The organism is Butyrivibrio sp. NC3005 (genome assembly GCF_000424545.1).
GTDB lineage: Bacteria > Bacillota > Clostridia > Lachnospirales > Lachnospiraceae > Butyrivibrio.
In genome coordinates this window covers 37,766-95,436 of record NZ_KE384207.1, presented here as the reverse complement: position 1 = coordinate 95,436, position 57,671 = coordinate 37,766, and the positions used below count along the sequence as shown (strand labels likewise).

The 57,671-nt window shown below is 35.5% G+C and carries 45 protein-coding genes, 1 other RNA gene and 2 pseudogenes (1 of these 48 cut by a window edge); 42 read left to right on the top strand and 6 right to left on the bottom strand.

Going from position 1 to position 57,671, the window contains the following annotated elements:
* Positions 1-1,218, bottom strand: the 5' portion of a protein-coding gene (locus G634_RS0116440) for an Rqc2 family fibronectin-binding protein (RefSeq protein WP_026506181.1). It extends 552 nt beyond the left edge of the window; the window shows 1,218 of its 1,770 coding nt (coding positions 1-1,218); it begins with the start codon at positions 1,216-1,218; its stop codon lies beyond the left edge, outside the window.
* A gap of 127 nt (positions 1,219-1,345) precedes the next feature.
* On the opposite strand from G634_RS0116440, the gene G634_RS0116435 reads away from it, so the two are divergent.
* The 11 genes from G634_RS0116435 to G634_RS0116385 all read left to right on the top strand — a co-directional run bounded on the left by G634_RS0116435 (position 1,346) and on the right by G634_RS0116385 (position 12,313).
* A complete protein-coding gene (locus G634_RS0116435) occupies positions 1,346-2,233 on the top strand; it encodes a YicC/YloC family endoribonuclease (RefSeq protein ID WP_026506180.1) in 888 nt (295 codons plus the stop codon).
* A 21-nt stretch (positions 2,234-2,254) separates the two neighbouring features.
* A complete protein-coding gene (locus G634_RS0116430) occupies positions 2,255-2,518 on the top strand; it encodes an extracellular matrix/biofilm biosynthesis regulator RemA family protein (RefSeq protein WP_026506179.1) in 264 nt (87 codons plus the stop codon).
* Positions 2,508-3,134, top strand: coding sequence for a guanylate kinase (gene gmk / locus G634_RS0116425; protein WP_026506178.1), 627 nt, complete (start codon positions 2,508-2,510; stop codon positions 3,132-3,134). Before G634_RS0116430 ends, gmk begins: the two co-directional genes overlap by 11 nt.
* 162 nt (positions 3,135-3,296) lie before the next feature.
* Complete coding sequence (gene rpoZ, locus G634_RS21020) at positions 3,297-3,677, top strand: DNA-directed RNA polymerase subunit omega (protein ID WP_026506177.1); 381 nt, start codon at positions 3,297-3,299, stop codon at positions 3,675-3,677.
* A gap of 11 nt (positions 3,678-3,688) precedes the next feature.
* A complete protein-coding gene (rimO, locus tag G634_RS0116415; RefSeq protein WP_026506176.1) occupies positions 3,689-5,053 on the top strand; it encodes a 30S ribosomal protein S12 methylthiotransferase RimO in 1,365 nt (454 codons plus the stop codon).
* A gap of 39 nt (positions 5,054-5,092) precedes the next feature.
* Positions 5,093-5,650: a CDP-diacylglycerol--glycerol-3-phosphate 3-phosphatidyltransferase gene (pgsA, locus tag G634_RS0116410; RefSeq protein WP_026506175.1), complete on the top strand. Its 558-nt coding sequence runs from the start codon at positions 5,093-5,095 to the stop codon at positions 5,648-5,650.
* A 66-nt stretch (positions 5,651-5,716) separates the two neighbouring features.
* On the top strand, positions 5,717-6,184 hold the full coding sequence (locus G634_RS0116405; protein WP_026506174.1) for a CinA family protein: 468 nt from the start codon (positions 5,717-5,719) through the stop codon (positions 6,182-6,184).
* 99 nt (positions 6,185-6,283) lie between these two features.
* Positions 6,284-8,374: a DEAD/DEAH box helicase gene (locus G634_RS19775; protein ID WP_242826836.1), complete on the top strand. Its 2,091-nt coding sequence runs from the start codon at positions 6,284-6,286 to the stop codon at positions 8,372-8,374.
* Between the two features lie 220 nt (positions 8,375-8,594).
* Positions 8,595-9,404 (top strand): HAD-IIA family hydrolase, encoded by an 810-nt coding sequence (locus G634_RS0116395; protein WP_026506173.1) that lies wholly within the window; start codon positions 8,595-8,597, stop codon positions 9,402-9,404.
* 36 nt (positions 9,405-9,440) lie between these two features.
* Positions 9,441-11,645 carry a tetratricopeptide repeat protein gene (locus G634_RS0116390; protein ID WP_026506172.1) on the top strand — a complete coding sequence of 735 codons (2,205 nt, stop codon included), beginning with the start codon at positions 9,441-9,443 and terminating at the stop codon, positions 11,643-11,645.
* Positions 11,646-11,650: 5 nt separating this feature from the next.
* Positions 11,651-12,313, top strand: coding sequence for a thiamine diphosphokinase (locus tag G634_RS0116385; RefSeq protein ID WP_035800551.1), 663 nt, complete (start codon positions 11,651-11,653; stop codon positions 12,311-12,313).
* Between the two features lie 418 nt (positions 12,314-12,731).
* Here G634_RS0116385 and G634_RS0116380 read toward each other — a convergent pair whose 3' ends face one another.
* Together G634_RS0116380 and G634_RS0116375 are read right to left on the bottom strand one after the other, a co-directional pair.
* Positions 12,732-12,950 carry a hypothetical protein gene (locus G634_RS0116380; RefSeq protein ID WP_026506170.1) on the bottom strand — a complete coding sequence of 73 codons (219 nt, stop codon included), beginning with the start codon at positions 12,948-12,950 and terminating at the stop codon, positions 12,732-12,734.
* A 216-nt stretch (positions 12,951-13,166) separates the two neighbouring features.
* On the bottom strand, positions 13,167-14,096 hold the full coding sequence (locus G634_RS0116375; RefSeq protein WP_026506169.1) for a pentapeptide repeat-containing protein: 930 nt from the start codon (positions 14,094-14,096) through the stop codon (positions 13,167-13,169).
* Between the two features lie 365 nt (positions 14,097-14,461).
* On the opposite strand from G634_RS0116375, the gene G634_RS19770 reads away from it, so the two are divergent.
* Positions 14,462-15,985: a flotillin family protein gene (locus G634_RS19770; RefSeq protein WP_051234200.1), complete on the top strand. Its 1,524-nt coding sequence runs from the start codon at positions 14,462-14,464 to the stop codon at positions 15,983-15,985.
* 77 nt (positions 15,986-16,062) lie between these two features.
* Here G634_RS19770 and G634_RS0116365 read toward each other — a convergent pair whose 3' ends face one another.
* Positions 16,063-17,004, bottom strand: a complete 942-nt coding sequence (locus G634_RS0116365; protein WP_026506168.1) for a carbohydrate kinase family protein — start codon at positions 17,002-17,004, stop codon at positions 16,063-16,065.
* A gap of 109 nt (positions 17,005-17,113) precedes the next feature.
* Here G634_RS0116365 and G634_RS0116360 point away from each other — a divergent pair, with 109 nt between their 5' ends.
* The gene (locus G634_RS0116360) at positions 17,114-17,671 is read left to right on the top strand and encodes an NUDIX hydrolase (RefSeq protein ID WP_026506167.1); all 558 of its coding nucleotides are present in this window, start codon (positions 17,114-17,116) and stop codon (positions 17,669-17,671) included.
* Positions 17,672-18,162: 491 nt separating this feature from the next.
* Positions 18,163-18,333 carry a hypothetical protein gene (locus tag G634_RS21300; protein WP_155830619.1) on the top strand — a complete coding sequence of 57 codons (171 nt, stop codon included), beginning with the start codon at positions 18,163-18,165 and terminating at the stop codon, positions 18,331-18,333.
* Positions 18,334-18,449: 116 nt separating this feature from the next.
* On the opposite strand, the gene rho is transcribed toward G634_RS21300, so the two are convergent.
* Together rho and G634_RS0116340 are read right to left on the bottom strand one after the other, a co-directional pair.
* Positions 18,450-20,306, bottom strand: coding sequence for a transcription termination factor Rho (gene rho, locus G634_RS0116345; protein WP_026506166.1), 1,857 nt, complete (start codon positions 20,304-20,306; stop codon positions 18,450-18,452).
* Between the two features lie 327 nt (positions 20,307-20,633).
* Positions 20,634-21,335 carry a hypothetical protein gene (locus G634_RS0116340; RefSeq protein WP_026506165.1) on the bottom strand — a complete coding sequence of 234 codons (702 nt, stop codon included), beginning with the start codon at positions 21,333-21,335 and terminating at the stop codon, positions 20,634-20,636.
* Between the two features lie 167 nt (positions 21,336-21,502).
* Between G634_RS0116340 and G634_RS19765 the strand changes: the two genes are divergently transcribed.
* The 28 genes and pseudogenes from G634_RS19765 to G634_RS21450 form a co-directional block, all read left to right on the top strand.
* A complete protein-coding gene (locus G634_RS19765) occupies positions 21,503-22,720 on the top strand; it encodes a D-alanyl-D-alanine carboxypeptidase family protein (RefSeq protein WP_051234198.1) in 1,218 nt (405 codons plus the stop codon).
* A 79-nt stretch (positions 22,721-22,799) separates the two neighbouring features.
* Entirely contained in the window at positions 22,800-23,600 is an 801-nt protein-coding gene (locus G634_RS20620) for an NADAR family protein (RefSeq protein WP_026506164.1), read from the top strand.
* A gap of 46 nt (positions 23,601-23,646) precedes the next feature.
* Positions 23,647-23,925 carry a hypothetical protein gene (locus G634_RS0116325; protein WP_026506163.1) on the top strand — a complete coding sequence of 93 codons (279 nt, stop codon included), beginning with the start codon at positions 23,647-23,649 and terminating at the stop codon, positions 23,923-23,925.
* A gap of 82 nt (positions 23,926-24,007) precedes the next feature.
* Positions 24,008-24,220 carry a hypothetical protein gene (locus tag G634_RS0116320; RefSeq protein WP_026506162.1) on the top strand — a complete coding sequence of 71 codons (213 nt, stop codon included), beginning with the start codon at positions 24,008-24,010 and terminating at the stop codon, positions 24,218-24,220.
* 131 nt (positions 24,221-24,351) lie between these two features.
* The gene (locus tag G634_RS20615) at positions 24,352-25,788 is read left to right on the top strand and encodes a tetratricopeptide repeat protein (RefSeq protein ID WP_051234196.1); all 1,437 of its coding nucleotides are present in this window, start codon (positions 24,352-24,354) and stop codon (positions 25,786-25,788) included.
* Positions 25,789-25,947: 159 nt separating this feature from the next.
* A complete protein-coding gene (locus tag G634_RS0116310; protein WP_026506161.1) occupies positions 25,948-27,654 on the top strand; it encodes a zinc ribbon domain-containing protein in 1,707 nt (568 codons plus the stop codon).
* A 123-nt stretch (positions 27,655-27,777) separates the two neighbouring features.
* Complete coding sequence (gene gpmI, locus G634_RS0116305; RefSeq protein WP_026506160.1) at positions 27,778-29,325, top strand: 2,3-bisphosphoglycerate-independent phosphoglycerate mutase; 1,548 nt, start codon at positions 27,778-27,780, stop codon at positions 29,323-29,325.
* Between the two features lie 734 nt (positions 29,326-30,059).
* On the top strand, positions 30,060-30,812 hold the full coding sequence (locus G634_RS0116300) for a hypothetical protein (protein ID WP_155830618.1): 753 nt from the start codon (positions 30,060-30,062) through the stop codon (positions 30,810-30,812).
* A gap of 189 nt (positions 30,813-31,001) precedes the next feature.
* Positions 31,002-35,258 (top strand): S8 family serine peptidase, encoded by a 4,257-nt coding sequence (locus G634_RS21815; RefSeq protein WP_035800548.1) that lies wholly within the window; start codon positions 31,002-31,004, stop codon positions 35,256-35,258.
* Positions 35,259-35,271: 13 nt separating this feature from the next.
* Positions 35,272-36,051, top strand: a complete 780-nt coding sequence (locus tag G634_RS0116290; RefSeq protein WP_026506158.1) for a cohesin domain-containing protein — start codon at positions 35,272-35,274, stop codon at positions 36,049-36,051.
* Positions 36,052-36,354: 303 nt separating this feature from the next.
* On the top strand, positions 36,355-36,915 hold the full coding sequence (locus tag G634_RS0116285) for a hypothetical protein (RefSeq protein ID WP_026506157.1): 561 nt from the start codon (positions 36,355-36,357) through the stop codon (positions 36,913-36,915).
* Between the two features lie 60 nt (positions 36,916-36,975).
* Positions 36,976-39,366: an ABC transporter substrate-binding protein gene (locus G634_RS0116280; RefSeq protein ID WP_026506156.1), complete on the top strand. Its 2,391-nt coding sequence runs from the start codon at positions 36,976-36,978 to the stop codon at positions 39,364-39,366.
* Positions 39,367-39,598: 232 nt separating this feature from the next.
* Positions 39,599-40,585 carry an ABC transporter permease gene (locus G634_RS0116275; protein WP_026506155.1) on the top strand — a complete coding sequence of 329 codons (987 nt, stop codon included), beginning with the start codon at positions 39,599-39,601 and terminating at the stop codon, positions 40,583-40,585.
* Between the two features lie 16 nt (positions 40,586-40,601).
* On the top strand, positions 40,602-42,281 hold the full coding sequence (locus G634_RS21015; protein ID WP_026506154.1) for an ABC transporter permease subunit: 1,680 nt from the start codon (positions 40,602-40,604) through the stop codon (positions 42,279-42,281).
* 103 nt (positions 42,282-42,384) lie between these two features.
* Entirely contained in the window at positions 42,385-43,518 is a 1,134-nt protein-coding gene (locus G634_RS0116265; RefSeq protein WP_026506153.1) for an ABC transporter ATP-binding protein, read from the top strand.
* Positions 43,518-44,543, top strand: a complete 1,026-nt coding sequence (locus tag G634_RS19745; protein WP_051234194.1) for an ABC transporter ATP-binding protein — start codon at positions 43,518-43,520, stop codon at positions 44,541-44,543. Before G634_RS0116265 ends, G634_RS19745 begins: the two co-directional genes overlap by 1 nt.
* Before the next feature lie 239 nt (positions 44,544-44,782).
* A complete protein-coding gene (locus G634_RS0116255; protein WP_051234192.1) occupies positions 44,783-46,153 on the top strand; it encodes an MATE family efflux transporter in 1,371 nt (456 codons plus the stop codon).
* Positions 46,154-46,246: 93 nt separating this feature from the next.
* The gene (gene pepF, locus G634_RS0116250) at positions 46,247-48,046 is read left to right on the top strand and encodes an oligoendopeptidase F (RefSeq protein WP_026506151.1); all 1,800 of its coding nucleotides are present in this window, start codon (positions 46,247-46,249) and stop codon (positions 48,044-48,046) included.
* A gap of 43 nt (positions 48,047-48,089) precedes the next feature.
* Positions 48,090-49,766, top strand: coding sequence for a M3 family oligoendopeptidase (locus G634_RS0116245; protein WP_026506150.1), 1,677 nt, complete (start codon positions 48,090-48,092; stop codon positions 49,764-49,766).
* A gap of 144 nt (positions 49,767-49,910) precedes the next feature.
* Positions 49,911-50,165 carry a preprotein translocase subunit SecG gene (secG, locus tag G634_RS0116240; RefSeq protein ID WP_026506149.1) on the top strand — a complete coding sequence of 85 codons (255 nt, stop codon included), beginning with the start codon at positions 49,911-49,913 and terminating at the stop codon, positions 50,163-50,165.
* 194 nt (positions 50,166-50,359) lie between these two features.
* Positions 50,360-52,465 (top strand): annotated as a pseudogene (gene rnr, locus G634_RS19740) (ribonuclease R); the annotation flags it as partial.
* 416 nt (positions 52,466-52,881) lie between these two features.
* Positions 52,882-53,346 (top strand): SsrA-binding protein SmpB, encoded by a 465-nt coding sequence (gene smpB / locus G634_RS0116230; protein ID WP_026506147.1) that lies wholly within the window; start codon positions 52,882-52,884, stop codon positions 53,344-53,346.
* 48 nt (positions 53,347-53,394) lie between these two features.
* Positions 53,395-53,574 (top strand): annotated as a pseudogene (locus G634_RS21010) (hypothetical protein); the annotation flags it as partial.
* 122 nt (positions 53,575-53,696) lie between these two features.
* Positions 53,697-54,050, top strand: a transfer-messenger RNA (tmRNA) gene (ssrA, locus tag G634_RS21005).
* Positions 54,051-54,298: 248 nt separating this feature from the next.
* A complete protein-coding gene (locus G634_RS0116220; protein WP_026506146.1) occupies positions 54,299-54,760 on the top strand; it encodes a GAF domain-containing protein in 462 nt (153 codons plus the stop codon).
* Between the two features lie 37 nt (positions 54,761-54,797).
* On the top strand, positions 54,798-55,865 hold the full coding sequence (locus tag G634_RS0116215) for a polysaccharide pyruvyl transferase family protein (RefSeq protein WP_035800546.1): 1,068 nt from the start codon (positions 54,798-54,800) through the stop codon (positions 55,863-55,865).
* 9 nt (positions 55,866-55,874) lie between these two features.
* Entirely contained in the window at positions 55,875-57,062 is a 1,188-nt protein-coding gene (locus tag G634_RS19735; RefSeq protein WP_051234191.1) for a Coenzyme F420 hydrogenase/dehydrogenase, beta subunit C-terminal domain, read from the top strand.
* A gap of 274 nt (positions 57,063-57,336) precedes the next feature.
* Positions 57,337-57,671: hypothetical protein (locus G634_RS21450; RefSeq protein ID WP_035800543.1), on the top strand; the 335-nt coding region annotated here is incomplete at its 3' end.

The window sequence follows — 57,671 nt, the reverse complement described above, 5'->3', positions numbered from 1 at the left end:
ATTTTCAAAAGTGCGTTTCAATTTGTTGTAGCGTTCATAGTAACGACGAGCATTTTGGCTTGCGGTGAGTGTTGGGTCAAGAGGTATGGTAATATCTTCACCTGTATTATAATTGTTTACCGTTATTGATTTTGCAGAGGGTTCTGCACTGTATCCGTACACGTTTAGAAGTTCGCCGTATAAACGATATTTGTCTCTTTTTTGGGTGTCTTTCATTTGCTGCATTTGCAAATCATATTTTCTTATGGTTCTTTCTAAAGCTGTGCTTACAATATGTCTTAAGTTTGCTGATTTTTGTCTTATTCTGGTAATGGAATTTTTTTCAGAATAAAACAAAGATAAAAGTAAAGACATATTTGGCATTTCTTTTAAAAAGCAGTCAGGTGTCTTTTCATAGCTTGAAAGATGAAAAGCAGCATAATCTTTTGGATGACCATTCTCATAAGCTATGGCAGGTTTGAAATCTCCTTTTTTAATTCTTGTTACAAATAGTTCTAGTACATTAAACAAACGAATAAGCTGACCGTTTGATAGAGTATTTGCAGGAAGCAAGGCATCTACATCAGCTCTATAGCAGATTTCATTGCTTATCACGTTGGAAAGACCTGTATAGTTACTTATTAAAGCTTTAAATATAGGTTCGGGCCTTGCGGAAATAAGAGAAATAAAGCTTTCCTTTGTAATCTCGAGAGGATTCTCTTTGTTTTGTGTCTGAGGAATGAAGTATTTTCGGCCAGGCAGTACTTCTCTGACAGAACTAACAGAAGCTGGAATGTGTTTTATAGAATCAACTATAGTCTCAGAATCATCTATGAAAATGATATTTGAGTATTTTCCCATAAGTTCTATTAGAAGTGTTTTTGTTCTTAAATCCCCCATTTCGTCGAGGTGATCGATGTTGAATTGGATTATTCTTTCAAGTCCTGGCTGAGTGATGGAACGTATTCTTCCGTTCAAAATGTGTTTTCTAAGTACCATACAGAAAGTCGGAGCCTGCGCTGGGCTAGGCTTTGTGTCTTTGCTTATATATACAAGTGGAAGGGACGCATCTGCTGAAAGACATACTTTGCAAGTGCCTCCGCCTCTTTCTGCCTGAGGCTTTATAGTAAGCATAATTTCATCTTTTTCTGTTTGTGCAATTTTATATATGCGGCCATCTGTGCATAATTCTGAAAGCTCATGCACAATAGCTGCTACGGTAATACCGTCAAAAGCCATTTTAGTTATCCTTTCTGTTTAATTAGTTGACGCAGTGTGCGAAAAAAGCCTATAATTTTATGTATAAGGTGTAAATTGACTTTTTTCGCTCTAATTATTTTATCATAAAAACTGGAGGACACAATATATGGTCAGTAGTATGACTGGTTTTGGCCGCGGAGAAGTAATGCGTGAAAAGCACCGCATTACAGTCGAAATGAAATCTGTTAATAACAGGTATCTTGATTTGGGATTGAAAATGCCTAAGATGTTCAATATTCTTGAGGCTGATATCAGAACGGAATTAAAGAAATTTGTTAAGCGCGGAAAAGTTGATGTGTTTATAACCTGTGAAGATTTAAATGGTTCAGATACACGTATTCAGTATAACAAAGATGTGGCAGAGCAATATATGAGATGTCTTGAGAGTCTTGCATCAGATTTTGGTTTGAAAAATGATGTGGGATTATCAAGAATGGCGTCGCTTCCTGATGTTATTACTCAGGAAGTTGGAGAAATCGATGAAAACATTTTTTGGCCACCTCTTAAAGAAGCTATTGATCAGGCTGGTGAGCAGTTTTCAAATGCTCGTCAAAGAGAGGGAGAGTTTCTCAAAAACGATCTTGAAAAGAAGCTTGATAAGATGCTTGAAGATGTAAATTTCATTACAGAACGCTCTCCAATGATAGTGGAAGAGTATAAAACAAATCTCAGACAGAAAATTGATGATTTAATTCATGATATTCAAGTTGACGAAAACAGATTGGCAATGGAAGTGGCTCTTTTTGCAGATAAAATTTGCGTTGATGAGGAATTGGTCAGACTTCGCAGTCATATCGAGGCTACCAGGAAGGCTTTGGAAAATGGTGATAGCGAGAATGGTGTTGGAAGAAAACTGGATTTCCTTGCACAGGAGATGAATCGCGAAGCTAACACTACTCTTAGTAAAACCAGTGATTTGGAAGTATCCAATAAAGCGATAGATTTAAAGACTACCATTGAGAAAATCAGAGAACAGATACAGAATCTTGAATAATTGTAATTGAAAGTGTAGACTATGAAAGATGTTTTTACGCATATTGGATTTGGCAATATAGTAAATTTGAGCCATGTTATAAGCATCGTTTCTCCTGAGGCGGCACCTATAAAAAGACTGGTGCAAAATGCCAAAGATAAAGAGACTTGCATAGATGCTAGTGCTGGCAGAAAGACAAAGGCAGTTATTGTGATGGACAATGGAATGGTAGTGCTTTCTGCACTTCTTCCTGAGACTATTGCTGCAAGAATAGAAGAAAGAGATTTTGAGAAAAATGAAACGTAAAGGATTAATCGTTGTTATTTCTGGTTTTTCAGGAACTGGAAAAGGTACTTTGATGAAAAGGCTGGTTAAAGAATATGACAATTATGCATTGTCTGTATCAGCTACCACTAGGAATCCAAGACCAGGAGAAGAAAATGGTCGTGAGTATTTTTTTATAAAAGATGATGAGTTTGAGAAACTTATTGCTGAAGATGGACTTATAGAACATGCAGGATACTGTGGTCACTATTATGGAACACCTAGACAATTCGTAGAAGAGAAACTTGATGCAGGACTTGATGTAATTTTGGAAATAGAGATTCAGGGTGCGTTGCAGATAAAAAAGAAGTTCCCTAAAGCAGTTCTTCTTTTTGTAATGCCGCCAAGCGCACAGGTACTTGAAGAAAGGCTTAGAGGTAGAGGTACAGAAAGCGATGAAGTTATAAAAGGTCGTCTTTCCACTGCGGTAAAAGAATCAAAGGGAATAGAGGAGTATGATTATATACTTGTAAACGATGATCTGGATGAGTGTGTAAAAAAAATGCACGAAATTATTTCAAGTGCTCACTTTACTCCTGATAGAAATGAAGAGTTTATAGCTGAAATCAGACAGGAATTAAAAAAATTCGAACAGTAATTATATCAGAGTGATAAAACGTACAAAGCACAATTTCATTGACATAATAGTGATTATTGGGGTATAATACGTTGTTGTTCAGTTAGTGGTTGATGTAAAATGCCTAGTCTGAAAATGTTGAAATACCATATTCATTGAATGTGGTAAGAAAGGAAGTAAGAAATGATACATCCGTCTTATGTAGACCTGATGAATGTAGTAAACAAAGGTGTTGAGGAAGGTGAAGAACCTGTAATCAGCAGCCGTTATTCCATCGTTATGGCAACTTCAAAGCGTGCTAGACAGATTATTGCCGGTGATGAAGTTATGATTGATGCTAGTCCAAGAGACAAGGCTCTTACTGTAGCAGTAAATGAGCTTTATCAGGATAAGCTTGGTATTCTCACAGATGAAGAGAAAATTGCAATGGCTGAGACAATTGCAAAGAAGAATGCTGAGGCAGATGCTGAAGAATCAAATACAGAAAAGGCCGGTGATAAAGAAGGCAAGAAGGAAGATAAAAAAGAGAGCAAGAAAGATTCCGAAGAATCAGCAGAGGTATAATTACGAACGGGATGAAGATTTTATTTGTTTCGCTCGGATGCGATAAGAACCGTGTTGAGTCCGAGTACATGCTTGGCATGCTCTCGGAACATGGTTTTGAATTTACAGATGATGACACAGAAGCAGAGGCAGCAGTGGTCAATACCTGCTGCTTTATTAATGATGCAAAACAAGAAAGCATAGATACAATTCTGGAATTAGCAGAGCTTCGTAAGAGTGGCCGGCTTAAAGCGTTAATCGTAACTGGTTGCCTTGCTCAGCGCTATAAAGATGAAATTCAAAAAGAAATACCCGAAGTAGATGAAATACTTGGTACTACCGCATTCGACAAAGTAGTAGAGAGTCTTGAAGAGATAATATCAGGACAGAAGAATAATTATTTTGAAAGTATTGATAAAGCTCCAATTTGTGATAGAAAGAGAATTCTAACAACTGGTGGAAATTATAGTTATTTGAAGATTGCTGAAGGCTGTAACAAGAATTGCAGTTACTGCATTATACCAAAAGTCAGAGGACATTATAGAAGTGTACCTATGGAAAATGTTCTTCATGAGGCAAGAGAACTTGCCAGATTGGGTGTTACAGAGCTTATAATTGTTGCTCAGGAAACAACTGTTTATGGCATGGATTTGTATGGTGAGAAGAAGCTTCCAGAATTACTTAGGCAGCTTTGCAAAATCGAAGGCTTTGAATGGATAAGAGTAATGTACTGTTACCCTGAAGAAATTACAGATGAACTTATAGAAGTTATTAAAACAGAGCCTAAGATTTGTAAATATCTTGATCTTCCAATACAGAGCGGAAGCGATAATGTTCTTAGAAAGATGGGACGGCGTACTAATAATGCTGAAATTAGACAGCTTATCGAGAAATTAAGAAGAGAAATTCCAGATATTTGTCTTCGAACAACTCTTATATCAGGTTTTCCTGGAGAGACAGAAGATGATCATAAACAGACTGTTGAACTAGTAGAAGCTTTAGCTTTTGATAGATTAGGAGTTTTTACATATTCTCCAGAAGAAGGAACTGTCGCAGCTAATATGCCTGATCAGATTAGCGAAGAAACTAAAATACTTCGACAAAAAGAGCTTATGGAAGTTCAGCAGAAGTTTGCATTCGCATCAGCAAGGAAAATGATTGGTCAAAAACTCAAAGCTGTAATTGAGGGAAGAATTGGCGATGAGGAAGAAAAATATGACAATCAAGGAAGATGCCTTAGAACGTATGTGGCTAGAACGTACAAAGATAGTCCGGATATTGATGGTTTTATATTCATAGAGAACGTTCCATATGACCTTCTTAGCGGACGTTTTGTGGACGTAGTTGTTACAGACAGTGATTCCTATGATCTTTTAGGAGAGCTAATAGAGGACTAAAAATAATAAGGATGATGGAAGAAAGAGGGGAACGACAAAATGAATTTACCTAATAAGTTGACGATGCTTCGTGTTCTTATGATTCCTTTTTTTGTAGCGTTCATGTTGTTGGGATACAAATGGATAGCACTTGTATTATTTGTAGTTGCAAGTCTTACCGATTTGGCAGATGGTAAAATTGCTAGAAGATATAATCTTATAACAGACTTTGGTAAATTTATGGATCCGCTTGCAGATAAAATGCTTGTTTGTTCTGCGATGATCTGTCTTGTAGGCGCTAACCGAATTTGGACATGGGTTGTTATACTGATAATAGCAAGAGAGTTTATAATAAGTGGTTTTCGTCTTATTGCTGCAGAAAAGGGTAGCGTGATTGCTGCAAGTTGGTGGGGAAAGTTTAAGACTACTTTTCAGATGATTATGGTTATTATGATGATAATCGATGTGGATTATAAGATTAGTCATAGTGGAAATGCTTTGGGACAGGCTTATGGTATTCTCACAAATGTAATTATGTTCATAGCACTTGCACTTACAATTATATCCCTTGGAGATTACCTTATAAAGAATTGGAATGTAATGGATGGGCAAATGTAATAAAAAATGACTGCTTTATATATGGAATTTAGTGGCGTTTTTTACAGAGCCTAATAGGTAAATGCTATGGCTGAAAATGAGTTGCTTGTAAAACTTTTGATTAGTAGAAAGATGAAGATTACAACAGCTGAATCCTGTACGGGTGGTATGGTGGCTGCTGCAATTACTGATATTGAAGGTTCGTCGGAAGTTTTTAAACGTGGTTTTGTTACATATAGTAACGAAGCTAAAGAAGAGATGCTTGGCGTTGAGCATGAAATAATTGAGAAATATACAGAGATTAGTTTTGAATGCGCCGAGTCAATGGCAAGAAATGCTGCAGTTAGAGCAAATGCAGATGTTGCCATTGCAACTACAGGGATAGCTGGTCCTGGTGGTGGAACAAAGGAGCATCCAATTGGATGCGTTTATATTGGATTTTTCGTTAATGGCAAGGTTTTTTCAGAAAAAAAGCTGTTTACAGGAGATAGAAGCGAAGTGCGCAGGCAGGCAGTTGAGTGTGCAATACATCGAGTTCTAGAGATAATCCAATAAAACAATGATGTAGTATGTTTTAAGTTATGCTTATAGAGAAAGGGCAGGTCTGACATACATTGACCTGTCTTTTTTTCTGAGAAGAAAGGTTTAATTATAATGAGCGATATTTTAGAAGATCTCGAAATTTTTACAATGGATACAGATATATTTCATCATAGAGATGAACGTAAGGGTTATAAGAAATATAACGAGTCAAAGCGTGAGAATACGATAGAGAAAGATATGGAAATAGATTCAACAGATAGTTTTGTTGCAAAAGCATTTGGAAAAAGCGTAGATAAGGTAGAAAAGTCAGAGGCTGAAGAGTTAGTAAAGGCTGAAAAAATGGAAAATTGTGGTTCTAAAGAAACTTTTGAGAAAAAAAATTGCATAGAAGAGAATGCTAAGGCAGAAGTTTCAGAAGAAACTGAAGATAAAGAAGAAAAGAGACGTCGTTATGATGAATCCGGATTGGATGAACGTATTTTAAGAGCAGTTTCCGAGATGGGATTTGAATATATGTCGCCTATTCAGGAGGCTGCTATCCCTGTTATGATGTCTGGTCGTGATATCATCGGACAGGCTCAGACTGGTACAGGAAAGACTGCTGCATTTGGTATCCCAGTGCTTGAAAGAGTTGATTCTTCAAAGAAGGAGCTTCAGGCAGTTATCCTTTGTCCAACAAGAGAACTTGCAATGCAGGCAGCTGATGATATTCGTGATTTTGCAAAATATATGCATGGAATAAAGGTTTTGTCAGTATATGGCGGTCAAGATATTATGCGTCAGATTAGAGCATTATCTGGTGGAGTTCAGATTGTAGTTGGTACACCAGGACGAGTAATGGATCATATGCGTCGTCATACAATGAAGATGGAGACTGTTAAGACTTTGGTTCTTGACGAAGCAGATGAAATGCTTGATATGGGATTCCGTGATGATATCGAGACAATTCTTCAGGGAATGCCGGAAGAACGCCAGACAGCACTTTTTTCTGCTACAATGCCTAAGCCAATTTTAGAGATTACAAGACAGTATCAGAAATCTGATGCAGAATACATTCGTATGACTCCAAAGGAAATTACTACTAAGTCTATTGAACAGAGTTACTTTGTAATTCCTCGAAATATTAAGTTTGAAGTTCTTTGCAGACTTATTGATTTTTATCAGCCAAAGCGTTCTCTTATTTTTGCCAATACAAAGAGAATGGTTGATGAGCTTGCTACAAAGCTTAAGGACAAGGGATATGAAGCAGATGGTCTTCATGGAGATCTTTCTCAGAATCAGAGAGATATGGTTATGAATACTTTCAGAAAAGGTACTATCAATATTCTTATCGCAACTGATGTTGCTGCAAGAGGAATAGATGTTAGTGGTGTAGACTGTGTATTTAACTTTGATATTCCTGAAGATATTGAGTACTACGTACACAGAATTGGTAGAACAGGTCGTGCAGGTAAGAGTGGAAGATCTTTTACTCTTGTAAGCGGTCGTGAAATGTATAAACTTCGTGATATTGAGAGAATTTGTCATACCAAGATTGAAGAACGTAAAGTACCATCTGCAAAAGATATTACAAGAGCAAAATCTCAGAAGATTTTTGCTGAGGTTATTGATGTTCTTGAGAATGGAAACATTGATTCAACTCTTAACTTTGTAATGCAGAAGATTGAAGAGGGTGAATACACAGCTGAACAGCTTGCAGCTGGATTTATGCGTCTCAAGATGGGAGATGATCTTGAAGATCTCAAAATTGAGGATGAGCGTAGAAATCGTCATCGTGACAGAGGTCGTATGGGTTCAAGATCTGGAAGAGAAGGAAGAGGCCGTTTTGATAAAGAAGGAAGAGGCCGTTTTGATAGAGATGGTAAAGAGCGTAGAGGCGGTCGAGATAGGAAACGTTTCGGTGACAGAGACCGATTTGGTGATAAAGAACGTCTTGGAAAGGACCATGGAGCAAAACGTTTTGGTCGCGTAGAAGATAAAAAACGTGAAAATCGTGATTCTGACAGAAGGGGAAAAGAAAGACGTGTTGAAAAGAACCGTGGATTTGGTAAGGTTTTAGATAAAACTAAAACTAAAGAAGGACGCCTTTCTTCAAGAGAGCGTAGAGGAATGAGAGTCGAGAGAAGTGAGGATCGCTTTTTTGGAGGTGTAGCGATAAAAACTCGCGGTGCTGATGGAAAATTTCATAAAGACGGCGAATAAAACTATAGTTTAGTCTAGTGATATCAAAAAATCCGTATTTTATGTGCAAAAACATAAGATATGGATTTTTTGTTGATAAAAAAATATAATAAAATTTTTATGTGACATACTATATCGAGAGTGCTAAAATAATTACTGTTACTGTTTTTAGAAACATTAGTGATGATAAAAATAGTATGGAGACAGGATGATAAATAACTAAAGATTTTTGAGGAATGTAATGATGGATAGAATTGATTTATTACAGAAGACAAAAATGTTTGTTCTTGATATGGATGGAACATTTTATCTTGGGGATAGAATTCTAGATGGGGCATTGTCATTTATAGATATTGTAAAAAAGAAGAGTAAAGACTTTATTTTCTTTACAAATAATGCATCTACACGTCCGGAAGCATATATTGAGAAGCTTGGAAAAATGGGATGTGTTATTTCGAGAGATAAAATTTTAACTTCCGGTGATGTTATGATATCTTTTCTAAAAAACAAGTATCCTGATAAAAAGGTTTATTTACTTGGAACAAGACCTCTTATTGAAAGTTTTGAAGATGAAGGCATAGAACTTACAGATGAAGAACCAGATATAGTGGTAGCAAGCTTTGATAAGACATTAACTTATGAAAAGCTTACTAAAGCCTGTACATTTATTAGAAATGGAGCAGAATTTTTAGCAACACATATGGATATTAATTGTCCTGTTGAAGGAGGATTTATACCAGATTGTGGGGCAATATGTGCAGCTATATCGTCATCTACCGGAGTTAATCCAAAGTATGTAGGCAAACCTTTCAAAGAAACACTGGATATGATTGTTGAAAGAACAGGATATAATAAAAAAGATATAACTTTTGTAGGTGACAGATTATATACTGATGTAGCTATAGGAGTTAATAATGGTGCGAATGGCGTGCTTGTACTAAGCGGCGAGACTAAAATTGAAGATATTGAAAGAAGTAAAATTAAGCCAGATGCTGTATATGATTCGATTTATGAAATGGGAAAACTAATGAATAATTCGATAACGTTATAGGGCATGACTAATATATAACACAATATGGAGTAAGATATGGCAAACCAAAAGTCAAAGAGGACTAATAATTCAAAAAGAAAAGCAAATGTTTATTCTAATAAAGGGGTAAATTCATCAAAAAAGAGCATAAAAAGTTCAAATCATGTGGTGGTGAATTCGGCCAAAAATAATATAAATAATTCTAATCATGGGAATGCTTCAGCAAAAAATAATGTAAAGAATTCAAATTATGTGGTGAATACAGTAAAGAAAAATGTAAACATACCAAATCATGGGAAGGCTGCAAGTATTGGAACATCAAAGGTTGCAGATAATAAAAATGTTCAAAATATTTACAGCAGCGAAACAGGTAAAAATGTCGAGCATACTTTGAATGATTCGGTAGATAATAAGGAAAATATTCTAATAAAAAATAGCGAACACAAAATATCAAATGCAAACGAAAAGAGCCAGACACGTGTAGCGTCTTCTGAAATTGTTGAAAAGACAAAGAAGGCTACTTTGGATAATAAGAAGTCAAACGAAAAGGATGTCAGAAGTAAAATGACAAAAGGATTTAAAACAGATAATAAAATAGAGCCAAAAGAATCTGAAACAAAGGTTCTGAAAAAGCCTACAGTTGAAGTTGTGAAAGAGGTTAATTCGGAAGAACATTTTCAAAATAAGAGTTCATCAAGTAGCATAGATGCTTTGTACAATGAAAGTGTTGAAGACATACGTATGCAGGTTACTGAGGAACTTGAAAGAAAGCAAAAGTTCTGGAATAAGTTTGATTTAATAGAAAGAATACTTGTAGTAGTACTCGCTGTAGCTATCCTTACTGGAGCATTTATGCTATACCAGAATATGACTTCTGTAAGAGTTGCAAGGGCATTAACTATTGCAGAAGCAGCTGAAAGCTCAGGCGATTATCAAAAAGCTGTGGAAAATTATAAGAAAGCACTTGCTCAAGACGGTTCATCACTTGTGGCATATCAGAAAATGGCTAATTGCTATGTAAGTCTTGGAGACAATAAAGAAGTTGAAAAGACATTATATGCAGGATGGCAGAGTACACACAATCAAGGACTTCTTGAAAATTATGTTACAGTTAGACTTAATAACATAATGACTAATATTGAGAATAATTCTGGAACATTTGACAATGTTAATGATGTTGTGGAAGTGTTAAAACTTAGCCCAAATAATGCGAATGCAATTGGACTTTTGAATACCATGTATGATAGATATATGGTAGAACAAAATCAGGATGGAGAAAATGTTGTATTCTGGAGCTTTAATGGAACAAAGTCTTCTTTTGACAAATATGCAGATGCTGTTGATGCAATGCTGAATCTTTATGATGCAAGTCCATCAGAAGAATTTAAAGCGGTTATCCAAAAATATATGATTCCAGAAGGCACAACGTTATGGGTTGATTTAGATAATTGCAAAGATTACGCTAGCATTCTAGAACAGGCACAGAAGAGTCTTGGAGAGAACTCGACGCTTTCTTCTCTTGAAGGATGCTTAAATGATGCAGCTGATAAGAATAAGTTTTTTTCGTCATTATATAAGAAGCTTTCTGAAAAGGATGTAAGTGCATTGATTCCTTTTGTTTTGAAAGGTGATGTAATTAAGTTAAAGAGTGAATTAGAACAAGGAGAAGATAATTATCTTGTTCTAAGCCATGATCAGAAATTTAGTGGTAATGGAATTGTTGTTAAGCTTAATACAGATAATGTATGGACATATCAGTTTGTTGATGAGAAGAATTTAAGTGGGCATCTTGGGGTTATGTCAGTTGAACTTAGTAGCTCTTCTGTTTTGAGAAATGCTCAAAAAGCTAAGTCGTCTGTTGACAAAAGCAGCAAGGCCGGTACATCTAATAGTTTAGAGGTAGAAATTCCTGAATCAGGACAGATTACAGTAAGTTATCTTCCACCTGTTAATGATAAGCATGATTTTGAAGTGAAATATATACTAAGCTGTGATTATAGGTTAAAGACTAATCAGGATAATACTGAAAATAATTCAAAAACAAACAGGAAGAATAGACGTAAGAAAAATACAAAAGTAACTACGGAAAGTGAAAATTCTGCTAGTGGAAGTTCTTCAAGTAGTGATGCAAAAGAAAAATCACAGGAGAAGTATGAAGGTGTATTTACTTTAACAAGAATTATTTCACATTCAAATGGTAGAGTGGAACGTACTATTGTTAATAGATGGGCAGGAGAAAAGCTTGAATTAATAGAGGAGTAAGTTTGATGGAAAAAGGAACTTGTATTATTGTATCTGCTGGGGATTTTTCTGAATTTGGAATAAATAAAAAGCAGGGTGATTTATTAATAGCCTGTGATGCAGGTTTAAAACATGTTTTGAAACTTTATAGTTTTCCTGATTTAATAATAGGAGATTTCGATTCTCTTGGAGAAAACGAGGAAGATTTGAGGCTTCTTAGTTCGTTTTATAACGATGATCCGGACAGTGTTATTAAACTTAATGTTCGAAAAGATGATACTGATACGCTTACAGCGATAAAAAAAGGATTTGAGAAGGGATATACAGATTTTAAAATATTTGGCGCTCTTGGCGGAGATAGATTAGATCATACACTTGCAAACCTTCAAAGTCTGTTGTATATCAAAAGACATGGCGGAAATGGAAAAATAATTGATTCCAATAAGATGTTAACTGTTGTTGAAAATGAGATTATAACGCTAAACAAGGGATTGACTGGAAGAGTATCTGTTTTTGCTATGGGTCAAAAGGCAAAAGGTGTTTATTTGAAAGGGCTTTCTTATGAAATGGAAAATGGAACAATTACCGAAGATTTTCCAATAGGAGTTAGTAATGAGTTTGTTCCAGACAAAGAAGCAGAAATAGGGGTAGCTGATGGTACTCTTCTTGTTTATATTGAAAGGCTATGATTTATTTTCTTGATTTTCCTGATGAAAACAAAAAACTATAGGTTATTGTTACTTATATTTGATAAATGAGTTTTGCTGGCTTGTAATATTTCATGAGCAGAACTGTATATAAACGTTGGTCTGGGGTTTAAAGGCATAAATAATGCCTTTAAATCTGCCTACGGCAGACGACATAATTTAAAAGTGTTTAAATTATGCCGCATTTACTTAGGTTCTGTATTTTAGAACCTTATGTACCATTACGTTTATAATCAAGCGAAAGCGTGTCTGCGACGAAATATACAAACAGCAAAACGGATTGCATAAAACAATAAAGTATAGTTAACGAAAAATCGGACAAGCATCAGCTTGTCCGATTTGAATCTTGTAAAATAATAAGAGTGTAGATGTAATTCCTATAAGAATGAAACGACATTAGTTAGCCACAAAGGCTCATTTCTTTGCCGTTACGATGATAGCGGAAAGTAGTACCGTTTTCGTACTGGATGCACAAAATTGTCTGATTATCCATGTCCTTATCAAGCCAATACTTCTGAATTCTTCCGTAGTTCCAGGTCTTACATTGCTCTTTATGCTGATTCACTGCATCTACAATAGCATGCTGTGTGAGTGAATCTACATTCCTCCATGCGCACATGACGTTGCCCCCTTTTGATTGTTTCGTGTTTTCTACAATTAGTATTCTATCACATCATTATGCTAAAATGTCCGAAAAAACGTCATAAAAAAGTCTCCGGAAAAACACTCGTCAATATTTTTCCGGAGAAATAGCTTGATAATTGAATTTTAACAAAATAAGTATAAAAAGTTTGTGAAAATTTCACAATGCTCTAAAAGGTAGATTTTACCTTAATTAATCGTTTCCGGAAACCAGAATGCCGGTACATTGCTCGAAAATCTCAATGTCAAACCCTGGAATGTCATATATTATCTGCTTTTTTTCTTCTGGTAACTTATCCCACCACTCTTGTCTAGGGAATTTATCATACGAAGGAACAGAGATTTCATTATTGCCATCATTCATTCCAAAAGCAGGTGATTGCTGATACTCTTTCTCTGCGCAACCGATATCGTTATTCCATTTGGTAGATTTCTTCGGCATAAGCATCAAGATATTACGCGCATCTGAATTCATCCATTCTTCTCGTGTGATTGGTGATGGTTGATTAAATAGCATAAAAGGAGTTTCGCCTGTGCAAAACGATCCAGAATTATAATTACCAGCATTGAAATCACCAGCATTAAAATCGCCATTGTTATAACAACCTGCATTGTTATTACCCTGATTGTGTTCACCAGAGTTAAAGTGCCCAACGTTACCTTCTCCAACATTATTGTTGCCTGAATTAAAAGAGCCGGCATTCTTTTCTCCAATATTAAACGACCCGGAATTCTTGCTTCCAAGATTACCATATCCTGAATTACTGTCACCAATATTATCATCACCAGAATTCAGGAATCCGTTGCAGTTAAGTCCTACATTTAATTCATTTAAAAGTCTTTCTCGAGGAATTTCATGAATAATGCGGACTTTATTTGTGTAATATCGGTCTTTTCTACTGTCTGAGTCTTTTTCTATTTCGTCGATTACTTCTACTTCGAATAAGCGACATGGAGAACCATTGTACTCATACAAAAAGCACTCCTTTAATCTGGAATAAATGAACATATCTTCCTGGCAGTATTCAGATAAATCTGCATATGTTTCACCCTCACGCTGATAGCTTTCACGAATCATGATATAACCTTTTTTTAATGGTGAATTGATTGTTCCATTGTCCATGAATAACCTCCAATATAAGGAATTAACGTTTTTTATATGTAGTTCAATAATGAGTTTGTTCTCATTGGATATAGAATGAATATATCTATTTATATAATAACATTTTAATGAGGATAAATAAACTATATTGCGTTGATTTTCGATTCTCCATAAATTTTGCAATTGAATTTTACTAAAATGCTTTTTGAAATAATACGAAAAAAATAAAAAATGTTTTACTGATAAAATGTATTTTTTTTAGGATGAAATACACCTTTTATTATTGTTAAATACGTAACGAATTAGTATAATTACAAATGTAATTGATAAGGGCGAGTCAATTATTAAAAATCTATATTGCCAGTTGAATTGAAGGGGGTATTATTATGCCAGACATGACAGTTGTATCTATTATTCCTATAATTGCAGTTGTTTTAATACTTATTATTATTGCAATGGGATATGTTAAAGCTCCTACCGATGAGATTATCATCATCTCAGGTCTTAGACGAACTCCTAAGATTATAAATGGTCGTTCGTCAGTTAAAATTCCTTTTTTGCAGAGAACAGACCGCTTATCACTTAAAATGTTAGCTGTTGATGTTAAGACATCAAAGACAATTCCTACTCTTGATTATATTAATATCATGGTTGACTCAGTTGCAACAGTAAAGATAAGTGCTAATCCGGAAATGATTCAGCATGCAGCAGAGAACTTCCTTAATAAGGATAGCAAATATATTAATTCAATGGTTGTTAATGTTCTTGAAGGTAATCTTCGTGAAATTATTGGTTCTATGAGACTTGTAGATATCATGAATGACAGAAAAACATTCGCAACAAAGGTTCAAGAAAACGCAGCCGTAGATATGGCTAAAATGGGACTTGAAATCGTTTCTTTCAATATTCAGAATATTGATGATGCAGGACTTGGTGTTATTGATAACCTTGGTATTGCAAATACAGTTGCAATACGTAAAAATGCAGAAATCTCCAGGGCTAATGCAGAAAAAGAAATTGCTGTTGCTCAGGCAATTGCAAAGCAGGAAGCAAATGATGCAAGAGTTACTGCAGAAACAGTTATAGCCACAAAGAATAATGAACTTCAGATTAAGCAGGCTGATCTTAAAGTTCAGGCTGATACAAAGAAAGCTGAGGCTGATGCTGCTTATGAAATTCAGAAGCAGGAACAGATGAAGACTATCGAAATAAAAACTGCCGAAGCTCAGATTGCAAAGCAGCAAAAAGAAGTTGAAATTAAAGAGCAGGAAGCTGCAGTTCAGGAACAACAGCTCAATGCATCTATTCGTAAGCAGGCTGATGCTGAAAGATATCGTGTTCAGCAGCAGGCAGAAGCTAACAAGTTCCAGACACAGCAGGCTGCAGATGCTGAGAAGTATAAGAGAATTGCAGAAGCAGAGGCAAAACTTGCTGAGCAGCAGAAAGCTGCAGAGGCTATTAGAGTAGCCGGTGAAGCAGAAGCTGCAGCTACAAAGGCAAAAGGTATAGCAGAAGCAGAAGCAATCAAAGCAAAAGGTGAAGCAGAAGCAGCAGCAATGGATAAGAAGGCGGAAGCGCTTAAGAAGTACGGTCAGGCAGCTATGACTCAGATGGTAGTTGAGAAACTTCCTGAGATGGCTAAGGCTATCGCACAGCCACTTTCAGCTATTGATAAGATTACTATTATTGATGGAGGAAGCTCATCCGAAGGTGTTAATGGTGTAACTTCAATGGGCGGATATGTTCCAGGCGTTTTGGCAAAGACAATTGAATCTGTTAAAGAAACAACCGGATTTGACTTAAAAGATGTAATGCAGGCTAATACAATCTATGCTAAGACAGATAGAAATGTTAAGTTTGATGCAGAGAATCCAGTAGTAGTTGAAACAGCTACCAAAAATGAGGATTGATGATTGATAATCCTTATAGATAAAAATTAAAAAGGTGCGTATAAGAGGCGGAAAGCTTCCTATACGCACTTATTTAATTAAATATCTAAATCAGTTATTTTTACATCGAGACCAAATTCTTCAGGAAGGAATCTTGGACATACGTTTTCTTTTGTTGCAATAACTGATGCGGCAAGTCTGGTTCCAATTTCGCAGGACTGACCAAGTGTTTTTCCATAGGTAAGACCGATGGCTACACCAGCAAAGAATGAATCTCCAGCGCCGGTTGTATCCATTACTACAACACTTCTTGGCGGACAGAAACCGGATTCCCCGTTAAGAGAAGCATATACAGCGCCTTGGTGGCCCATTGTAACAACCATATTGTATATTCTTGTAGTTTTGACTTTTGCTTCTATTACTTTTTGCATCTGCTCAGGAGTATATCCTGAATAATCCTCAGAGTAGAGTAGCCCTGCCTCTTGCTGATTGCAAACAACGCAGGCTGTTCTTGCAAGAAGATCTCTTCTTTCCATAGCGATAGACATATTTGAAACTACTGCATACACTTTTTTATTATATTTATCAGCAAGCTCAAAGATTTTTTTTAAGATATCGGAATCCATATCAATTTCGACAACTATACTGTCTGATTGAGAGATGATTTCATCGCCTTTTTCTTTTAAGATGTTTCTAATTTCAGATAAGTCAGGACGCTGAGAAATTGATGCTACTACATCACCTTGATTATTAAATACTGCAAGCCATGTGCCAAGACCACCGGGGACTTTGCGAATATAAGATGTATTAATCATATGACGATTAAGTTTGTCAATTACATCTTGACCAGTACCGTTATCATCGACTACACTGATAAATGTTGGCCTGAGCTCAACATTAGCAATGTCTTCAGCTACGTTACGAGAAACACCTCCGTGTACGGTGCAGACGCGACCTACGTTGCGTCCTCCTTCAATATATTGTGTAATAGGATATCCTTTGATATCCACAAAAGTTGCTCCGAATACAACAATGCCCATATACTGCTCCTTTAAAAAATATTTCAGCTGAAATAAGCTAACCTATATATTAACATAATGTGCGAGAAATAAAAAATAAAATTATTTTTATAGAAAGATGAGGAAAATAATGAATAGTAAATTAAAACGACTTGGAAGAAGAATAGCGTTTGAGGGAGAAGTTGTAGATTTATATAAAGATATAATGGAGTATCCAGATGGAAGCATGCATGAATGGGATTATGTACACCATAAGAGAGGTTATGGTGCATGCGTGATTCCAGTACTTCCTGATGGTAGAATAGTTCTTGTAAGACAATTTAGACCTGCTGTTGATGAAGTGATTTTGGAAATACCGGCAGGAGGTATTGAAAAAGAAGATAAGGACACACTAGTATGCGCTAAAAGAGAGCTAACAGAGGAAACGGGATATACTTCTAATGATTTTTCTCACCTTTTAAGAGTACAGGTTGCAGTTGCGTACTGCAATGAATGGCTTGATATTTATCTTGCAAAAGATTGTCAAAAAGCTCAAAGCGGACAGATACTAGATCAGGGTGAAGATATAAATGTTGAAATTTATACGTTAGATGAATTACTAGATAAGGTTTATAATTTTGAAATAAAGGATTCAAAGACTGTAGCAGCAATAACAGCTTATGCAGTAAAATATGGCAAAAAGAACTAAGTACTGATTTGCAGGATAAGAAAAACTATGTCAAAGATATTAATGAAAAAGTGTTTTAAAGCATTTGTAAACGAGAAGGCGCCATGAGAGGGGTGCTCATGGCGCTTGAGTGATTACTAGGGAAGGGTAATGTTATAGTTGGGGGAGGAGACCCTTCCAAAGTATGTATGAAAAGAGTATTGCTACTTTTAATATCGGATTTGTTTTCGAAAACTTAACACTAAATTTGATTAAAATTATTATAGAAACCATGTCGTTTATTTTGAAAAAGAAATTCATTTTAGTATTGATTCATCATTATGAATAAATATGTGTATTTGACACAACTAAATGAAGTGCATTGATGAACGATAATTCGAACTTGTAAAGAAACGTGAATTATTCTATTATTTCTAGTGTACAAGTTTGTTTTCAAAGGCGTTGTTATATGATTCGTGGGGACGATGATTTTCGCTTTTGAAATGGTTTCACTCATGGGAGGAGATTATAACATGGGAGAGCCTAATAGCAAAAATGCAGTAGACATTTTGAATAAGTTGATGAATCAGCAGTTCTTTCCACCGTATGCAGGACGTTATGGTGCTGTAGCGTATGGAACAGATAAGCAGAAGCATCATCCTAAGAAAACTACTGCTAGCTACAAAACTTCACGTGCTAAATAAATTTTCTTTAAGAATAAATGTTCTTTCATTGTTTCTTGTAGAATTTTTAGGCATCGAAAAACTCCACTTTTCATGAAAATTGAAAAGTGGAGTTTTTTGATGCTTAGATATTGATATCAGAATAGCATTTTCTTTTCCATAAGGTGTATAAAATCTCTGTTACTTCTTGTTTGTGAAAACATAGATAAAATTTGGTCTACAGCTTCGTCAGCCTTCAAACTGTTAAAGCCTTTTCTCATATAGTTAACTGCATCAAGTTCAGAAGAAGTAAGGAGAAGATCTTCCCTTCTTGTGGATGACTTGGAAATATTGATAGCAGGGAATATTCTCTTTTCCTGAAGTTTTCTATCGAGAATAACTTCCATATTACCAGTTCCTTTGAATTCTTCGTATACAACATCGTCCATTTTAGAACCAGTCTCAATAAGTGCAGTAGCAAGAATTGTAAGACTTCCACCTTCACGCATATTTCTTGCAGCACCAAAAAAACGTTTAGGCATATGTAGTGCAGCAGGATCGAGACCACCTGAGAGAGTACGGCCTGAAGGTGAAATTGTTTGGTTATAAGCTCTTGTTAAACGTGTAATGGAATCAATTAATATAAATACATCTTTTTGATGCTCAACAAGTCTTTGTGCGTGCTCTAAAGTCATTTCTGCAACGTGTACGTGATGGTCAGCGCCTTCATCGAAAGTCGAGTGAATTACTTCAACATTTGGTCCAAGAAGAGATTCTTTTATATCTGTAACTTCTTCTGGTCTTTCATCTATAAGAAGAATAATAAGATGAATTTCAGGGTAACTTGTCTTGATTGATTTGGCTACTTCTTTAAGAAGAGTTGTTTTACCAGCTTTTGGTGGAGAAACAATCATTCCTCGCTGACCTTTTCCAATTGGTGCAATAAGATCCATTATTCTCATTGCAACTGAACCACCTGATCTTTCTAGAGTGAGGCGTTCATTTGGAAAGATAGGTGTCATTTTTCTGAATTCAAAACGTTTTACAGCAACATCAGGAGTGTAACCATTTATAAAATCAAGGCGAAGAAGAGGTGCGAATTTTTCGTTTTGTGTTTTAATAGCTGCTCTTCCAGCAAGAATATCACCTTTTCTAAGCGAAAATTTCTTTATAATTACTGGAGCAACATAAATATCGTTAGCACCGCTTTCATAGTTAGCGTCACGAATGAATCCATAACCATCAGGCATTATCTGTAAAATACCGCTTACTTGAACAGAATTCTCATCTGTAAGATTTTCAGAAGGAATAGAAGTTTTCTCACCATCATTTTTTACTGTATCAGATTTGTAGATGTCGCTTTTTAAATAATCATTTTTGGAAATGTTTGTTCTATCGTAATCATTTCTGGAAAAATCAACTTTGGAATTGTCAATTCTCTCGTTGTCCTGCTTAAAACTGTCTAAACTATTATTTTCATTAGTAATAGTATCCTGCCTGGAAATATCAAAGGTTGTATCATTGTTCTTGAAACTATCGATATTTTTATAATTATCATTGTTTCTAAAACGATTTGCAGATGCTGAAGAAGGATTGTAATTCTGCTGGTTTGATATCGGGTATCTAGATGCAGAATGATTTGTATCTCTTCTTGAAGACTGATTTGAAACCATTATGATTCGACGAGAACCGGTTTTAGAATGATTACTTTGTGAAGGTGAATCAGAAGCAGTAGTCGCTTTGCTTGTTCGCGTAGAATAGCTTGGTAATGCTTTCGAAGCAGCAGGATTTGTAGATGGAACATTTGCTGGAATAGTATCATTCAGCTTCCTGTTTTTAGGTGTTCTACCTGCCGGATGGCTTGTTTTTTCCCTTGATGAGCTTTCTTTTGCATCAAGATTACATAAACGGTCGATTAAATCAGCTTTTTTCATCGCAGATACGCTTTTTAAACCTCTTGCTTTTGCAATCTCTTTTAAATCAACAAGGTTAAGTGTTTCGTACTTTTCTCTCATTATTGTCGATTCCTTTGTGACTAAAAATTTAGAAATATATAACAGTAAATAACTAAACAATATAACGGTTATAGTGCATTTTGAGAACATCGCCTGAATTGGCATGACTTTCCCGTAGAGGCTACAATAGCAAAAAATAAGGCTCATGTCAAGTGAAATTTGACTAAAAGTTTAAGTAATTGTTACTGCTTATTGTTTTATACAGAAGAAAACCCTGCAGATGGGAGGGCTGCAGGGTTAAAAAGAGGACTATGGAAGGAAAGGGTTGTATTTGGGGGAGGAGTCCTTCCATTGATACTTCATATATCGACGTGATTTTGAAAAACTTTATACTTTTTTCAAAATTTTTTTTGAAAATACAGGGAAACTTTTTTTCTTGAATCTTTTGCTTATTTCGTCAGGATGATTTAAGCTCCAAATGCCGGAAGATTTAAGAGATTCTAATTCATTTCCTTTTCTGATTATTTTGACATTTTCAGGAAGAGATATATTGCACCTATACAAAAACTCTATCCATTGATGAATTTCTGATGGAAGAAAAGGTAGTCTTTCATCTGTTTCAAATCTCATGCTGGAATCAATCATGACAGAAGTGGCTTCGAATCCTTTTTGAACCAATTCATTTATAGTTATAGAATTAACTGATGATTTCTGATAATTCTTTAATAGAACTTTAGTCATTGCTCCAGAAAATTTTTGATCGAGTTCTTCTATATAATGTTCATCAAGAAGATATAGCTTTCTAAAATCAATAAGCTCGTCATTGATCAGTATGGATTCGACCATATCTCCAGTATCCTGTACAGTGATGGGTTCATGGCATTTTTCACATATAGTGGTACCCACTAATTTATTACGAGAGCTCATATGAACATATAGATGAGATTGGTCTGCATGACATTTTGTACAAAAAAGAGGAAATACAACCGTATCAAGCCTGAAAAAAAGCTTTCCCTCAGAATTTTGAATAAGTAGAATTCTATTGGCATTTTTTTGAGAACTAACAGGTGAGTAATACGCAAGTGACATAGCAATAACTCCTTCAATATATTTAATAATATATCCTCTAAACAGTAATCATTATAACATATTTTACAATTTGGTAATGAAATAATAGTGATAACAGTGTAAAATAGATATATGGGTAGTGATATATTTTTAGTGATTTTGATAATTTTAAAGATGGGAGAAGAACAGTGGGGACTATTGATAACGATGAAGAAAATGACACCGAATTCGATAAGCAGCGTGATCGGATGAGCAAGCGGCTTGAAGAGATGAAAAAACAACACAAAAGACAATTACTTGGCAGAAAAATTATTAAATTCTCTCCAATTATTCTTACAACAGTTGTAGCAGTTGGAGTATGTGGAAATTATTATTTGAAATCGAATTTTTCCAAAAAAAAGAACGTTTCGCAGATAGAAGTTAGTATAGATGACAATTTAAGACAAAAGCCTAATGAAAGTGCAAATGCGGCAACCGAATGTACTTCTGTTGAAGAACCATCCAAAAAATACGAGGCTACTATTTTAGATTCAACAGATAAATTTGCTGATGATGTAGTCAGCTCAAATGGAATTCTGGTTAATGCAGATACTATGCAGGTGCTTTCAGAAAGAAATGCTAAAGAGAAGATGTATCCTGCATCAATGACTAAGGTAATGACGGTTCTTGTAGCAGCAGAAGCGTTGGATCAGAAGGCACTTGATGATACTTTTGAGATTACAATCGATATAACTGACTATAGCTATTCAAATGATTGTAGCGCAGCTGGGTTTTCAGTTGGAGAAAATGTCAAAATAAAAGATCTTTTTTATGGAACGGTTCTTCCATCAGGAGGTGATGCGGCACTTGCACTGGCAACATATGTAGCAGGATCACATGAAAAATTTGTCGAGATGATGAATAAGAAGGCAAAAGAGCTTGGAATTTCTGATACAACACATTTTACAAATTGTGTAGGTTTATACAATGATGAACATTATTCTACAGCCTACGATATGGCTATGATAATGGCAGCGGCAATGGATAATACTTTTTGCAAAGAGGTTTTATCAACTCACCATTATGTAACACAGCCTACAACGCAGCATCCGGATGGAATTGAGCTTTCAAACTGGTTCTTGAGAAGAATTGAAGATAAGGAAATTGGTGGAACAGTTCTGTGTGGAAAAACAGGTTTTGTAGTTCAGTCAGGAAATTGTGCAGTCAGTTATGCAACTGATAAAGCAGGAACAAATTATATTATCTGCACTGGTCATTCTAGCAGTGCATGGCAGTGTATAAGAGATCAGACTTATTTGTATTCACATTATATGAATGGCTTAGCCCTTGAAGCAGCCAATAGTGGTAGTAGCAGTAAAGAAGATATGGAGAAAAAAACTCCGGTTATTGACCAAAAATCTAACTGATTTTTTGAAGAAAAGATGATGGTAACGATGTTTTTTTTAGAATATTATCCGATATAAATAGTATGGAGGGTATGTGCTCATGAATGCAGAAGACATCATTTGTTTTTATAGAGAAACAGAAGAATATGGTTTTTTAAGTAATCGACTGGAATCCCCTTTTGAATACGCTGGGATTCATTTCAGTAGTTCAATTCAGTTTCTAAGCTACCATAAGGTTATGCTTTTTGGTCAAAGAAGAGTTGGGCAAAAGATTCTTGAAGAAAAAGACCCGGTTGAAATGAAAAAAATGTCCAGTACTGCGGGAATCGAGAATTTTAGAGATATGCTGTGGGATGTTACAGGAGAAGGAATAGCCCAAAGAGGCATAAGAGCAAAATTTCAACAGCATCCAGATCTTGCAGAAAAGCTTATTCAAACAGAAGGAAAAATTTTAGCTTATTGTACTCCACTTGATGATATGTGGGGAAATGGGCTTAATATTAGCAATCCTGAATGTTCAATTATTTCATCATGGAAAGGAAAAAATCTTTTAGGAAGAGTACTGATGGAAGTTCGAAAGCAGATGAGAGTATGGTACATGCTTTTTGGAAAACCATTAGAATATGTAGATATAAGAAATGTCTCACATATACCTGAATTTGATATGACGCTTGGAGAATTGTCACAGGATCCTCTTTTTTGGAAGGCAATAAATACATATGTTCTTTCACTGCCTGATACGCATGCTAAAGAGGTATGCTTATGGTCAGAAAAACTTGGTAGAATGGATGTTAATATCTTATCTCTTCCAAGGGCCGGATTTTTCGAGATGAAACAGGAAATATACGATATTTCAAGAACAAAACAGGCTATGATAGAACAAAGTGGAAAAAAATTATAAAGTAACTGCGATATAAACAGCTTTTTGGAATGTGAGGCTGATTTTTATGGATAAAGCGAGAAAAGTTACACGCGATATTACTATGAGCGAATTAATTCGACTTATTGATACAGGGCATATTTATGATTTGCCTCTTATCGTAGGTAGAGATGCTTATATTGTGGTTAAAGGGCAACCATCACAAGTTATGGTTACAGATGTAGCAGTAAAAACAGTTCAATTATCAGGACAGTGGTATACATGGGAAGAACTGGAAAAACTAGGCGGCGTATATGCAACAGAATTTGAAGCACTTGCTTCTATTCATGACAAAAAGAAAAATTGAAATAGGCTAGAATACTGTAGATGCAAGGTGTAAACTGATATTAAGGTTACTAAAAACAGGTTTCTTTTTGGAGGGTTGTTTTATGGGAACGGAGAAGAAGAGAGAAATAATTGAAAAGTATGCTGTTATTCTTGCGAATGCTCTAAAGGAAGATCCAAAAAACGGACATGACACAACGTATTATGATTTTAAAAAATCGTGTAGTGACAATGGCTATATTGATGAACTTCAAGATCAAATGTGGCAGTCTATAGTAAAAAGAGTTGCAATTGAAAAAAAGAGCATTACTTGCTGATGCTTTATACAAGCAATTTAGAAACAATTATAATCAAAAAAATATAAAGAAGCATAGAAAGATGTTTTTTCGTTCTTCTATGCTTCTTTTGTAGTATAATGAGTATTATAAGTATACAAGTGGAGGGAGATATGAGAGTTCATAAAATCAGGCTGGTTTCACATTTTGTTGAACAATTTCCAGCACCAATTTCAGGAGAAGAATCTGAGCAAAAACTTACTATATCTAACTCTGGGAGACTATGGTTTACAGCATACACATTAGAGGCTGATAACAAGGATTATTCTGCTGTCAGAAAGCTTGGAGCTACTATAGGGAAAGATAGAGCACAAGACATTCTCGACAAAATAGCAGAAGTTTTTTATGGGCGAAAAGAGGGAAGTTATACTTCTGAAGATATTGGAAGCTATAGCCTGGAAATTACAGACAGCAAGGGAAATGTCTTTTTTTATGGCGGAGAGCTATCTAAGAAGGCAGATAGAATAGTAACTCATTTGTCTGAAACATTAAGGGAACTTATTCCGGTTGATCATCTGTTTCTTTTTGATGGCGGCAAAGACGAAGATAGAGTAAAACCTACTGTAAAGTATTGCTATTGTACTGTTCAGCCAAAAGATATGATGACAAATTATTTTTATATCAGTGATTTTGGACCTTTAAAAGTTGGTTCTTTTGTTGAGATTCCTTACGGGAAAAAGAATGAAATAGTAAAGGGAACTGTTATTAGCTGCGATTTTTTTAAAGCAGACGAAGTGCCTTTTGCAGTTGATCATACAAAGCATATCGTAAGAGAATTAACTCAGGATGAGTTCGAAAGAACAGATGAAATAAATGAAAAACTATCACAAATTGATCAGGAGGATCTTTTAGAGGTTGAAGAACTGATTGCAAATGGTGATTATGATGGAATGTATGGCTGGGCATATGAGCATCATGAAAGAGATGACGTGTCTCAGATTATGGCCAAAGTCGTACAATGCTATGAAGAGTGTATAAGACAGAATATGCCTGTGGCAGCACTTAATCTTGGAACCTTGTATTATGAAGGAAGATATGTAAGACAAGATTATCAGAAAGCGTTTGAATTGTATAAAATTGCAGCAGATGCTGGAGAATCAAAAGCCATTAGTAACCTTGGATATTGCTATTACTATGGACGGCATCAGGAAGTAGATTATGATAAAGCATATGAGTATTTCCTTAAAGGTGCACTTTTATTCGATGATGCAAACTGCCTATACAAACTAGGTGACATGTATCTTCAAGGGTACCATGTTGAAAAAAATGAAAGATATGCATATCAGTTATATGAAAGGGCTATGTTTGAGTGTTATGGAGATGATGGAAGACCGGATGCAAGCCTTCCTGATATAATGCAGAGACTAGGACAGTGTTATTTGTATGGAATAGGTATTTCTCCTGACGTTCCGAAGGCTCTGACTCTTTTGAACAACGCACTTTCAGGTTTTTATTACAGAAAAAAAGATGATGTAAATGCAGTGGTATTAATTGAACAAACAAAAAAATGTATTCTTGATGCTGAAAAATATCTCGATGAAGAAGAATAAGGCGTATGTAGAAGATAGCGTATTTCTGATGAAATCCGCTATCTTTTGACGAATGGGACCTTTTACAGTATGAATAAACTTTTTTTAGTTTGGTTCTTTGCAGATTCTATGATAAAATCATAGCGTTGATAATGAAAAAAATAAAAAGGGGATCATATTATGTTTTGTCAAAAATGTGGAAAAGCTATACCGGAAGGTGCAATGCATTGTATATATTGCGGAGCGCCAGTTAAAATGGTTGCTACACCAAATAATAACCCAAATTATAATAACAATTTTCAAAATAATTCAAAACAGCAAGTCTATATGCAGAATGCAAATCCATATCCAAATTCTCAGATAAATGGAAATCAGGCTATTAATACTCCTGTGAAACCAGCGAAAAAGAAAGGTAAAAAAGTACTTCCGGCAATGATGGTGCTTCTTACTATGATGGTGGCAGCAGGCGGAGGATTTTCATATTTTTATTATGAGAAGAAGCAAAATGAAAAGTTTAACAAATATATGGAAAATGGAGATGAATTTGCCAAAGAAGGAGATTTTGAATCAGCTCAGGAGTCATATTCTAAAGCTTTGAAGATTAAGAAAAATAATGCAAAAGCAAAGGAAAAAAAGCAGGATTGCAATGCTAAAGCTATGCTTGGCAAGTCCATAAAACAGCTCAAATCTCTTGAAGATTACAAGGCAACTATTGATTATAGAATGCAGCTCCATGTAAAAGACTCTTCTGACAACAAAAATTATGATATTGATCAAAGCAGTAAGATGAATGTCGTTAATATTTCTGATGTTGACAACGAAGAGACAAGTGCATTGGTGGAGGGGAGTCTTGTTACATCATCTACTCTTGAAGGAGATAACGAGCAGAGTCAGGAATACAAGATTATTACAAAACTAAATGCAAGTGCAAAGACACAGTATTCTTATACTGAATCAACTGGATGGGGAGCACATCTTTCTTCGGATGAATTTTCCAAATCTGTTATAATTGATGATTATACAAGTCTTGATTATGTATGGGATAAAGAAGAGTCTGGTGAGTATCTTATTTTTAAGGCAGAAGATGTAGCAGTAAATAAAAAAAGCTTTTTTACAAAGTATTGTAAGATTGCCGAACAATCCACTCTTAAGTCCTCTCAGAAGATGAATGTAACCCTGTTCGTTAATCCCAGTTCAGGCGCATTAAAGAAAATAAGACTTGAATATCCAAGGCTTAACATGACAGGAGTTAATGCATATTATTGTGATTATAGCGGAAAGAATCTCTCTATAACCTTAAAATCACTAACGTATGATATAGTGGTGACAGATTTTGCAACAGATTTAAACGTAGCAGTACCAAAGGAAGCAGTGGATTCAATTTCAATTGGAAACGGAATTGGAACTTCGGTTTCGTTTTCTACAGAGCCAGTTGCATATCTTGGACCTAATACAAAAGAAGATACATTTAACGACTTGAAGTATAATATTCCTACTACATGGAAAAAGGCTGAAAGTGGTAATGGAGAAAAGATATATATTTTGAGCAATAAAGGCACAGCAAGAATAAATCTTGAATTTGCGAAAAAGAATAGTTTTCCAAGTTCTGATGATTCCAGGAACATGAAAGATCTTGTTAATTATATTCGTTCACAAAAGCAGATTGAAGTATCAGAAGAATCTGAAGTTAAAATTGCTGGAAAAAGTGCAGTTCGTATTTCAATAACAGGATCAATTGGAAAATCAACAACAACTGTTAACGGTTTGGTATACATTATTCCTTCAGATAAAGGATATACTTTAATGACTTATTTGATTGCTTCCGGAACAGAGAACATTTGGCAGGGGCAGATTGACAGCTTTATTGGAAGTATTTCTACAAAATAAAAAAATAATAAAAAAAAGCGTCAGAGGTTGCCAAAACGTGTTCAACAAGCGTACAATAAGATTGCTAATAATTTAACGAGTTAAATGCTTATTACGCATTTGTTATTTAGGAGGATTTAATCAATGAGAGGAAGTAAACCAACAGTATTGTTGATATTGGATGGATTTGGAATAAATGAAAATCCGGAAGGAAATGCTATTGCAATGGCTAATAAGCCAAATCTTGATATGATTATGAAGAAATACCCTTGCGTTAAAGGTAATGCAAGTGGACTTGCAGTAGGTCTTCCAGATGGTCAGATGGGTAATTCTGAAGTAGGCCATATGAACATGGGTGCTGGTCGTATCGTATATCAGGAACTTACAAGAATCACAAAGTCTATTGAAGATGGTGATTTCTTCACAAACGAAGCACTCCTTGATGCTGTTGAAAACTGTAAAAAGAATGATTCAGCTCTTCATATGTTTGGTCTTATGTCTGATGGAGGTGTACATAGCCACATCACACATGTATTCGGTCTTTTAGAGCTTGCAAAGAGAAACGGATTGAAGAAAGTATATGTTCATTGCTTTTTGGATGGCCGTGATACTCCTCCAGAGAGCGGTATTGACTATGTTCAGCAGCTTGAAGACAAGATGAAAGAGCTTGGTGTAGGTGAAATTGCTACATTGTCTGGTCGTTATTATGCAATGGATAGAGATAATAACTATGATCGTGTTGTTAAAGCTTACGATGCAATGACAAAGGGCGAAGGTAATACAGCTGAAAGTGCACACGATGCTATGAAGAAGTCTTATGAAGATGGTAAGACTGATGAATTTGTAGTACCTACAGTTATTCTTAAGGATGGTGCACCTGTTGCTACTATCAAGGATGGCGACTCTGTTGTATTTTTCAATTTCCGTCCTGACAGAGCAAGAGAGATGACTCATTGCTTCTGCGATGATGAGTTTGATAAGTTTGATCGTCCAAATCGTATTAATACAAAGTTTGTATGCTTTACAGATTATGATCCACTTATTCCTAACAAGGATGTTGCATTCAAGAAGGTACTTCTTACAAACACATTTGGTGAGTGGCTTGCTAAAAAGAACATGACACAGGCTAGAATTGCTGAGACAGAAAAATATGCTCACGTAACATTCTTCTTTAATGGCGGTGTAGAAGAACCAAATAAGGATGAGAATCGTATTCTTGTTAACAGTCCTAAGGATGTTCCTACATACGATCTTAAGCCACAGATGAGTGCTCCAGAAGTTTGCGAAAAACTTGTTGATGCTATTTCATCTCAGAAATATGATGTTATTATCTGTAACTTTGCAAATCCTGATATGGTAGGTCACACAGGAGTTATTCCTGCTGCGGTTAAGGCAATTGAAGCAGTTGATGAGTGCGTAGGAAAGGTTTATGATGCACTTATGAAGGTTAACGGAACAATGTTTATCTGTGCAGATCATGGAAATGCAGATATGATGATTAACTATGAGACAGGTGAGCCATGGACAGCTCATACAACAAATCCTGTTCCATTTGTTCTTGTTAATTATGATGAGAATTATACTCTTAAAGAGAATGGATGTCTTGCAGATATCGTTCCAACTCTTATTGATTGCATGGGAGAAGAAAAGCCTGCTGAAATGACAGGAGAAAGCCTTCTTATCAAGAAGTGAGAATTATTATCTTTTACTGTTGTGAAATAGTAGAATAATATAATCAATATATAAAGAGACAAAGAGCTACTTAGTAATAGTAGTGATTTGTCTCTTTTTGTTTTAGAAAAAATAAAAATAATAAAGTAAAAAACTAATAAACCTATTGACACGGTATGTAATAGGATATAATATCTTATTATTATATTTCAAAACAAAAGAATACAGCGAAAGCCGCATAAAACAGCAAAAAATAATATAATATATTTTAACTAAAAAAATATATTGAATTATTTTAGAAAACACTATTGACTTTCTCTTAATAAAAATTTATACTGACCTATGTTTATAAAAAGTACGTGCAGGGAAGACATCAATGCCGAGTATATTTTTTATGAGTTACACAATGCGGTGTGAAAAGTTGATTTTTACAGCGCAATTATTTTTTCTATAGGCGCTTTAGTAATGCGAAGCACGTTCGCGACAAAGCGACAATACATCAAAGTTATACTAAAGCGGTGAGAGAAATGTTGTTGGTATAGATAAAACAAAAGTATTTTACAGAAAGGAGGTATTAAATGGGAAAACTGAACTTTAAAGAAGTTGACGGAGTAGATGTTAAAGGCGCTTTTAGTGGATCGACTATAGGATCATCTATTAAAGAAAAGGTGGAGGAATCTTCAAGAGAACATGCGTATATTGTATTTAAAAAGTCCACTGGAATCGACGAGGGTATTGCTGCGATAGAGAGTAAGGTGCTAAATGGTGAAAAGCTTGATGTAACAAGAAAAGATGAAACAGGAAATGCTATTGTTGCAATAGTCTCATCAACTCAAAGAAAACAGATTGAAAAAATGTCTGAAGTTGAAAAGGTGAAGGTTAATGAAAAAGCTGAATTGACAGGAAAAGTTAAAGAAGAAAAAGAAAAAATTCAAAAAAAAACTGAAGAAGTTGATCAGAAGTTAAAAAAAGAAAAAGATAAAGTGAATTCGGAAAAAGAAAAGCTAAAAGAAAAGACAATCGAGAAAACAGAGAAGGAAAAAGAAAAAGTAAAAGAGGATATTTCTGAAAAAAATACTGGTAAGGTTGTTCAAGGAACAATAGAAAACTCTTCTTCAAGTACTACTGGAAAAAGTGAGCAAAATACTGATAAAACAGCTCAAAAAGCGGTAAAAAACTCTTCTGAAGGCACTACTGCAAAAAGTAATAATAAAACTGAAAAGGTTGCCCAAGGAACAATAGAAAACTCTTCTGAAAGCATAACTGAAACAAGTGGGCAAAATAACATTCAAAAAGAAGAGAGTCAGGTATTAAAAAATAATTCAGGTGATGGAACATCCGTATTGGAAGGTTTTCAAGAATCAACATCGTCAACTGTTGATGATGGAAATGTTAAAGCACAGAATTCTTTATCATTTATAGGGACTAGTGTTGTGATTGCAATACTTGCAATTATTTCAGCAATAATAGGTTTTACTGCTTTTTTCAAAAGAAAGCATAAAAAATAAAAATATAGTTTGAACTTATGATTATCAAAAATCTCAACAAAAGTCATAAGATATGAAAAGTAGATTGGAAGTTTTGGGTATTTGGTAAAATGTGTTCTGCATGGGAGAATAAATAAGCTTTTATGTGGAGGCTTAGTTTATGAAAAAAGCAGGCACTTTTTATAAATAAAAATTGAGGAGGATAGGTACATGAGAAGAGACTGGTTATCCGGTAAAGTTCTTGCTGCAATCTTAAGTGCATCACTTTTTATGTCACCGACAGTTACAGCAATGGCCAGCTCTGCTAAGGGTGCAAGCGACAACGCAAGCACTTCTTCAACAACAGAGGACAGCAGCGCTACTGTAGAAAGTAGCGAGTCTGAAGAATCAGACAAAGACAAGAGCTCAAACGATAGCAGCCAAGAATCGTCAAAAAAAGATGAAAATGCTATTTTTGAGGAAGTAGATCCTAAGGAAGAGGGCCTTTCGGATCCAAAGAAATCTCTCGAGGGAGAGACTCCAGATACACCTGTAGAGGAGCCTGATCCGAATGAGAAGACACGTGTCATCATCGTAATGGAAGGTGATAGTGTTCTTGACAAGGGATATGATACAGAAGACCTTGCTGATAATAAAAAAGCAATGGCACTTTCTGAGAAAATCGAAGAGAAGCAGGAAGAGAAGATTGAGGAGATTTCAAAAGAAGCACTTAATGGAAAAGACCTTGATGTTTCCTATAACTTCACACTTCTTACCAATGCGGTATCTGCAGATGTTAAGTTCAAAGATATTGCAAAAATCGAAAAGGTTGACGGTGTAGAGGCAGTATATATTGCACCAAAATATGAACCTTTAAAGACAAAGGCAGACAAAAAGACAATCACAGCAGGAGAGATGATTGGAAGTTATGATACCTGGGAAACAGGCTATACTGGAGCAGGTACAAGAATAGCAGTTATCGATACTGGTATTGATTCAGATCATCCTTCTTTTGATGGAGATGCTTTTGAGGCACACCTTGAAGAAACAGCTAAGAATGCTGGTAAGAAGGTAAGCGATTATAATCTTCTTAATGAGAAAGAAATCGATACAGTTCTTCCTAGTCTTAATGCAACAAGCAGAGATAAGGATGTTGATGCTAAGAGTCTTTATGTAAGTGAAAAGATTCCATTTGCATTCAACTATGTTGATAAGAACCTTGATATTACACATGATAATGATAGCGAAGGCGATCACGGTACACATGTATCCGGAATTTCTACAGCAAATGCTTATGTACCAAACAAGGCATCTAAGACAGGTTTTTCAAAGCAGGAAACCGGTGTTGTAGGTGTTGCTCCTGATGCACAGCTTATCACAATGAAAGTTTTCGGAACAAATGGTGGAGCTTATAGCGATGATTACATGGCAGCAATTGAAGATGCATTGCTTCTTAAGGCTGATGTTATCAACCTTAGTCTTGGCTCATCAGCTGCAGGTTATTCTTCTGATTCTGAAAGCTATATCAACGAGATATTTGCAAAACTCGAAGGAACAAGTACAGTAGTTTCCATCTCAGCTGGTAACTCAGGACGATGGTCTGATGATTCAACATTTGGAGTTAACTTAAGCAAGGATGTTAACCAGGATACAGTTGGATCTCCTGGATCCTATACTAATGCATTTACTGTAGCAAGTGCTGTAAACAGTGGTTTTACAGGAAACTTTTTCACAGTAGATGGTGGTAAACCATTATTCTATTCAGATGCAAATGAAACACTTGCACCTACATTTAAAACTCTTGATACTTCTTCTGATAAGAATGGAACAGAGTATCCATATGTATTCCTTGATGCAAAGGGAGAAGAAGCTGATTATGAAGGCGTTGATGTAAAAGACAAGATTGTTTTTGTACAAAGAGGAGCTATCACATTCGGTCAGAAGCAGATGAATGCTGAAGCGGCTGGTGCAAAGGCTGTTGTTATTTACAATAACGCACCAGGTACAATTAGCATGACAATGCAGGGCAGCACAGCTAAGATTCCAGCTGTATCTATCACACTTGCAGATGGTCTTGCAATCAAGAATAACGCAAAGAAAGTAACTGATACAGTATATGAAGGAAAAATGGTTGTAGCATCTAAGGTTACAACAAATCATGAAGCAGCAGATGGCTACACAATGAGCACATTCTCATCATATGGTGTTCCTGGATCTCTTGATCTTAAACCAGAGATTACAGCTCCTGGTGGAAATATCTATTCCACAAGAGATAAAGGCACATATGGTCTTATGAGCGGAACATCAATGGCAGCTCCTTCTATAGCTGGACAAAGTGCACTTGTTGAGCAGTACATTCGTGAGAATGGACTTGATAAAAAGACTGGACTTAGCGTTAGAACACTTGCTCAGTCACTTCTTATGAGTACAGCTACTCCTCTTAAAGAAGGTAATGTAGCAAATGGCCTTGAATTCTCACCTAGATCTCAGGGTGCAGGACTTGCAAATGTATATGATGCTGTTACATCACCAGCTTATATCCTTGTAGGAGATAAAGATGGTAATGACGGTAAGGTAAAAGCTGTTCTTGGCGATGATCCATCTAAAAATGGCGACTACAAGTTCTCGTTTGATGTATACAACCTTTCTGACGAAGCTCAGTACTATGTACTTGATTCTTCTGTACTCACAGAAGAACTTCACGAGTCAGGTGCAACAACATATTTTGCAGGTGAGTCACATAAGTTAAGTCCTGAAGTTACACTTACAGCTAATCACACAGCTCTTTTGTATGATTTGAATAATGACAAAACAGTTGATAAGGCTGACAAAACAGAACTGCTTAAAGTTGTAAATGGTTCCAAGAAGGATGCAAGAGTTGCAGAAAACGAAGATTACTTTGATTTTAATGAAGATGGAATTGTAGATACAAAAGATGTATATACATTCGGTAAAGAATTAAATGGAAAAGATTCTGTAGTAGATCTTGGAAAAGAAGTTGTAGAAGTAAAGAACTCTACAAAGATTGATGTAGAAGTAAAGCTTTCTGAAAGCGACAAGAAGTATCTTTCCGGATTTGAAAACGGAATGTATGTAGATGGTTTCGTATATGTAAAAGGAAATACAACTCTTTCAGTTCCTTTCCTTGCATTCTATGGAAGCTGGATGGATTCTTCAATGTTTGAAAACTTTGATTTCCAGAAATATGTACATGATGCAGATTATAGCAAAAAGGCTCAGACATATTGCGGAATAGAAAAGACAAACTTCCTTTCAGTTTATCCTTTTGGAGAGAATGAAGAGAACTACTATATTCCAAATATGTTTGCAGAAGATGAGAAATATGTTGAGGATCGTAATGCTATAAGTTCTCTTAATGGAACAGCTATTGGTTCTTATTACTATTCACTGATCAGAAATGCAAGCAGAGTAATTGCCACTATTAAGAATCACGAAACAGGCGAAGTTTACTTCACAGATACAAAAGAAGAAAATTATGCAGAATTTTCTTACAATGGAACATGGAAGAATTACATCCAGTATCAGGATTATCTCTGGCTTCCAAAAGATAAGAAAGGCAAGGCACTTGCTGACGGAACAAAGATTGATATCGTATTAGAGGCAGTTCCAAGCTATTATAACGATGTAAAAGATCCTTCAACATTAAAGGGTAAGGGACTTTACTTGAAGACATCTATGACAGTAGATAATACAAAGCCTCTTATGACTGACGCAGAAAAAGATAAAGATGGAAACTATAACCTTACAGTTTATGATAATCGTTATACTGCAGCAGTAATACTTCTTGGAAGTGACAAGAAGACTATTATCGGAAGATATGCAATTAATCAGGAAAAAGCTGATGAGGATATGACAATTAAAGTAGAAGCTCCAGAAGATGTATTCTACGTTGAAGTATTTGATTATGCTTATAATGCATCTGTATATCGTGTGAACAATACAGGACATGCAGATACAAAGTTTGTAACTGACATCACAGTTGATAAAGAAGAAGTAGAACTTGAAGTTGGTAAGAGCGCTACTGTAAAAGCACTTGTTTCTCCTAAGTGGCTTGCAGAAGGCTACAATGAAGTTGAGTGGGAAAGCGAAGATACAGATGTTGCAACTGTAACACAGTCTGGAACAATTAGAGCTTTGAAGGCTGGCGAAACAAAAGTTGTAGTAACAACACTTGCTACTAACAAGAAGGGTAAGCATCTTACAGCTGAAGTAAAAGTTATCGTAAAAGATAAGACAAAGAAGAATGATGCAACTGATGCAGCTTCAGAAGCTTCTACAAATAAGAGTGATGAAGCAGAAAGCAGTGCATCTACAGAAGAAACAAGCAGCAACGAAGCTTCAAGTGAAGTGTCAGAAGAAGATAATTCTAATACTGAGTCTTCTAATAAAGAAGAAAACGTAGATGATGAGTCTAAAAACGCAACTTCTGATAGTGCAGCTTCAGATGCAGCTACAACAAATGATTGAGGAGGAGATAGTAATGATTAAAAGTTGGAAAAAGGCAGCCATTATGTGCCTTACTTCCCTGCTCCTTGCAACAGCTTTACCATTTGGAGCACAGGTAAAGGCAGCATCAAGTTCTCCACTTCATTCAAAGCTTGATGCAGATGGAAAAGAAGATAAGATTAAGCTTACATACACAGTAAAGCTTGATAAAACAGAACTTACAGATGGAAGAGTGGCTGTTGTGTATGACAAGGATGTCCTTGATCTTACATCTAACGCAACTAATCTTAAGTTTACTGAGGTAGACTTTAACAAAGATTATAAGAATGATGATGAAAAAGGTCTTTCTTTTGCTTTTGTTAACGATTCCTCCAAGAAGTTCAAGGGAGCACTTCTTACACTTAAGTTTCAGGTTAAAGAAGGAACTCCTAAGCAGGAAACAGTTATTAAGACAACAGTGCTTGGACTTAATAACGAAGATGAAGAGATTGAAGTTAAAGAAGCACTTGAAGACAAAGTTACAGTTGGAAGAAATGGACTTAAAGCTGCAAAGTTAAACTCAGCAAAAGCAACTAGTAACGGAGTAAAACTTAAGTGGACAAAAGACAAGAGCGCAGATGGATATGTTGTATATAGAAGTTCTTCAAAGGATGGAAATTTTGAAGAATTAGCGCAAGTATCCGGAAGTAGTTACGAAGATGGAACTGTAAAGCGTGGAAGAACTTATTATTACCAGCTTAAGGCATATCAGAATTACAAGGGTAAGAAAGTTTACTCAGAAGCATCAAAAATTCTTTCTGTAAAAATAAAATAATTTTTACCAGAAACGAATAAACAACACAAAAACCACGTTAAAGTGCTAAAAAGCGGCGCTTTAACGTGGCAAATATTAGAAAATGTGGCTAGTGGAAAGACAATACCTTGATATAAATTAATATTTATTTATAGAAAATGATTAATTATGCAACAATTCTTGATTAAACGTGATATAATTGATAGTGATGTCATATTTATACAAAAAGTGTCCGCATATAAAAGACATATGTACGTGTAGGGTTGACAACAACGCGTAAATAGGGTATCGTAGTGAAGTATTTAGTCAAGGAGGAGTTGTACCATGTTTTTGAATAATCCTTATAAAGGAGATTTCGATCACACTCCTGAAGTTGATCGCCATGGACATTTTAGGGATCGCTTCTATTATAAGGGTGATTTTTATAATCTTCCTTATTCCAAGATTCAAAAGAATAAAAGTATTTTGATTTTTGGTGGCTTCTTCATTTTTATGATATTGCTATTGGTGTTTGCAGGAATTATCAATCCGGATTCATCTAGAACAATATATGTTGTTCTTCCATATTTGGCATTACTTATTTCGGTAATATGGGGAGTAGTTGGACTTGTTAAATATGCTTTTTCGCCGTTGCGAATGAATAGAATTGAGTTTGATAAGGGCATCAAGAGAATGAAGTATGCAGTATATACTTCGATTTTGTTTGATATTGTAAGCTTCATATGTGACATTATATTTATTGTAAAGCATTTTGGAGATATTCGATTTGGTATAGAAGTTTGCTATCTATTATTACTGCTTTTTGTTTTGATTGCTTTGATACTTTTTGGAAAGATATTTGATCATTTTTTTAAAGCAATAGAAATAGAGCAAATTCATGAATGAAGAATTTACATCTTCAACTTTTGAAGATTGTAGATAAATACACTGTGAGGAGGAAGTTTTATGAAAGAAAGAAAGAAACTTCTGGCTTTACTTCTGGCAGGAACTATGGTTGCTGGCATGACAGCATGCGGCGGCAATTCCGGAAGTGGTAACACTTCAACAGATGGTGATAAGAAGTCAGAAAAAACAGAAGATGGTTCCGATTCTTCTAAGAGCGAAGGCGGAAAGGGAAGTGATGCTCCACTTGTTATCGCTAATGATGACATGAGCGAGAAATTCTGTAAATTCTTCGAAACAACAGTACCTGATAAGAGAATCAATGATCTTGTAGTATTGCCTCTTATTGGTAATGACCGTTCAGGTGAGATTATTACTAAAGGTATCGAGGGTGAGAAGAAGGAATATAACGGTAAGGAATATAACTATACCGGTTTAGCTGATCTCACAACAAAAGAGAATAAGGATGGTACTGTATCATATGATTTCAAGCTTAGAGATGATGTAGTATTCTCTGATGGTGAGAAGCTTACAGCAGATGACGTTATTTTCTCATATTATGTATATCTTGATCCATCATATGATGGAGCTTCATCTCTTAACTCTCTTCCAATTACTGGTTTAGAGAAGTATAGAGGTGGTACATCAACACTTCTTGCACTTCTTCTTGAGAAGGGTGAAGACAACAAAGACTTCAAGTATGTTACAGAAGAGCAGCAGAAGAAGTTCTTTGAGACAGATTACCCAGCTGCAAGAAAAGAGTTCATTAACGGAATCGTAGATTATGTTAATGGAAAAGGTCTCACAACAAAGAATGATACAGTTGATGCAAATGACGTTGCTAAGTCAATGGCATCTTGGGGATATGCTAAAGTTAACGATAACGGAAGCATAACAACAAACTATACAAATAAGACATTCACACTTAAAGATAAAGATGTTCCAACAGAAGAAGATTTCTGGAATGAAATTCTTGCAAATCCTTCTTACGAAAAGAATGTTTTAACAGCTACTGATAAAGAAAAGGGTACAAAGACATTCTCAGAAAGTCTTCCTGATGAGTACAAGAACTCTGTAGTAACAGGTGAGTCTGCTGATTATGTAGAAGGTATCAAGAAAGTAAATGACTACGAAGTTGAAGTTCAGCTTGACAGCGTTGATGCAACAGCTGTTTATCAGCTTGGTATCGAAGTAGAGCCTATGCACTATTATGGAAACAAAGATGAGTATGATTATGATGCTCATAAGTTTGGTTTCAAGAAGGGTGACCTTTCAAGTGTACGTTCTAAGATGACAAAGCCACTTGGTGCTGGTCCTTACGTATTTGAGAAGTATGAGAACAAGACAGCTTATCTTAAGGCTAATGACAAGTACTTCAAGGGTGCTCCTAAGATTAAGGAAATCCAGTTCAAGGCAACAACAAAGTCTGATGTAATTCCTGGTGTTGTTCAGGGTACTATTGATATAGGTGATCCTAACGGAACAAAAGAATCTATCGAGCAGATTAAGGGTGAGAATGGAAACAACGACCTTAACGGTGATAAGATTGAGACAGTTCTTACAGATACACTTGGATATGGTTATATTGGTATGAACTCTCAGCTTGTTAAGATTGGTGATGATCCAGCTTCTAAGGAATCTAAGGCATTCCGTAAAGCTCTTGCAACTGTAATTGCAGTATATCGTGATGTAACAATTGATTCCTATTATGGTGAGGCAGCAAGTGTAATTAACTATCCTATTTCTAATACATCTTGGGCTGCTCCACAGGCTTCTGATTCAGATTATGAAATCGCATTCTCTAAGGATGTAGATGGCAATCCTATTTATAAAGAAGGAATGTCTGAAGATGAGAAGTACAAGGCAGCACTTAAGGCATCTCTTGGATTCTTTGAAGCTGCTGGTTTCAAGGTAAAAGATGGTAAGCTTGTTGAAGCTCCTAAGGGTGCAAAGCTTTCACTTGAGGCAACAATTCCTGGTAATGGAAGTGGTGATCACCCATCATTCGGTATTCTTACAGCTGCTTCTGAAGCATTTAAGGAAATTGGTTTTGATTTCAAGATTAACGATCTTTCTGATAGTACTGTTCTTTGGAATGGTCTTGAAAGTGGTACAATCCCAATGTGGTGTGCTGCTTGGGGTGCTTCCATTGACCCTGATATGTTCCAGATTTATCACTCAAAGGGTGGAAGCGCTAAGCATTATCGTATTTACCAGAAGGAACTTGATGATATGATTATGGATGCTCGTACAAATCTTGACCAGACATATCGTAAGGCTGTTTATAAAGAGTGTCTTGATTATATAGTTGATTATGCAGTTGAGATTCCTGTATATCAGAGACAGGATGTTTACATCTTCAGTTCTGAAAGAATTAAGACTGACACAATTTGCCCTGATCAGACAACATTCTATAGTTTCTACAATGAAATTGAAACAATGGAAATGAAATAATTAGTTTGATTAAGAACAAAGGTGTTCGCTTTTTATAGCTGAATCAATTTCATGCTAACAGACGCTCATCCTTTTTTAGGGATGAGCCGTCTCGCAAGGAAAGGACCAGTTTATTATATGGTCCTTTCTTTGCGAGATGCTGTATTTGATATTTTAGCGAACACGAAAATCCAGCATTTTAAAGAAATGAAAGCATGAGGCTTTCAAAATAAAGGTAAGAGGTAAGAGACAGATGTGGAAATTTATTGTTAAACGACTTATGATTTCTGTGGTATTGTTGTTTTTTGTATCACTGATCATCTATGGCATTATGCGTTGTATGCCAACATCATATGTTGAACAGCAGGCTATGCAGCTTTCACAAAGACCAGGTTCTAAGAGTTATTCAGAATGGGTTGATCAGTTAAATGCCCAATACGGTCTGGATTCTGGAATTATTGGTGGATATTTTAAATGGGCTTCCAAAGCTATTACTTTAGATTTTGGTGATTCATGGTATTTCAATCAGCCGGTTCTTGCAAAATTTAAGAGCGTAATTTGGTACTCTTTTTCACTTAGCCTTATTGTATTTATCTTAGAAATATTAATTGCTATTCCATCAGGTATTGCAGCAGCTAGAAAGCAGTATTCATTAACAGACTATTCTGTAACAGTTATTGCACTTATTGGTATTTCACTTCCTAGCTTCTTTTTTGCAACATTACTTAAGTATATTTTTTCAATCAAGATGAATGTTCTTCCATTGTATGGTATCGTTGGAAGAAATTATGGACAGCTTTCAAGTTTTGGCCAGATTATGGATATGGCTCATCATATGGTACTTCCAACAATTACACTTACAGTTGTTTCTGTTGGTTCTTTGATGAGATATACACGTGCTAATATGCTTGAGGTTTTGAATTCTGATTATATTAGAACAGCAAGAGCAAAGGGACTTTCAGAGAATGTTGTTATAAATCACCACGCTTTTAGAAATACTCTTATTCCTATTGTTACACTACTTGGCGGTTCACTTCCAGGTCTTTTTGGTGGTGCAATGGTTACTGAGACTTTGTTCCAGATTCCTGGAATAGGATACACATCATATCAGGCAGTAGTTCAGGGTGATATACCTTTTGTTATGTTCTATATGGTATTTATGGCTGTATTAATACTCCTTGGTAATCTTATTGCTGATATTTTATATGCAGTAGTAGATCCGCGAGTAAGAGTAAACTAAGGAAGGTGGATTGGAAATGAGTATGGATAACAAAAAAGTTGAAAATAGTGAAGGTCAGCCAAAGAAACTTGATGATGCTTCACGTATTAAAACATTATCTCCGGGAATGATGGTTGCCAAGCGTTTTTTCAGAAATAAGCTTGCAATCGTTGGACTTTCAATTATAGTGGCAATGTTTCTTTTTGCTTTTGTAGGAGGTGCTGTTTGCCCTTATTCTGAAAGTGAAGTGTTCTACACTAAGGAACAGATGTCCAAAAAATATGCAGGTGTAACAGAAATTAAAGAGTTCCAGTATCAGAATGTTGATGGAGTGAAACTTCCTAAAGATGTTGCATCTAAGATGATTCTTGCTACTACTAAAAAGAGTAATATTGTTGAGACAAGAGATGGTTCACTTGTTGGTCTTGACAATGTTGGTAATGATTCTTATGTTATGTTCCTTATAACTAAGACAGAAAAGAAACTTGACACTGCAGCTGGATATAAGGATGCTGTTGACAATAACAGACATTCTTTTACAGAAGGTAACAAGACATATTTCTTTGATGATGCTGATGGAGTAGTATTTTATGATGCTACCGAGGCAGCTATAGCTACAAAAGTATCATTTACAGCTTATTCAGATGACATTAAGTTTACATATGATTTCTATCGTTCAGCTATTATTGCTATGGGAAAGAATGAGTCTACTTTTGAGTCAGAAGGAAAGAACTATTCCGTAACTCAGGATGGTAGTTCAGCACTTATTAGTCTTGATGGTAAAGAGTACGCATTTATCTCTGCTAATAATTTCAATGCTATTGAAAATGGTGTATTCCTTAGCCCTGCATATAAGATGGCTGCTATTGAAGCAATAAATGCAGATGCAGGTAAATTTACTTTTGCTGATGAAAATGGCAAAGATGTTGAATATACATATGAAAATAAAAATGGTCAGTATGTGATTTCAAGCTTCAAGAGCACACAGGTAATTGATAAATATGCAAAGCCGTCTTCAAAGCACTGGGTTGGTACAGATGGAAATGGAATGGATCTTCTTGCAAGACTTATGTTTGGTGGTAGAATTTCCCTTCTGATTGGTTTTGTTGTTATTTTTCTTGAAGTATTTATTGGTATGGTTATCGGTGGAATAGCTGGTTTCTTTGGCGGATGGGTTGACAATGTTCTGATGAGACTTGTTGATATTATTTATTGTATTCCGTCTATGCCTTTGTACCTTATTTTGGGATCTGTAATGGATTACTATCATGCTTCATCAACATTTAGAATTTATATGCTCTGTATTATCATGGGTGTTATTGGATGGGTTGGAATTGCCAGAATCGTACGTGGTCAGATTCTTTCTCTTCGTGAGCAGGAATTTATGATTGCTGCAGAGGCAACAGGTATCAGCATACCTAGAAGAATTTTCCGTCATCTTGTACCGAACGTAATGCCACAGCTTATTGTATTTGCAAGTATGGGACTTGGTGAAGTTATTCTTGCTGAGGCAACACTTAGCTTCCTTGGTATGGGTGTTAAGTATCCTTCAGCTTCATGGGGAAGTATCATTAATGCAGTTAATGATTCCTTCGTAATGACTAATTACCCATTTGTATGGCTTCCAGCTGGTATATTCATCCTTCTTACAGTACTTGCATTCAACTTTATAGGTGATGGTCTTAGAGATGCATTTGATCCTAAGATGAAGAGATGATTATAGACCAAAAGGTAGATACAGATTATAGTATTTTAGATTAGTAACATGTGAGAAATACTTGTATTTCTCACATGCAGATATATCGGGAGAATAAGTAATTATGGCAAAATCAAATTATATCTCCGCTAAAGAATCCAGGAGAATTTCCAAAGAGAATCGAAAAATCACCTCCGAAATTGAGAAGCGAAGAAATAGAAAACATATTCCGGAAGAGGAATATGTTACAAAGATGAAAGATCCTAATAACTGTGTTGAGTTTGATAACGTAAAGACATACTTTTTTACAGATATAGGAACTGTTAAAGCTGTTGATGGTGTATCTTTTGATGTGCCTCAGGGAAAAACAGTAGGTATAGTTGGTGAGTCTGGATGTGGTAAGTCAGTAACATCACTTTCTTTGATGCAGCTTGTTCAGCGTCCGGCTGGTCAGACTGTAGGCGGAGAGATTCGTTTTAATACAGGTGATAAAGCTATTAGCGTTGCAAATGCACCAATGTCAGTAATGCAGGAACTTCGTGGAAATAAAATGTCTATGATTTTCCAGGAGCCTATGACAAGTCTTAATCCTGTTTTCCGTATTGGAGATCAGGTTGATGAAATCATTGCTCTTCACAATAAAGACATGAGCAAGGAAGATGTTAAGAAACGTACTCTTGAAATGCTTCAGCTTGTAGGTATTGCTAACAAGGAAGGTGTTTACCGCATGTATCCACATGAGCTTTCTGGTGGTATGCGTCAGCGTATTATGATTGCTATGGCTCTTGCATGCAATCCTAAGCTTATTATTGCTGATGAGCCTACAACAGCTCTTGATGTTACTATTCAGGCTCAGATTCTTGATCTTCTTAGAGGACTTAAGGAAAAGATCAATTCTTCTATCATGCTTATTACACATGACCTTGGTGTAGTAGCAGAGATGGCTGATTATGTAGTTGTTATGTATGCTGGTCGAGTAATTGAAAAAGGTACAGCACAGGAAATCTTCCATGATCCAAGACATCCATACACAATTGGTCTTATGAAGAGTAAGCCGGTTGTAGGTCAGAAGGTTGATGAACTTTACAGTATACCTGGTAACGTTCCAAATCCAATTAATATGCCTAATTATTGCTACTTCAAGGATCGTTGCGATAAGTGCATAAGTAAGTGTGAAGGTGCATATCCTGGTGTTTATCATGTATCCCCGACACATGAAGTAAGTTGTTATTTGTGCGATGAAGGGGGTACAAAATAATGTCAGATTATATTCTTCAGATAAAAAATTTAAAAAAGTATTTCCCTATTAAGGGTGGATTTTTTGGTGGTGTAACTGGCCAGGTTAAAGCAGTTGATGATGTTTCTTTTAACATTGAACGTGGTACAACAATGGGGCTTGTTGGTGAGTCTGGATGTGGTAAGTCAACAACTGGTAGAACTATCCTTAGACTTATTGAGAAAACTGATGGAGAGATTATTTTTAACGGTCAGGAAATCAGTAAGTTTGATAAGAAGCAGATGCATGATCTTCGTACAAAGATGCAGATTATTTTCCAGGATCCATATTCTTCACTTTCTCCTCGACTTCCTGTAGGTGAGATTATTGGAGAAGCTGTTCGTGAACATAACATAGTTCCTGAAGCAGAATATGAAGAATATCTTTCAAAGGTTATGAAAGAATGCGGACTTATGGAATACTACAAAGAACGTTATCCGCATGAGTTCTCTGGCGGACAGAGACAGCGTATCTGTATTGCAAGAGCACTTGCTCTTAAACCAGAATTTGTAGTATGTGATGAACCAGTATCTGCTCTTGATGTTTCTATTCAGGCTCAGATTATTAACTTGCTTCGCAAACTTCAGAAAGACAGAAAGCTTACTTACCTCTTCATTTCACATGATCTTTCTGTAGTAGAGCATATATCTGATACTGTTGGTGTTATGTATCTTGGAGGTCTTGTTGAGACTGGTAAGACAGAGGGAATTTTTGCACATCCTCTTCATCCATATACACAGGCTCTGTTTTCAGCTATTCCGATACCTGATCCGGATAGAAAACTTGATAGAATTCTTCTTGAAGGAGATATTCCATCACCTGCAAATCCGCCTAAGGGATGCCGATTCCACACAAGATGTACACATTGTATGGAGTGCTGTAAGATAGAAAATCCAAAGGCAAAGGATTTCGATGGACATGTTGTTAAGTGTCATCTTTATGATGAACTTGAAAATGGGGAAACTAATAAGGCTATCGAAATTGCTGATAATCTTCGAAAGAAGTAATTAAAAACAATTTGAGTATATAATATCTAGTTGTTGCCTACCGCTTTATGCATATAGTGTTAACAAAATTGACTTAACACTACCATGCAATAAGCGTGTAGGCAGAATTTAAAAATAATTTTTTCTTTTTAGGGTTATTAAATATTCTAAATTCATTTCTTTAAAGAAAAAGTGTATTGTAACTAAAACTAGTAATACTTAAATTATTATATTGTTTAGAATTAAATAGATAGGAAATAATGAAAAAAGAATCACATAGCATAGCAGATAAGAATGTCATGACTTCTGGCTGTGTATGGTCGAAGATGACATTGTTTGCTATTCCAATATTTCTTGGTAATTTATTTCAGCAACTATATAATACGGCAGATTCTTATATTGTTGGCAATTATCTTGGCACAACAGCTTTATCTGCTGTTACAAGCGCAGGAAGTCTTATATTTTTGCTTATTGGATTTTTTCAGGGACTTTCGATGGGTGCAGGAGTTGTAATAGCAAGATATATAGGTGCAGAAGATAAACAGAGTATTGAGAAATCTGTTCATACAGCTGTAGCACTTGGTATAGTAAGCGGTGTTCTTATGACTATTATTGGCGTATTTTTTACACCCAAAATTCTAGTATTAATGGGAACGCCTGATAATGTAATGCCAAGTTCGGTTGCTTATTTCAGATTGTATTTTTTAGGTTCTATTGGCTTTGTTATGTATAACACACTTATGGGAATATTGCAGGCTGCAGGAGATAGTAAGCATCCGCTGTACTATCTTATTATTTCGTCAGTCATCAATATTGTGCTAGATATAACACTGATAGGATTCTTCAAACGTGGTGTATGGGCTGCTGCTTTAGCAACTGCAATTTCTCAGCTTGTAAGTGCTGTTTTATGTTTTATTAGATTGCTGAACATTAATGCTGATTACAGAATAAGAGTAAATCTGATTTCTTTTGATGGCATAATGCTAAAAAAAATCATAAGATTTGGACTTCCTTCTGCATTTCAAAATTCAATCATTGCATTTGCAAATATTGTAGTTCAATCCAATATTAATAGTTTTGGAGAATATGCAATGGCAGGAGCAGGTGCATATTCCAAAGTTGAGGGATTTGCATTTTTACCTATAACAAGTTTTGCTATGGCGATTACTACATTCGTAAGCCAAAATCTTGGAGCAGGTAATATTGATAGAGCAAGAGAAGGCGCAAGATTTGGAACAACAGTGTCTGTAATAGTAGCAGAAATTATTGGAGTTTTTATTTTTATTCTTGCTCCAGTATTTATTAGTTCTTTTGACAAAACAAGTGAAGTGGTTGATTATGGAACAGTGAGAGCTAGAACTTGTGCATTGTTTTTTTGTCTTCTTGCTTTTTCACATGCAATGGCGGCACTTATGAGAGGTCTTGGAAAAGCTATTGTTCCAATGGTTGTGATGCTTATATGCTGGTGTATTATTAGAGTGTCCATACTGGTATTTGTTGGATATTTTATCCATAATATAGCAGTTGTAAACTGGGTTTATCCAATAACATGGTCACTTAGTTCTATAGTATTTGCTGGCTATTATTTGAAAACACCGTTGTTGAGAAATAAAGAAAAAGACCATATTTAACTAACTTATAAATAGCGGCTTTGAAAAGAGCCGCTTTTAGATAAGATATATGTAAGCTTTGGCTAACTATTTGAATTATTAAAGGGGATCAAAATGGAAGAAAAAAAGATTTTAAAAAGAAGCGAAATTCCAGAGCAGTATACATGGAATCTCAAGGATATCTATAATGATGTCAACGAATGGAATGACGATCTTGCTAAAGTGTATGAATTATTGAAAAAAGTGGAAGATTACAAAGGTAAGCTTTCATCAGATGCAAAAACACTTTTGTCCTGGTTCGAGTTTAATGACGAACTAGGCGAGCTTATATCCAAGGTATATGGTTATTCCAGTCTTGAGGCTGATCAGGATGTTTCTAACAGTGAAACACAGGCTAGAAAGGGTAAAGCATTAAGCGCTTATGTTGCAATTAATAGTGCTCTTTCTTTTGCTGATACAGAGATTATGGAAATTGCAGATGACAAGCTTGAAGAATTCTTTAAAGAGGAAGAAGGCCTAGAATTATATAGACTTGCGATTAAGCGTATCAGACATCGCAAAGATCACATGTTGTCTGCAAATGAAGAGCGAATAATTGCTGCAACAGGTGAAATGGCAAATGGACCTGCAACGATTGGAAATGTGTTTAGAAATGCAGATATTAAGTTCCCGGATGTGGAAGACTCAGAAGGAAATAAGCATAAACTTACTCAGGGAACATATATTTCTCTTATGGAGAGCTCTGATAGAAAACTTAGAGAGAATGCTTTCAAGACTTTCTATGAGACATGGAAAGACCATGCGGCTTTGTCAGCAGCAATTCTTGATGCTCATACAAAACAGCAGACATTCTTCTCTAAGATTAGAAAGTATAACAGCAATCTTGAGGCTGCACTTGATGCTACAGAAGTTCCTACAAGTGTATATATGAATCTTATTGATACAGTTCATAAGCACATGGATTCAATGTATAGATATATGAAACTTCGTAAAAAGCTGTTGAATGTTGATGAGCTTCACATGTATGATTTGTACAATCCAATAGTTGCTGATGTAGATGAGAAGATTACTTTTGAACAGGCTAAAGAGAATGTGTTTGAAGCTATCAAACCTTTGGGAGAAGATTATGCGAAAGTTGTAAGAACAGCTTATGATAACAGATGGCTTGATGTATATGAAAATGAGGGAAAGAGAAGCGGTGCTTATTCTTCTGGATTATCTACACCTCATCCATATATTCTTCTGAATCATAAGGATAACCTTAACAGTCAGTTTACACTTATTCATGAGACTGGACATACAATGCACAGCTATCTTTCTGTTCATAATCAGCCAAAAGTCTATAATGACTATGTGATTTTCGTTGCTGAAGTTGCAAGTACCTGCAATGAGGTTCTTATGATGAAGAATCTTTTGTCTAAAACAACAGATAAGAAGAAACGTGCATACCTTATCAATTATTTCCTTGAACAGTTCAGAACAACACTCTACAGACAGACAATGTTTGCTGAGTTCGAACTTAAGATAAATGAGATAGAGGAAAACGGCGAGACACTTACAAGTGAAGTAATGAATAAGATTTATTATGATCTTAACAAGCTTTACTATGGTGAAGATGTTGTTGTTGATGAGGGAATTGCGCTTGAATGGTCAAGAATTCCTCATTTCTTCTATGATTACTATGTATATCAATATGCAACAGGTTTCTCTGCGGCTATTGCACTTGCTACTAAGATTCTTAAAGAAGGTGAAAGCGCTGTTAAAAACTATCTCAAGTTTTTATCATCAGGCTGCAGTGCAGATCCTATTAGCCTTTTGAAGATAGCAGGAGTAGATATGAGTTCTCCAGCTCCTATTGAAGAGGCTCTTAAGGAATTTGACAACCTTATCACTGAGATGGAAGAATTACTTTAATATTTTTTAGTTTTCGAAAAATGATAGCAGAATGGAGATGTATATGAAATTTTCTGAAATGCCATATAAGCGTGCTGACATAGAGAAAATAAAGAATCAGTTCGTAGAACTCGAGAAAGAGTTCGATAATGCAACTTCCGGAGAGGAACAGTTTGAAGTTCATAAGAAGTATTATGAACTTCAGAATGAGTTTAACACAGAGTTTAATATTGCATATATCAGACATGATGGCGATATGACAGATGAGTTCTATTCAAAAGAATCTGATTATTATAATGAAGTGCTCCCTGTAATTGCAAATCTATGTGTACATTATGAGCAAAAGCTTGCCACTTCTAAGTATCGTGATTATCTCGAGAAAAAGATTGGACCAGTTGCTTTCAAAAACATGGAGCTCGCTGCAAAATCTGTTGACGAAAAGATTCTTCCACTTATGCAGGAAGAGAACAAGCTTCAGGATGAGTATAATAAGCTTCTTGCTACTGCAAAGATTGATTGGAATGGCGAGACTTTGAATCTCTCACTTATGGAGCCATATCTTCGTAACAGTGATAGAAATGTACGTGTTGAAGCATGGAAAAAATATTCACAGTTTTTTGCAGATAATAAAGAGCAGATGGATGATATCTATGATAAGCTTGTAAAGAATCGTACTCTTCAGGGAACAACACTTGGATACGAGAACTATCTTCCACTTGGATATGCGCGCATGCGTAGAAACTGTTATGGAATGGAAGATTTGAAATCATTCCGCGAGCAGGTCAAGAAAGATTTCGTGCCATTTGCTGAAAAACTTCATGAAGTTAGAAGAAAGAGACTTGGTCTTGATCATCTACATTTTGAGGATGAGGGAGTATATTTTAAAAATGGAAATCCAGCTCCAATCGGAACTCCTGAGCAGATTTTGGAAAATGGACGAAAGATGTACAATGAACTTTCTCCTGAAACTGCAGAATTCATGAATTTCATGTGTGAAAATGAGCTTTTCGATGTACTTGGCAGAAAGACGAAGAAAACTGGTGGATATATGACATATATACCAAGATATAAGTCACCATTTATTTTCGCCAACTTTAATGGAACAAGCGGAGATGTAGATGTTATTACACACGAATGCGGACATGCATTCCAGGGATTTGTTGTGCGTAACGATGAGATTATCGAGCATACAGATATAACAATGGAAACAGCAGAGACACATTCTATGTCAATGGAGTTCTTCACAGAGCCATGGATGAAGATGTTCTTTGGTGATAGAAGTGATGATTATATCAAGATGCATTTTGAAGATTCATGTATCTTCATCCCTTACGGAACAATGGTTGATGAGTTCCAGCATATTGCATACAGCAATCCAGGACTTACTCCTAAGCAGAGAGATGAAGTGTGGAAGGATCTTGAGCGTGAGTACCGTCCGCACATGGATTATTCAGGAAATGCTCTTTATGAGGGTGGCGCTTTCTGGCAGAATAAGCACCATATTTATGATAGCCCTCTTTACTACATTGATTATTGTATCGCAGGAACAGATGCTCTTCAGTACAAAGCGTGGATGGATAAAGATTATAAGGCTGCATGGGCAAGTTACTTGAAGCTTTGCAATCTTTCTGCTTCTGATTTCTTCAATGGACTCATTGAAAAAGTTGGCCTTAAGAATCCATTTGAGGATGGTTGCTTAAAGTCAGTTGTAAGTGAACTTGAGAAACATATCTTGTTTTGAACTTGAAATATTTGCAATGTTATGCTAATCTATTAAATATCTGTTTATAAAAATAATTAATTAGACTATACTATAAAAAGGGCTAAATAGTTACTATCATAGACATGCAGTAGCTGGTTTTAGCCTATGGAGGTAGAGATTTAGATGGGAATCGGGTTTTTTGTTAAATTATTAGTTAATGCAGTTTATTTGGTAGTGTGCTTAGCATTGCTTGGACTTATTATGGCTCAGCAGGGCAAATCTCAGGGACTTGGAGCTTTGACAGGTCAGACAACTGAGACTTATTGGTCCAAGATTAAAGGACGTTCCAAAGAGGGAATTATGATTAAGGCTACAGTGATTTTATCAATCGCGTTTTTTGTTTTGAGCCTTCTCCTTAGTATTGGAAAGTTGGGTTAATAGTAAGTTTTTATGCGGCACTCTTATTTTATATAAGAGTGCCTGTTTTTAGTTATGGTGGAAATATGTCTAAGAAAAACAAGAAGAAAAGTGAAAGCAAGTTAGTATTGAAGAAATCAGGGACAAAGGGAAAATCTAAAAGAGTAAAAGAAAATTTCATTTCTGAATTTAATGTTTCTCCTGATAGAAAGAGAATGGTAAGAGATTTTATTTTTGATACTCATTATTCTCCAATGAAGGAAAAAGAGATTGCAGCTTTTTTACAAGTTGAAAAAGAAGATAGAAATGAACTTGCAAGAATTTTGCAGGAGTTAGTCGAAGAGAACCAGATAGAAAGAAATAAAAGAGGTCGTTTTATAAAAGGACAAAACCATGTGTATGGAACATACACGTCTAATGCTAAAGGGTTTGGTTTTGTCACAGTTGAAGGTAGAAGTGAAGATATTTATATCTCTGAATATAATACTGGTGGAGCATTTTTAGGAGATACGGTAGAAGTTAAGATATTACCTGATCAGGGCGGAAGAAGAACAGAAGGAAAAGTTACTCAGATTGTAACAAGAGCCATTACAAGTGTTGTAGGAACATATGAGAGTTCCAGAACTTTTGGATTTGTTCACCCAGATAATAATAAGATTCCTAATGATATTTTCATCCCTAAGGAAAAGAGCAGAGGAGCTGTAGATGGTGATAAGGTAGTGGTGGAACTTACTTATTACGGAGATATTTTTGCTGATAAAAAGCCTGAAGGAATAGTGTCAGAGATAATAGGTAATGTAAATGATCCAGGCGTAGACATTATGTCTATTGTGAAAGGATATGACCTACCAAATGAGTTCCCTGAAAGAGTAAAGAATCAGGCAGAAAGAACTGCTGATACTGTATCTGAAGCTGACTGCGCAGGTAGACAAGACCTTAGAGATGTTATGATGGTCACAATCGATGGTGAGGAGAGTAAAGATCTTGATGATGCAGTAAGTCTTACAATTGATGATAACGGACTATATCATCTAGGTGTTCATATCGCGGATGTTGCCAATTACGTTCAGGAAGGCTCTGCTCTTGATAGAGAAGCTAAAAAAAGAGGAACCAGCGTTTATCTTGTAGATAGAGTTATTCCAATGCTTCCGCATAAGTTGTCAAATGGAATATGTTCTCTTAATCATGGCGAAGACAGACTTGCAATGTCATGTCTTATGACCATTGATAAAAGCGGAGATATTATAGATCATGAAATTGTAGAATCTGTTATAAATGTTGATGAGAGAATGACTTATACAAGCGTATCGAAAATTATTCTCGACCACGACGAAGAGGAAATGGCTAAGTATGAAAAGCTTGTACCAATGTTTGAACAGATGTATGAACTTGCAAAAATACTAAAAAAGAAAAGACACGAACGTGGCGGAATAGATTTCGAAACTCAGGAAGCAAAGATTATTCTTGATAGAGAGGGTAATCCATTAGATATTATTAGAGAACAAAGAGATGCTTCGCATGAGCTGATAGAAGATTTTATGCTAGCTGCAAATGAAACAGTTGCACAGCATTTTTATTGGCTTCAGACTCCTTTTGTATATCGTTCACATGAGCAGCCTTCTGCAGAAAAAATAGATACATTAAAAACATTTATCAAAGGTTTTGGATATGTTCTTAGCACTAAGGGTCAGGAAATAAGACCAATGGAAATTCAAAAGCTGATGCAAAAAATAGAAGGGACACCAGAAGAAGCAATAATTAGCAGAGTTGCTCTAAGAAGCATGATGCAGGCAAAGTATACAACAGAGTGTATGGGACATTTTGGACTTGCTTTGAATTATTATTGTCATTTTACTTCTCCTATTAGAAGATATCCTGATTTGCAGATACATAGGATTATCAAAGATGTCATAAGAGGCAGAATGAATGACACCAAAATAGCTCATTATAACGAGATACTTCCAGATATTGCAGTTCATTGCAGTAAGACTGAAAGAAGAGCAGACGATGCCGAAAGAGATACAGACAAGCTCAAAAAAGCTCAGTTTATGGAACAGCATATAGGAGAGTGTTTTGACGGCGTAGTTTCAGGTGTAACTGCGTGGGGAATGTTCGTAGAGCTTGATAATACATGTGAAGGACTTATTCGACTTTCTTCGATGTATGATTATTATATTTTTGATCAGCAGAATATGTGCCTTGTAGGAGAGGAAAGCGGTATAACCTATCATTTAGGTCAGAAAGTTCGTATAAAGGTAATCGGTGCTGATAGACTTGAAAAGAGTATTGATTTTGCAATTGTAGAAGACTGGATGGATGAAGACAGCATTAAAGTTAATCGCGAGTCCTATAGACACAAGAAAGTTGAAGAAGCAAGAAAAAGCAAAGAACTTCTCGAAGAATCAAGATTAGATGAAGATGTAGAAGAATTTGATGAAGATTACTTTGAAGAAGGATACTTTAATGAAGATGAATTAGCTTCAAAACTGGAAGAACTTCTCGAAATGGAACCAGAGAGATTTGATGAAGAAGATAATCTCATGACTCCAGCGGAAAAGAGAGCATTAGAGCGTAAGAAAGAACTTTTAAAGAACTATGAACCAGATGGAAGAACAGGAAAACCGCGTCCCAAAAAAGGTCATAAAAAGTATAAGGTGCACAAATTTAAAAAGTCAGCTACGTCTAAAGCACAACGTGACAAACAAAAGAAAAAGAGAAAGTAGTCAGGGGCAGAATAATGGCAGAAGAGAAAATAAAGTTGGTTGCCAATAATAAAAAGGCATATCATGAATATTTTATTGAAGAAAAATATGAGGCAGGAATTGAGCTTGTTGGAACAGAAGTTAAATCTATCAGAATGGGACGCTGTTCGCTTGGAGAATCTTTTGTAGTAATCGCAGGTGGACAGGCGCAGCTTTGCGGAATGAATATCAGTCCTTATGAAAAGGGAAATATTTTTAACAAGGATCCGCTTAGAGTTAGAAGACTTCTTTTGCATAAGAATGAAATTCTTAAAATGGAACAACAGGTTAAGATAAAAGGATATACACTTGTTCCTCTACAGGTTTATTTCAAAAGAGGCAGAGTTAAGGTTGAAATAGGACTTGGCAGAGGTAAAAAGCTTTACGACAAACGTGAAACTGCTGCAAAGCGCGATCAGCAAAGGGCTGTTGAAAAAGAATACAAGCTAAGATTAAGATAAGTATTATCACAGAAAACAGCTTTATCTGATTTTAATAAGAACTGGCCAGGCGTAAAGATGGAACTTGTAGATAGTGCAAATCGCTTATACAAAGTAGATATAGATTCCTCTAGAAATTATAAGTATATCATTTTCAATAACAATGCAGGTATACAGACGCGAGATTTGAATCTTCCAGATAAAACTTCAATTTATACACTTGAAGATAATGGTAAATGGGAACAGTAAGCTGAAGCATACAGGCTGATGTTTGATTTGGAAAGTTATAAGGTGAAATGTTTTTTTATTCGAAAAAGTCTTGCAATTGCAAGGCTTTTTTGTTAGAATTAAATTCTATGAAAATTAAATAAGGGCTAGTAAAGGTTTCGACAGGGGTTTTGAAACTGGAGAAGCTATCCGCGAGATGGTGCGTTAAACCTCAAATTAAAATTAAACGCTAACGATAACGAATTAGCATTCGCAGCCTAAGTGCTGTGGCCGTCAGCCTTAGTACACCTACATATTAAGAATCTGACGTCAAACTTGTAGGAAACGACATAGTCAAAGCTTTGAGACTATGGGCGTATCATGAAGCTACTAAATAGATTTGTTCGTAAACTGATGGGTCTATGAGGGAATGGGATTTTCCAAAACAGTTTACTATGATAGTAGAAGGACAGCGGACGGACTTTTGGACACGGGTTCGACTCCCGTCTAGTCCACTTTTTAGAAAACATAGCAGTTGTGCGACTAAGTTAAACAAATCGCATGATTGCTATGTTTTTTTATAAGACAAAGATATTTTACGAAGTTTGTTTTGCTTACCGGTAGGCTTTTAATCTAAATGTCATTGAGTTTAGATAAGTCTTTAACTATAATCAAAAATGAACTGCAAAGCGCAAATTTATATATTGTGTAAAAAACATTTTAGATATATGATAGATATATTGTGGTTATTAGTGAAAGGATAGTTATGACAGATTATAGATTATTAACTGAGCAGTTAAAGGCTTTAGCTGCAGATGAACCAAATTTTATACCAGTTCTTTCCAATGCATCAGCACTTTTGAAAGAGAATTTGGAGGATTTAAACTGGGCAGGTTTTTATTTGATGAATAAAGGCTCACTTCTTCTAGGTCCATTTCAGGGAAAAGTAGCATGTATAAGAATTGCTTTAGGAAAAGGTGTATGCGGAACAGCAGCAGATAAGGATGAAACATTAGTAGTTGGAAATGTGCATGAATTTGCTGGACATATAGCATGTGATTGCGCATCTAATTCTGAGATTGTAGTGCCAATACATAAAAATGGCAAGTTGGTAGGTGTACTTGATATAGATAGTCCTTTGCTTGATCGTTTTAGTCAGGATGATAAAAATGGACTAGAAGATTTCGTGAAGGTTTTGGAAGAAATAACTGATTTTTCAGATTTGTAATTATCAGTTTGTGAAAAGATGAGCTTTGGGGGGAATTTTGAAGAAAAAAAGAATTGGTATTATAACCATTGTAGACAACAATATTGGAAACAGATTGCAGAATTATGCGTTGCAGGAGTTTCTAAAAAGCAAAGGTTATGATGTAAAGACTATTGGATGGAGAAAGTTCAATAGAAAAAAAGTAGTATTAAAATCTTTTGTGAAGAAATTTTATTTGAAATTAACTCGCAAGAAATCTTATAACTACACATGGGAATTATTTGATCTAAATATCGATTGGTCTAACGATATTATTCCATATGGTGCAACGAGTGTAGACGCACATGTTAAAGAAAAATATGATTATTTTGCAGTTGGAAGTGACCAGGTATGGAATCCGTACTTCTATTATTATGTGCCTAGAGCCTTTCTTAAATTTGCAGATAAAAAGCAGAGAGTAGCTTTTTCTGCCAGTTTTGGTGTCTCTGAAATTCCAGATGAGTATGTTGAGGAATACTCAAAGTGTCTTTCGGAATTCAAGGATATTTCTGTAAGAGAAGATGCAGGTAGAGAGATAGTGGAGAAGCTTACAAAAAAAGAAGCTACAGTTCTTGTTGATCCTACTATGCTGATAGCTAAAGAAAAATGGAGCAGACTAGCCAAAAAAAGCAAGTATAAGCCTAAAGGACGGTTTGTAGTAAAGTATTTTCTAGGAGAAAAATCTGAAGAGTACGATGCTTTTATAAACAGAAAAGCAAAAGAAATGAACGCTGAGGTGATAGATATTCTTAATTCAGATAAGACGTGGATTATTGGACCTGCTGAGTTTCTTTATTTATATCAGAATGCAGAAGCGGCTTTTGTAGATTCTTTTCATGGAAGCGTATTTTCTATTCTATTTAATAAACCTTTTGCTGTATTTGACAGGATTGGAACAGATGGAACCGGAAATATGAATTCGAGAATAGATACTTTGTTAAAAACTTTCGAGCTTGAGGATAAAAGAGTCAAATCAGGAAGCTTTTTATCTGATTTAGACATGACTTATAATGAAGAAACGGTTAGGCATATATTGGAAAGAAAGCGTTTTGAGGCTTCCGAGTTTGCAAAAAGAGTGTTTAGTTAGGAAAAATAGATGAACAAAAATTCGATTTGTATAGCTGCTTATAGTAAAAGTGAAGATAGGCTTAAATCATCTTCGGGAGGAGTTTTTGCAGAGCTTTCTAAAAAAGTTCTTGAGAAGAATGGAGTTGTTTTTGGAGCTGCTATTGATTCAGATGGAAAAGTATTTCATAAATATGTTACAAAAAAAGAAGATTTGAATCAGCTTTTAGGAAGTAAATACGTTCAAAGCAATATAAATACAGCTTATAAGGATGTAAGAAAATTTCTAAAAGAAGATAGAATTGTTCTTTTTTGTGGAACTCCATGTCAGAATGAAGGACTATTAAAGTTTTTAAAATCAAGACCTGAAAATTTGATATTAGTCGATTTTATTTGTCATGGTGTTCCTAGTCACAAGGTTTTTTCATCATATTTAAAAGAAATATCTAATGGAAAAGAGATAGATAAGATTTCTTTTAGAAATAAAGAAAACGGATGGCTTGATTATTCTTTTAAGGTTAGTTATAAAGATGGCATTTGTTTTAGTGAAAACTTTAAAAAAAATGCCTATATGCGCGGATTTGTGTTCGACTTCTTTTTAAGACCATCTTGTTATAAATGTACTTTTAAAGGTGTTGATAGAAATACTGATATAACAATGGGAGATTTTTGGGGAATTCAAGAAGAAGAACCAGAATTTTATGAAAAAGATGGTGTTTCTGTACTGATAATTCATAGCGAAAAGGGACAAAAACTTTTTTCTGAGATTGAACAGGTAGTAGTAAGTAAAAAAATAAGTGCTGATGAAATTGTAAGACATAATCAGTCACTTGTTAAGGCATCTAATGAAAGTGAAATGCGGACACTCTTTTTTTATGAAATGAAAAAAGGTGTAAAAAAAGCAGTTGATGGAATTATTAATCCTAATAAGGTTCAGAAATTAAGAAATAAGATATATAGAGTTGGTCGCAAGATTATACGCAAATGCTTAAAGAAAAAAATGAATACTTTATCATCAAACACAGGTTCAAAAAAAGTACCTGTTTTGTTTGAGCAAAAGGAAAATTGTTGTGGATGTTATTCTTGTTCAAATGCTTGTCCTGTATCTGCTATTACAATGCATGAAGATAAAGAGGGGTTCTTTTATCCGAAAATTCAAAAAGATTTGTGTGTAGGGTGCAATAGTTGCAAGAACGCATGCCCTATAAATAAAAAATAGTATAAAAATATTCAAAAAACAGTTATAATATTAATAAGAGTTTTGAAAATACAGTAAAGCTGTCGAAAACATAAGGGAAATGTTATCGGCAGCTATAAATTTCTGACAATAAGCAGTCGATATATTTTTCGAGGTGGCATCGTGTCAATGCCTTTGGACAGGAGGTCTTGAGGCTGGTATATTGTATAACTCTTTTTGCCTGATATTGAGCGCATGCAGTATGCTAGATGTCTGAATTTTTTATGAAAGTTGATTTCAAGTGAAAGGAGTCACTATGGAAAACATGAGCATAGAAGAAATTTTGGCAGGTCAGGATTTATCAACTGCAAGTGTAGATGATTTATTAGCTGCAATGAAGGCAAATGAAGCAGCTCTTAGTCAAACAGATGAGGCTGCAGCAAAGGAAATGGCAGATGCAGCAAAAGCTCTGGAAAGCGCAATGAATCCTGATTATCAGGCTTCAGAGATACCTCTTGAAGAAATGCAGGCAAATGATTCGCAGGTCATAGAAGAACCGGTACTTGCGGAAATGCCAGAGATGCCAGAAATGGCCTTGGAAGAACCGGTAATGGCAATGCCAGAACCTGAAATAGCGTTAGAAGAACCTGC

Bases quoted from the DNA above. Each gene is read 5' to 3' on its own strand.
- G634_RS0116435 (WP_026506180.1), top strand. From the start codon at position 1,346: ATGGTCAGTAGTATGACTGGTTTTGGCCGCGGAGAAGTAATGCGTGAA.
- G634_RS0116430 (WP_026506179.1), top strand. From the start codon at position 2,255: ATGAAAGATGTTTTTACGCATATTGGATTTGGCAATATAGTAAATTTG.
- gmk (WP_026506178.1), top strand. From the start codon at position 2,508: ATGAAACGTAAAGGATTAATCGTTGTTATTTCTGGTTTTTCAGGAACT.
- rpoZ (WP_026506177.1), top strand. From the start codon at position 3,297: ATGATACATCCGTCTTATGTAGACCTGATGAATGTAGTAAACAAAGGT.
- rimO (WP_026506176.1), top strand. From the start codon at position 3,689: ATGAAGATTTTATTTGTTTCGCTCGGATGCGATAAGAACCGTGTTGAG.
- pgsA (WP_026506175.1), top strand. From the start codon at position 5,093: ATGAATTTACCTAATAAGTTGACGATGCTTCGTGTTCTTATGATTCCT.
- G634_RS0116405 (WP_026506174.1), top strand. From the start codon at position 5,717: ATGGCTGAAAATGAGTTGCTTGTAAAACTTTTGATTAGTAGAAAGATG.
- G634_RS19775 (WP_242826836.1), top strand. From the start codon at position 6,284: ATGAGCGATATTTTAGAAGATCTCGAAATTTTTACAATGGATACAGAT.
- G634_RS0116395 (WP_026506173.1), top strand. From the start codon at position 8,595: ATGATGGATAGAATTGATTTATTACAGAAGACAAAAATGTTTGTTCTT.
- G634_RS0116390 (WP_026506172.1), top strand. From the start codon at position 9,441: ATGGCAAACCAAAAGTCAAAGAGGACTAATAATTCAAAAAGAAAAGCA.
- G634_RS0116385 (WP_035800551.1), top strand. From the start codon at position 11,651: ATGGAAAAAGGAACTTGTATTATTGTATCTGCTGGGGATTTTTCTGAA.
- G634_RS0116380 (WP_026506170.1), bottom strand. From the start codon at position 12,950: ATGTGCGCATGGAGGAATGTAGATTCACTCACACAGCATGCTATTGTA.
- G634_RS0116375 (WP_026506169.1), bottom strand. From the start codon at position 14,096: ATGGACAATGGAACAATCAATTCACCATTAAAAAAAGGTTATATCATG.
- G634_RS19770 (WP_051234200.1), top strand. From the start codon at position 14,462: ATGCCAGACATGACAGTTGTATCTATTATTCCTATAATTGCAGTTGTT.
- G634_RS0116365 (WP_026506168.1), bottom strand. From the start codon at position 17,004: ATGGGCATTGTTGTATTCGGAGCAACTTTTGTGGATATCAAAGGATAT.
- G634_RS0116360 (WP_026506167.1), top strand. From the start codon at position 17,114: ATGAATAGTAAATTAAAACGACTTGGAAGAAGAATAGCGTTTGAGGGA.
- G634_RS21300 (WP_155830619.1), top strand. From the start codon at position 18,163: ATGGGAGAGCCTAATAGCAAAAATGCAGTAGACATTTTGAATAAGTTG.
- rho (WP_026506166.1), bottom strand. From the start codon at position 20,306: ATGAGAGAAAAGTACGAAACACTTAACCTTGTTGATTTAAAAGAGATT.
- G634_RS0116340 (WP_026506165.1), bottom strand. From the start codon at position 21,335: ATGTCACTTGCGTATTACTCACCTGTTAGTTCTCAAAAAAATGCCAAT.
- G634_RS20620 (WP_026506164.1), top strand. From the start codon at position 22,800: ATGAATGCAGAAGACATCATTTGTTTTTATAGAGAAACAGAAGAATAT.
- G634_RS0116325 (WP_026506163.1), top strand. From the start codon at position 23,647: ATGGATAAAGCGAGAAAAGTTACACGCGATATTACTATGAGCGAATTA.
- G634_RS0116320 (WP_026506162.1), top strand. From the start codon at position 24,008: ATGGGAACGGAGAAGAAGAGAGAAATAATTGAAAAGTATGCTGTTATT.
- G634_RS20615 (WP_051234196.1), top strand. From the start codon at position 24,352: ATGAGAGTTCATAAAATCAGGCTGGTTTCACATTTTGTTGAACAATTT.
- G634_RS0116310 (WP_026506161.1), top strand. From the start codon at position 25,948: ATGTTTTGTCAAAAATGTGGAAAAGCTATACCGGAAGGTGCAATGCAT.
- gpmI (WP_026506160.1), top strand. From the start codon at position 27,778: ATGAGAGGAAGTAAACCAACAGTATTGTTGATATTGGATGGATTTGGA.
- G634_RS21815 (WP_035800548.1), top strand. From the start codon at position 31,002: ATGAGAAGAGACTGGTTATCCGGTAAAGTTCTTGCTGCAATCTTAAGT.
- G634_RS0116290 (WP_026506158.1), top strand. From the start codon at position 35,272: ATGATTAAAAGTTGGAAAAAGGCAGCCATTATGTGCCTTACTTCCCTG.
- G634_RS0116285 (WP_026506157.1), top strand. From the start codon at position 36,355: ATGTTTTTGAATAATCCTTATAAAGGAGATTTCGATCACACTCCTGAA.
- G634_RS0116280 (WP_026506156.1), top strand. From the start codon at position 36,976: ATGAAAGAAAGAAAGAAACTTCTGGCTTTACTTCTGGCAGGAACTATG.
- G634_RS0116275 (WP_026506155.1), top strand. From the start codon at position 39,599: ATGTGGAAATTTATTGTTAAACGACTTATGATTTCTGTGGTATTGTTG.
- G634_RS21015 (WP_026506154.1), top strand. From the start codon at position 40,602: ATGAGTATGGATAACAAAAAAGTTGAAAATAGTGAAGGTCAGCCAAAG.
- G634_RS0116265 (WP_026506153.1), top strand. From the start codon at position 42,385: ATGGCAAAATCAAATTATATCTCCGCTAAAGAATCCAGGAGAATTTCC.
- G634_RS19745 (WP_051234194.1), top strand. From the start codon at position 43,518: ATGTCAGATTATATTCTTCAGATAAAAAATTTAAAAAAGTATTTCCCT.
- G634_RS0116255 (WP_051234192.1), top strand. From the start codon at position 44,783: ATGAAAAAAGAATCACATAGCATAGCAGATAAGAATGTCATGACTTCT.
- pepF (WP_026506151.1), top strand. From the start codon at position 46,247: ATGGAAGAAAAAAAGATTTTAAAAAGAAGCGAAATTCCAGAGCAGTAT.
- G634_RS0116245 (WP_026506150.1), top strand. From the start codon at position 48,090: ATGAAATTTTCTGAAATGCCATATAAGCGTGCTGACATAGAGAAAATA.
- secG (WP_026506149.1), top strand. From the start codon at position 49,911: ATGGGAATCGGGTTTTTTGTTAAATTATTAGTTAATGCAGTTTATTTG.
- smpB (WP_026506147.1), top strand. From the start codon at position 52,882: ATGGCAGAAGAGAAAATAAAGTTGGTTGCCAATAATAAAAAGGCATAT.
- G634_RS0116220 (WP_026506146.1), top strand. From the start codon at position 54,299: ATGACAGATTATAGATTATTAACTGAGCAGTTAAAGGCTTTAGCTGCA.
- G634_RS19735 (WP_051234191.1), top strand. From the start codon at position 55,875: ATGAACAAAAATTCGATTTGTATAGCTGCTTATAGTAAAAGTGAAGAT.